The organism is Varibaculum cambriense (genome assembly GCF_032557235.1).
GTDB classification, from domain to species: Bacteria; Actinomycetota; Actinomycetes; order Actinomycetales; family Actinomycetaceae; genus Varibaculum; species Varibaculum cambriense_C.
The window spans coordinates 230,687-288,357 of sequence record NZ_JAWGMB010000001.1 but is presented as its reverse complement, the minus strand read 5'-3'; the positions used below and the strand labels follow the sequence as shown (position 1 = coordinate 288,357).

The window sequence follows — 57,671 nt, the reverse complement described above, 5'->3', positions numbered from 1 at the left end:
CGCAACTCTCCCCATGGTATTACCACCGGTAGTCGCCGGTTTGGTACTGCTGATTACCTGGGGACGCATGGGGATTTTAGGTTCAAAGCTGGATCTATTAGGAATTCAGATCGGTTTCACGACCCTTGCGGTGGTTATCGCTCAAACTTTCGTGGCTATGCCCTTTCTGATTACCTCTCTCGAGGGGGCGCTGCGCACTCGGGGTTTTCAATACGAGGCTGCTGCTAGGGGATTAGGGGCTTCTCGTACCCGTACCTTACTGCAAGTAACTTTGCCCTTATCGGCACCGGCGATTGTTTCTGCAACTGCCTTAGCCTTTTCTCGTTGTCTGGGAGAGTTCGGCGCGACGATTACTTTTGCCGGTTCCCTGCAAGCTATTTCTCGCACCTTGCCTCTGGAAGTTTATTTACAGCGAGAAACTGACACTGACCTAGCGCTTTCTTTGTCTCTAGTGATTATTTCCCTGGCGATTGTAATAGTGGGCGGCACCCAAGTGCTTTCCGATTATTGGTATGCGCGCCTAATGGGACGACATCAGCAAAGCGCAAACACCGGAACACTTGGTGCGATCAGTGGCTTGTCCAAGAAAAAGAAGCGAGACATACCAGCCGGACCGGGAGTACATCTAGATGCGAAAATCGCAGTGCGAAACCTGGACGTGAATTTAGATTTTGCTCCCGGTTCTGCCACTGCCCTGCTCGGTCCCAATGGCGCCGGAAAGTCTACGATTATTTCTCTACTAGCGGGCACCCTAGTACCTGATTCTGGCTCCATTAAGTGGAGCCGAAATCAGCCTCGGATTGTGCTTCTCGCCCAAGATCCCGCCCTATTTCCCCATATGTCCGTGCTGAGAAACGTGGTTTTTGGGCTGCGATGTCTGGGGATTGAGACGGATCGTGCAGAGCAATTAGCCCGCGCTCAACTGGCGGCAGTAGGAATGCAGACTTTGGAGAAGCGGCGTCCCAACCAGCTTTCCGGGGGGCAAAAGCAGCGGGTGGCTATTGCTCGCGCTATGGCAATTGAACCCGATGTGGTGCTATTGGATGAACCTATGGCCTCCTTGGACGTAGAGGTAGCCGATCAGTTACGGCTGTTGCTACGCGAACGCATTGGGGGAGCCACCACTATCCAGGTCACCCACGACCTAACAGATGTGATTGCCCTCGATTGCCAGGTAGTAGTGCTAAAGCACGGCCAGGTTACCCAGCGCGGTTACTGGCGGGATCTGTTTGAGGAAACGCAAGATCGCTTCTTGCAACAGCTCACCCAGAAAGCCCAGCTTGATAACGCCATCAAATAGGGCTGGGCTTTCGCCTCCGCAAAGTTGCCGGTTAGGAAAAGGTGGTGATGGAAATCGGGTAGGGGCTTCCTTTGAGCAATAGGTAAGCTAGCAGCTATGAGCATTTCCCACCCTGCCGAGGCTCCTCGGGGAGAAACGTCTTTCCAGCACTCTTCCCCGTTTGCCAAGGATGCGGTCCCCACCCCGATTACTGCCGAAGATCGGTTAATCGCCGGTTTTACTTCTCAATTGCATTCGCACAGCCGGGTACTGGTGGGGTCGGGAGATGATTGCGCGGTTTTAGCTCACCCCGATTCTCGCTCTGTAATTTCCACCGATGTGCTGGTAGAAGGGGTACATTTTCGCCGCGACTGGATGAGCCTGGAACAAATCGGGCGGCGCGCTGCCGCGCAAAACGCCGCCGATATTGCGGCTATGGGGGCGAGTGCCCACAGCGCCGTTGCCGCGGTAACCATTCCTAAAGACATAGGTAAAGCCGAGGTTAACGCCCTCGCTTCCGGATTGGCTACTGGCTTAGAAAGCTACGGCTATTCCCTGGTAGGCGGAGATCTATCTTCCGGGCCGTGCCTACAGGTAGCAGTTACGGTTATTGGGGATTTAGAGGGGCGCCCTCCCCTATTGCGTTGCAACGCGCAAGCGGGTGACCTGGTTTATTTCGCGGGCAATCTGGGAGATTCTGCTGCCGGTTTAACGCTGTTAGAACGCTTCCAGAGCCCCCAGGAGGCGATATCTGACCCTGCTCTGCCCACGGAGCTGCGCGACCTCGCCATAGAGGCATTATCCCGTTACCAAGTACCACAGGTACCTGCCGATCTCGCGCCGAAGCTAGCTGAGGCGGGAGCACACGCCCTGATGGATGTGTCTGATGGGCTTAGCCGCGATGGTGCAAAAATCGCGGCCGTTTCTGGGGTGGTACTAAATTTGTCCCAGTCCCACTTAGCAAAATATGCCCAACGCCTAGCGGGCTTAGCAGATTTCTTGGGAGCCAATAGTTGGGATTGGGTACTAGGGGGAGGCGAAGACCATGGCCTGCTGTGCTGCGCTCCCGCTGGATTTTCGGTTCCGGGTTTTACTGCTATCGGGGAAGTATTACCCGCTAAGTACGCCGCTACGATTGCGACCGCCACCGACAAATATGCGGACAACAGAACCGAGGATGCAGACAGTATCGACCGGGATGCGCAGGATCCGCTGCAACTATACCTGCTAGTTGATGGCAAGCCTTACGATCAGCAAGGTTGGGATCATTTTTCTGGCTAAAACCTGCAGCACGTGAAAATAACCGAAAATGGTGGCTCCGACCGGCATCGATCCGGTGACCTTTCGATTTTCAGTCGAACGCTCTCCCAACTGAGCTACAGAGCCTGGGGTCCTAATAAGACCTGCGACCCAGACGGGACTTGAACCCGCGACCTCCGCCGTGACAGGGCGGCGCGCTAACCAACTGCGCCACTGGGCCATATTCATTTATCTTCCACCTTTCGGCGGATCGTACCCCCAACGGGATTCGAACCCGTGCCGTCGCCGTGAAAGGGCGGTGTCCTAGGCCTCTAGACGATGGGGGCCTTGCGGCCTAGCCTAATGGCCTCGGCTCAGACTTGAATAAGCTTACCGGCATTGAGTAACTAAAGGCAAAGCGTCAGCCTATGAAGCCTCTCACAACTTAGATTCACCGCGGATTCTAGGAGTTTAATGACTGCATTTTTCGCCGGTGAAACGTAATCTAGGTATATGCAGCTGCAACCTTTAGACACGTCCTCGCCAGATGAAACCGTCGAACAAGTTTTTGACTGGTTAACTAGTCTCGCGGGCATGGGCGTGGGGGTGCTGGCGGGTTTTGTCTTGGCTTTAATTACTATTGCTATTTTGAAACTGCTGGCTAAGCGCGAACCCTTAACTCAACTGGTACTCAATCGCGCCACCCGCAGCCTCTTTGTGACTCTGATGATCTTGGGCGCCTATCTCGGCTGGAAATACACTACTTCGGGTCTAGAGATTTCCAGCTCGACTGGCATTGGCAGGTTCAGCCAAGGACTGCTAATCGCGGTCATTCTAGCTTTCACTTTCTTGATCACCCGCATCTGTTACTTCATTGAAGATGTGGCGGTTAACGCCAACCGCGAGAAACCCTCACGTAGCCGTTCGAAAATGCTCACCCAAGCACAGGTTATTCGCAGACTACTGCAAGCAGTTGTAGTAGTAGTGGGGATTTCTAGTGCCATATTAACTTTCCCATCTGCCCAAGTGGCCATGAGTTCCATGTTGGCCTCGGCAGGGGTGGCCTCAATCGTGGCTACTTTGGCTGCCCAGTCAACTCTGGCTAATGTTTTCGCTGGAGTCCAGATGGCGCTTTCAGATGCCCTCCGGGTCGGCGACAAAGTGCAGGTTCCTGGTTTGGATGGGACAAAAGAGCTGGGTACGGTAGAAGAAATCACCCTCACCTACGTGGTGCTTAACCTCTACGATGAACGACGCATGATTGTGCCGTCCACCCATTTCACCCAGCAGAAGTTTGAAAACTGGACGCGTAAACACAGTCAACAGTTAGGGATAGTGGAATTGCAATTAGACTACTCTGCCCCAATTGATTCTATTCGGGCACAAGTGGATCTATTGCTTTCCGGAACTGAGCTTTGGGACGGGCGCAGCGCCAGCGTCGAAGTATCCGATATGACCGCCGACTGTCAGACAGTTAGGATCTCAGTGTCGGCAGCCGATAGCTCTGATTTATGGGTATTACGCTGTTACCTGCGGGAACAACTAATTCAGTGGTTGGTGAAGGAAGTGCCTTGGGCTCTGGTTTCTCGCCGGATTCAACCGCAACAAGTACGCTACCTAAGCCGCGACCGTTCCGATGAAGAAGTTCATCGTTTAGCTCGCAAATTGGTGGGCGAGAATAATTTACAGAAAGGATAAGTTATGAGTGATTTTGACCCTCGCCACGCAAGTGAGACTGATTGGCGAGCCCGCCTAGACGCGAACGAATACCATGTTTTGCGCGAAGCAGGTACTGAACGCCCCGGCACCGGAAAATACCTGCATGAGAAGCGACAGGGCATCTACCGCTGTCGTGCCTGTGGGACAGAGCTATTCCGCTCTAACACCAAGTTTGATTCCCACTGCGGTTGGCCCTCATTTTTCCGTCCCGAGGACGCCGCGGTCACCTACCATCAGGACTCTTCCCATGGCATGGAGAGGACCGAAGTACGTTGCGCTAACTGCCAAAGCCACTTGGGTCATGTTTTTGAGGATGCACCCGACATGCCTACGGGACAACGCTATTGCATTAACTCGATCTGTCTAGATTTTGAGGCCGAATAATATGCGGATTATCAGCGCAAATCTGCAACACGGTACTCCCGCAGCGGGAGAAGCTCAATCTCCAGGTCGCTGGCAAGTACTGGCGGAGCAGTTTAGCGATTATCACCCCGATGCCATTTGTCTGCAAGAAGTCGATTTCTATCAGGCACGTTCCGGTTTTGTAGACCAAACCCGCGCCCTGGCGGATGCATTAACCCAAGTTTCTGGGAAGAAGTGGCAGCACCGATTTTTGAGTTTTTACGCTGGTCAAATTCTGTTAGGGCTACGCTTACCGGTAACGCTACCCAGCGAATCCCTCGGAAAAACCGGTAATCCTTTCCGCGCCGATCGGCCACTACTAGGAGGGTATGGAGTGGGACTGCTTACCCCGCATCCGGTGCGGCGCTGGGTAAGTGCCAAGCTTGGTTCTGCTGCCCCCAGGATAAATATTTCCAACCCGGATCCGCGTACCTGGAAGTTTTATGGCGGGCAGACCCGCAGCTTGCTTGGAGCCGAAATCACTACCCCGCACGGAAAGTTTCTAGTGGGTGGCACCCATCTAGACCTCGGGGTAGCAACCGCCAAACGACAACTAATCCGCTCGTGGCAGGGACTATCTCTCCTGGCTGGCAAGGCAACCCCCCTACTAGTCGGCGATATGAATCTGCGCCAGGAGGTATCGCGCACCGTCTACCCCTATTTGACTTTCGCGAGTGCACCCACTTTCCCGGCAGATCAACCCAGATTCCATATTGACCAACTATTTGCTCCCCCCACCTGCCAAGTTTCACAGGTGGACACTATCGAGATGCCTATCTCAGATCACCGCGCGCTATTTGTAGACTTACAGCCCTAAGCAGATCAAACTATGGGCAGAGCGAGCAGGATTTCTGACCGGATTCGCGCGCCTTTAATTTTCGTGGGTTCCGGTTTATCGCAGTATTCAGGCGCGGTGATTGCCACTGTATGGCTAGTTGCGGTAATGACTCCCCCGGCGGTCGCCTGGTGGCGAGTTGCGGTAGCTGCCGTTATCTTGGCACTAATTCGCCGCGCTAACATTCCCTGTAGAGCAAGTGGCGCTACGCCGTTTGAGCCCCGATATATTTTCGCTGTTAGCGTGCTTAATGCCGGAGATTAGTGAGGTGGTTAGCATGATTAGCCTACGCCACCTGCCAAATTGAGGGGAAATAGTGGGTTTACTGTGCATTTCGTTGGCGGTAGCCTTTGCGCAATACCGTCCTGGGGTGCTAAACAAGAAGCGTAAGCATTATAACTAGTAAGAAAATAACGAGGGACAAAAATGGGCATCATCGGTTCGATTATTGTTGGTGGCATTATTGGGGCTCTAGCGCGCTTCTTCATGAAGGGCAAGCAGAACATGGGGATGATCATCACCATCATCATCGGTATGGTTTCCGCTGGTCTGTCTGACTGGATCCTAGCCAAGGTTATTGGCGACGGTCACGGCTTTATTAGTTTTATCGTGGCAATCGTGATCGCAGTTGGTTTGATTAGCGTCTACTTGGGAATCACCAATAAGAAGACCAAGTAATTGCTAACCACTTCGATGTTTTGGTAGTTTAGGCTGCTAAAAGCTTTTTCTTTGAGCTGCTGCTCGGCAAAACGATTTGTCGGGCAGCAGTTTTTTCTATTGTTCCCTATTCGTTTTACCTAAAACCAGGCCGACCGTTAATCTGAAAGGGGACTCAAACCCTCAAGTAGTTACTTAAGAGTTTCATTTAGCCCCTGCTCACGGTCGCAGTCTCCAGTTGCTTCCCGAAAACATTCGCTGTTGAAAACCTCTCCACGACGTGGTGATCATTCTACTTTTTAGGAGTTTTGTCACTGGTTTTCCCCAGGCTACCTTGAGATCTTGCCATTGTTGCAGCTAGTAGCTTCAATACCGTTTCTACCAGTCAAAACCCTTCATACCCTCAAGGTTTACCTGAGGTTAACTAGAAATAATTTGACATTTCAGGTTATTGGGTTAGTAAAAAAATAAATATCCACAGGCAATATCCACAGGGTTGTTAACTGGTGTAAAATCGCAGCAACATCTGTGGATACTGCCTGTGGAAAATTTGCTGGCTTATTCGTTGAGAGTTCGTCCCGTCAGCGTCTCGTAGATTTCTTGATAACGGTCAGAAGTTTGCTTTACCACATCCGCGGGAATCTGCGGAGGTTCTTGCCGTTTATAGGGCTGCCACTGACACGCGTCAGAATCGACCCAATCTCGCAATATCTGGGTATCTAGCCGGGGATTACGCTTGCCAACTTCATAGCTATCGGCATTCCAAAAACGCGAAGAATCGGGGGTGAGCACCTCATCTCCTAACACCACGGCCTCGCCACCGTAGGGAAGAGCGGAGCCAAACTCGAACTTGGTGGAGCCTAAGATAATCCCGCAGTCCCAAGCAATCTTGGCCGCTCGCTGGTACAAATCCAGCGAGTACTCGATAATTTGATCTACGCGTCCACTGCCAACTAAGGACTGTAGCGCTTCCCAAGAAACGTTACTGTCGTGCCGTCCCATCTGAGTCTTTGCTACCGGATTAAATACTGGCTCCTCTAGCTTTTGATCTTGTTGCAGACCCGCCGGCATCCGTGCACCCCCGATAGTGCCTTTCGCTTGATACTCCCGCCAGGCTTCACCTGCCAGATAACCAGACACATGACATTCCAAGGGATACATATCGAGGCGACGGCAAATCATCGCTCGTCCGGCCGCCATCTCTGGTACCGAAGAAGTAGATAGAAAATGATTGGGAATCGCATCCCCAAGCTGTTCCAACCACCAGGTAGTCAGTTGGGTAACAGCAATACCTTTACCGGGGATTTCAGTAGGAAAGACCTGACCATAGGCACTGAAACGGTCGGTAGCCAGAATCATCACGGTGTCGGAATCATGAGCCGACTGTCCCGCGGGATAGTAAACTTCTCGTTCTTTACCAGAAAATAAATGGCGCCATCCACGTAGCGCCGGAGTATCACTTGACGACATATTTATCATTCTTGCATCTTTCATTTAGATTTGGGAGGGCTGTTGACAAATTTTATTGGATTTGGTGTGGTTGAGGTAGCAAAAAGTTTTTTCTTTAGGTACCCCTTAGTAAGAGGTGACGTCACCGTGCATCAACATGCTTCTACCAGTGAATCTACCCGTACGCGTCTGCTAATTGCCGCTGGTATCACCTTAGTGGTACTGCTTGCCCAGTTAATTGGCTCTATCATTTCTGGTTCCCTGGCTTTAGCAGCAGATACCGGACACGTGGCGATTGATTCCATAGGACTATTCTTAGCTGCCTTTACCGCTACCTTGATGACTCGCCCTGCTAGCGGCGAGCTCACCTACGGCTATGCCCGCCTAGAAGCAATCGCGGGCGGGATCCAGGCCGGGATGATCATAATCATCTGTACGATCATCGGATACCAAGCAGTTATTCGGCTAATTACTCCCACTGCAGTTGACGGTACTCAGATGGCTGCCTGGGCGGTGGCCGGCTTACTGGGCAATTTGGCATCAATGCTGGTAATGCTAGGACACCATCGCGACAATTTAAATATTAAAGCCGCATTTCTGGAGGTTTCCGTAGATGCAATTTCCTCTGTCGGAGTGATCGCCGGCGGCATTATCACCCGTCTTAGCGGCATTACCCGGGTAGACGCCGTAATCTCCTTGCTAATTGCCAGCGCCATGCTGCCGCGCGGCTACAAATTGTTAAAGGACGCGGGCGCAATCCTGCTTGAGCGCACTCCCAGCGAATTGAAGATCGCGGAGATCAGGAACCATATTTTGCAGGTAAAACATGTGAGTGGAATTCATGACCTGCACGTATGGCCATTAAACTCCCAAACGGTGCTTTTATCAGCGCATATCATTATCGCCAAGGAGTGCTACCGAGATGGTCATGCATTGGAAGTGTTACACCAGGTAGAAGAATGTATGAAAACCCATTTCCCACGCAAGATAGAACATTGCACCCTGCAGATTGAGCCCGAAGGGCACGCTGCTCACGAAACATTAAAACACTAGCTGCGCAATCTGTGTAGTTAAGCAAACCGAGACTATCGCGCTACCACAGCGATACCGCGGACATAGAAGCATGAAAAGGCGGCCGGAAACTTTCGTTTCCGGCCGCCCCCTCTTATTTTTCTAAAAAGAAAAGAGGTAACTCTCCGTTAGGTGGTTACTTCAGTGCCTGCAGACGCTCACGCAGTTTAGCGAGCTCTTCGGAGATGGCCTTGGGCAGCTTGTCACCGAACTGCGAGAAGTACTTCTCGGTGTCCTCGGTCTCGGCTAGCCAGGCATCGGGATCGATGGCGAACATCTTGTCCCAGTCTTCCTGACCCAATCCGGTGCCTTCCAGGTTGAAGTCCTCGAACTTGGGGTAGTAACCAGTCGGTCCCTCAATCGCGTCAACCTTGCCGGAGGCGCGGCGTACGATCCAGTCCAGAACGCGAGCGTTGTCGCCATAGCCCGGCCACAAGAAGCTGCCGTCCTCGTCCTTACGGAACCAGTTAACCTGGTAAATCCGCGGGAACTTGTCGCCGACCTTTTCTTGCATTTCTAGCCAGTGACCCCAGTAGTCAGCCATGTTGTAGCCACAGAAGGGCAGCATAGCGAAGGGATCGTGACGTAGGGATCCCACAGCACCTTCAGCAGCAGCGGTCTGCTCGGAGGCTACGGACGCACCAATGAATACGCCGTGTGCCGGGGAGTACTGCTCGGCTACCAACGGTACGTTAGAAGCACGACGTCCACCGAAGAGGATAGCGGTGACCGGAACGCCTTCGGGAGCTTCCCAATCGGGGCATACGATCGGGCACTGCGCAGCCGGAGTGGTAAAACGGGAGTTCGGATGAGCGGCCTTTTCGCCAGATTCCGGAGTCCAGTCATTACCATGCCAATCGATCAGGTGATCCGGGGTGTCTCCGTCAATGCCTTCCCACCAGACATCGCCATCGTCAGTCAAGGCTACGTTGGTGAAGATGGAGTTTTCTTTCATGGTCTCCATAGCCATCGGGTTGGTCTTGTAAGAGGTTCCCGGAGCAACACCGAAGAAGCCAGCCTCGGGGTTGATCGCGCGCAGCGTACCGTCCTCACCAGGACGCATCCAGGCAATGTCGTCACCAACGGTTTCGACTTTGTAGCCGGGGATGGTCGGCTGCAGCATGGCCAGGTTGGTCTTGCCGCAGGCGGACGGGAAGGCAGCGGTCACGTGGTACTGTTCGCCACTCTTTTCGTCGGTTAGACGCAGAATCAGCATGTGCTCTGCCATCCAGCCGTCACGGCGAGCCATCGTGGAGGCGATACGCAGAGCGTAGCACTTCTTGCCCAGCAGGGCGTTCCCGCCGTAACCGGAACCGAAGGACCAAATTTCATTGGTTTCGGGGAAGTGAGTGATGTACTTTTCGTCATTGCAAGGCCAGGCTTCGTCAGTCTCGCCCTCAGCCAGCGGCTTACCTACGGAGTGAACCGCCGGAACCCAGGGACGTCCCTCGTTGATGAGATCCATCGCCTTAGCACCCATACGGGTCATGATCCGCATGTTGCAGACCACGTAGGGGGAGTCACTGAGTTCGATACCCAGCTGAGAAATCGGGCCACCCAGCGGTCCCATGGAGAAGGGAATCACGTACATGGTGCGGCCAGCCATCGCGCCGTCGAACTTTTCATTCAGGGTCTCGCGCATCTGCTTGGGATCTGCCCAGTTGTTAGTGGGGCCAGCATCCTCTTCCTTTTCACAGCAGATGAAAGTACGCGATTCTACGCGCGCCACATCGGAGGGTAGCGAGCGAGCCAGGAAGGAGTTAGGACGTTTCTCCGGATTCAAACGGGTGAACATCCCGGTTTCTACCATGAGATCGGTTAGGCGAGTCCATTCCTCTTCGGAACCATCGCAAAACTCAATCGCTTTCGGTTTCGCCAGTTCTGCAACTTTAATTACCCAATCAACGACCTCTTTAGGCGCGTTCTTCGGGGCGGCAGCTAGCACATCTTTCTCAGTCACTGTCATTTATCTCTTGCCTCCTGCGGCACTCGACACGGCAACACACAGTTGCTATTGCTTTTCTATTGTCCGTCATCGCTGCCACTTTCTCTACCGAGAGCGTCTAAAAATTTCCATAAATTACTATGACCTGGCTCATATTAAGGGAAACTTTAGGCCATAGGACACCTTCCCGATTGGTTTTCAGCTAGGGAAGTGAACCTTTTACCATCGGCATAAGTAATTCTTTACAGTATGATTAAAAATAACGGTTACGCGATAATCGGGTTTATAGCCGCCACTCAAGGAGGTAGCGAGGGTGAAGGGCAAACGACTTTTGGCTCTAATTCTACTTCCCTGTGCGATATTGCTGGCGGGTTGTGAAGCTAGCACCCAAATGCAGATTTACGGCAATGATACCTATTCGTTTAGTACTCATTTAACGCAGCCGCGAACTACTCAAGATATTAAATGTAAGGATCAGATTCCGGGAATCGAGGACTACCTCAAAACTTCACAAGTCGAGATTAAAGATAAATCCACTGATCAGGTTTCAGACTGTACGATCACGGTGAAGGCACAACATATTTCCCAGGCCAAGAAGCCGTTTGTGACCATTAAACATATCGGTGACAGCTACGTGGCGAAACTTGCCCCGGTGCAAAGCTTAGATTTCTTAGATGCCCAAACCGACCAGTTCCGCCTGACAATTACCTTCCCCGGCCCAGTGTTAAAAACCGATACCTATTCCGGGGCGACAGCAGAAGGCAACACCGTCACTTGGACGACCCCGCAAGCTCTCGTCAAAGGTTTCGAGGTACGAGGACAAGATCACCCGGGGATAACGATGAACCAGAAATGGGGAATCGGATTTTTGGTTATTCTGCTAGCACTAATAGTGGCGCTAGTGATTTTCCGCAAACATCCACGCGTCGCCCCTATTTGGGGCAAGCTAGCGCAAGCGGGAAAGAGATTCGCTGGCGCCTGCCGCAAGTTACTCCTGCGCACTTTGAGCTATTTAGATCTGGGAGGATCCGCCTCTGGACATCGTTCCAAACATTCACGTAAACGCCGCGGTAAATAGGCACTTATTTGACCCCCTTCAGCATCTCCCTTTATCCTCAACACCGATAAACCCGGTGATTCCTGCCTGATGCAGCCACCCGGACTCCATTTTTTTGAGAATCCGTTACTGTCCGCACCTTTGTCTTTACTTCTCGATTTATCCCCAGGGATCGACAGGACTCTGGTTTCCTAGGAATGCCATTTCTTTTGTTGTCTCCCCTGCTCCCCATTCACTAAATCTAGGTGTACTTCGCAAACAAACCCGCAGGAGCCAGTCGTGCAAACAGATCTACCAACACCAATGCCTGCCAGGCAAGTACCTGGTGATACCGACCCGACCTGCCTATTGTGGGGATTTAACCTGGGACAGTTGCAATTCCTATCCCAGGTACTCGGAGTGTCTAATATCCATTTCACCACCCAACTGCCGCCTCCTGCTGCCAGCTTAAGTACAGTTATCAGTCCTGCTAGCGCCAATTTAAGTTGGCTTTCCTCCCCGCTTCCCATAGTTCGCGCAGATTTCTCAGCCAGCCCACCGCCCCTGCCCCAAAGAAGCTTCACCCCTCCCGGAAGCCCCTTGCAACGCCCCGGGGTTTTTCGCCTCCCATCCCAGGTAGGAGCTTTTCTCTCGCAGGTTGATCAATACTGCTATCCTTCCCGAGGACGCATCCTCAATATCTTCGGGTTACATCCAAAAAGTGGCACCTCCACCATTGCGTTCGGGTTAGCAAACAGCGTTAAGAACTCGATTTTTGTAGATGCCAGCTGTCCTTTCTCGACCTCAACTTCGCGCCAATATTCACCGGGGATGCGCAAACTCGGTTTTCCCGCTATTAGCAACTTTTCCTCTTCAGACTTGGAAGCGGACCTGTTAGTTTCCCGCTTACGCGAGGTTTTACCCGGGGTACAAAATACGCGTTTTCTCCAGCTCCACCGCGGTGATCTCCGCCAGCTACCACACCTTTTTTCTTTGCTAATTCGTGCATTTTCACTGGTAGTTATCGATTGGGGACAACTTGATTCTGTGGAAGACCTAAGCAATTTACCCGGGCATATTCTGGTAGTCAGGGATTACTCGCAATCGGCAATTAATCGACAGGTTCTGCAACAAATCCATCAGCGCAGAATCCCGCTAGTGACCAATCGCGTCCCTAACAGAATTGTTCCCCCTAGCAGCGACAATCAAAGATATTTCGTGCCGCATTGCCGGGAACTAAAACGGCTGCAAGCTCAAGGCCTGGGCAGTTTATGGCCGAAAAACTTGCAAGTAAGGTTGGCACAGCTACTGCGAAATCTGATGGCGGTAGCATGAAGGCTTTCAAAAAATGGCTACCGGTCTTAAAGCCGACACCTCGGCATCCCGTAGCTTCCCAAACTGACCGGGACAACCGCCTGCTAGTAGCCTCGGGTGCAGCTCCGGCAGAAGTGATCCGCCAGGCAAGCGCGCCAGCAGCAGGAACCGCTCACCTGCTTGATAACTTGGCAACAATAAATGCAGAATTATCCGGGTTTGGCCCCCAGCTGGCATCCCTGCTTCAAGACCCGCAAGTAACCGATGTTTTAATCAATGGACCGAAGCAAGTGTGGGTCGATAGTGGCGGGGGTCTTTGCAAAACCAGACTGGACTTTGGTTCCAACAGTAATCTCCGTTCCTTAGCAGTCCGGTTAGCAGGAGCTGCCGGAAAGCGTTTAGATGATGCCGCGCCGATCGCCGACGGCACGCTGCCAGGTGGCATTAGGCTCCATGCGGTACTGCCGCCTCTAGCGGTGCCCTCTCCGGTTATTTCTTTGCGTTGCCCGCGCGCAAAAGGCTTAAACTTTACCCAATTGGTGGAATCGGGAACCGTGTCTGCGCCCTTAGCGCCGGTGGTGACCGCCCTAGTTTCCCGGCGTGCTTCCTGTTTTATTTCCGGAGCCACCGGTTCGGGGAAAACCACGCTGCTGTCTGCCCTGTTGGAATTGGTGCCCCCCAACCAGCGGATTGTATGTATCGAGGAAGTCTCCGAGCTTTTTCCTTCCCATCCTCACTTAGTTCACCTGCAAGAACGCAGCGCCAATGTGCAAGGGGTAGGCGCGGTTCCCATGTCAAAGCTGGTGCGTGCGGCTATGCGGATGCGTCCGGATCGGATTGTACTGGGGGAATGCCGCGGTCCGGAGGTACGGGAAGTACTGTCTGCGATGAACACCGGGCACGAAGGCACTTGGGCAACGGTACATGCCAATGCGGTAACTGAGGTTCCTGCCCGTCTGGTGGCACTAGGAGCGTTGGCCTTAATGCCGGAATCTACCGTGGGAGCACAGGTGATAGCGGGGGTAGATGCCTTTTTACAGATTCGCCGCTTAACGGAGCGAGGAAGCACTCGGCGCTATGTATCCGAGGTCGGGGTTCCGGTTTGGGATCATTCCCACCTGGCGGCGCAACTGGCACTCAAAGTTACTCCTGCCGGACAGTTGCTAAGAGGGGCGGGGTGTCAGAAACTATCACAGCTGGTAGATATGGATTTTGATTATCTTGCGGAGGCACCGTGACCTGGAAAACCGCCACCTTAGTGGGACTTTTTCTAACCCTTGCCGGCCTGCCTTGGCATTTACCGGATGCTCATCCGCCCAGAACCCGCCGCCTGCCTCGGCCTAAAATAGCTAGTTCCATTACCTACTTTGTCGGGATTCTGCAGCGTCACTTCCAACCAAAACCCCAACTAGCAGCGGCAGTTATCGAGGTAGCGAGCCGCCTAAACGCCGGTGCCGATCCCGATTCAGCCTGGGTAAAAAGTTTGCCACGCCACGGTTTCTCCCGTCCCAAAACTGCCAGCGCCACAGATATTCAAGCGGCAATACAACCAAATCTAACTTCTTGGGAGCAGGCTTCTTTAACTGGCCTCCTGGCGGCAGTCCGTTTTTCCGAGGCAGTAGGCGCCCCCTTAGCTGAAGTGTTGGCTGGCTGCGCAGATTCGCTTACCGAAGCTGCCAATGCCGCTCGTGCCCGGAAACTAGCACTTACTGCCCCGAAGGCTTCCGCCACTATTTTGGGGCTTTTACCTTTAGGAGGAATCGCGTTGGGATCTCTGCTAGGAGCCAATCCGCTAAATGCAATATTCGTCGGAGGCTTGGGAACTATCAGTGCCTTGGTCGGGGTTATTGCCCTGTTAACCGGGATGTTTTGGATGTTTCGCTTAGTGGCGCAAGCGGAAAAGGCATAAAAATGTTTATCCTGGCAATCTGGGTTTTCTTGGGTGCCTTGCCCTGGTTTTTACCTGCACTTCCCCCACACAAATCTAGCGGGGAAGATACCAGGCGTGGCGCGATTGATCCGGCAGTGATGCTGGACTTGGCGAGCGCCGGACTGGCCGGCGGCGCCGCGATTCCGCGCGTCTTAACTGCCTTGGCGACTGCCAGTGGAGAACCTCGCCTAGCCGCGGTTTCTCGCGCGCTGATTTTCGGAGTTGAATGGAACTTAGCTTGGTCTCTGCTACAACGCGGGGATACCTGCCCCGAGTGGGCACCGTATCTATCTGCCGCCCTCGAACCTGCCTGGAAGGATGGGGTATCCCCCGAGGCGTTACTGAAAGGTGCCGGACTGCGGGTACGCGCCAGTAAAGACCAGCGTGCCCGCCAAGCCGCCCAAAAACTCTCGGTTCGGCTGGTTATTCCCCTAGGTATCTGCCAGTTACCGGCATTTATCCTCCTGGGGATAGTGCCGGTAATCTTGGCGGGAATAGAAAGCCTCTAGCTGTCCGAATCAGATTTTTCGGTCGGGTTTTCCTGCGGTTTAGCGACTTCATCTAGCTCGTCCTCATTGAACGCCAAGCCGGCACTTACCAAGGATTGGTTCCGTTCCCTGGCCACCGCATCATAGTCGTATTGCTGTTTCATCCGGCCTTGCGCAAAATCGATAATCAGACCGACCAACAGCATCACCAGAGACGGAATCAACCACCCCAACCCTAGCGAAGCCAACGGAATGGTGGTGTCGATCCACTCCTCCAATACCCCAGCAGCCTTCAGGCCATCGAAAAGACCAAAGAACGCGGCTACCCACACTGAAAGCCGGTAGGCCCAGAACATATGTCCGGGAATGAAAATATCCAGGATACAGGTTACTACCAGCATGATGGTGATGGGGTAGCAGAACATCATTACCGGGATAATCACGTTTACCAGTGCCTCTAGCCCCAGGTTAGCGATTGCTAAAGAGATCACCACATGCAGAACCACCCACACCGGACGGGAAATCTGCGGGAACAATCCCCGGAAGAACTGGGTGGAAGCCTCGACTAGACCAATGGCAGTAGTTAGGCAAGCCAAAATAGCAATTGCACCCAAGATTACCCTGCCGGTAGATCCAAATAAATGCTGCGCTGCGAACGCCAGGCCTTCCCCGCCGTCTTTAACGTTGGGGTTGAGTCGTCCCACGCGCGAGCCCACCATCGACAGCCCAAAATAGACCAGACCAAGGAAGAAAGCGGCGATCACTCCCGAAAGGGCGGTAACCCCAAATAGCTGCTTACCGGGTTGGAATCCTTTTTGCCGTAGTGCCCGAATAATCACTACCCCGAATACGAAGGAAGCGATGGCATCCAGGGTGCCGTAACCGTCAAAAATACCCTTCAAAGTGGGGGTGGAAGCATATTTTTCAATCGGAGCCGCCTCCGAAGGATCCATAGTTGCTACCGCCGCAATAATCATTACTGCTAACAGAATCAGCAGCGCGGGAGTCAGTAGACCGCCAATCCGGTCAAGCACGTTACGCGGATTCAAACACAGGTAACCGGCGATGCCGAAGAATACCAATGTGTAAATAAATAGCGCCAGATGGGAGTCCCCGGTGGTGGCTTGGAATGACATCGAAAAAGAAGCGGCAGCAGTACGCGGAATCGCATACAGCATCCCGGTCGATAAAAAGATCAACCAGCAAAACACCAGACCTGGGTAGTGAGAGATGCGTTCAATAATCCCGAGCACTCCGGAAGAAGAGGTAGCGGCGGCAATCATGCCGGCCATGGGCAGTAGCACTCCGGTAATCATAAAGCCGATGGTGGCGGGAACCTGTTCAACTCCCGATTCCACCCCAATCATTACTGGAAAAATCAGGTTGCCAGCCCCGAAAAACATGGCGAAAAGCGCCAGTCCGGTAACTAGTACATTGAGAATACGTGTCTTGCTATTCATTGTGTGAAATCCCCACTCTTATTCTTTTTACCGGTTACAGTTTCGCAAAGACCAGCTGCTATTCAAAAAGAATCTTCCATTCTGGGATACTGGGTTAACATATTTTCAACAACATGTTTACAATTGGCGTATTTTTCTGAAGCAGGTGAGGTGAGATGCTTGCAGACTGAGGCACAGCTTTCCCCACTTGAGCAGTATTTTCAAACTCTGGCGTCCCTGCTTTCATTGACCCCGGTTCTGCGCCGGAACCAAATTATTGGGGCGGTTCGGTTGGCGGTAACGGAAATGGAGGAAAACGCTTCCCTACCCGCGCCCTATACCCTAGAGCAGCTTTATGCCTATCTCGGGGATCCGCAACAGGTGGTAGCTATCGCTGATGCGGATATGACGGTAATTAAAGCTGGTAATGGCGCGCAAGTGATTCAGGCGGCAGCGGCTGCGGAAAATAGCCCAGTTCCCTGGGGGAAGGCAGCCGCCCGTGTTCGTTTCGAGGATGCCCGTCTACTGCGCAAATACGGTCAGTTGGTTGGCTGGGGTGAAACTGTGTCCGCGGCACCCGTAAAGTCGGACTTTTTAGACAGTAAAATTGAGTCACTAATTAGTTCGGAACGTATCCGACATAACTTCTTTTCCTATTTCTTGCCGATTGCCTTTGGGATCGCCTGTACTTCCACTGCCCTGCTGGTTCCTCTCGGGTTCTTCCTGGGAATCTTCGCTTTGGTCTTGCTGTTTTATCTGTGGCGCAAGAAGGTTACTCCCCTCTGGCCTCGGGTCTTTTGCGCTTTAGCGAGCCTATTTGCGATTGTTTGTACCGTGGTTGCTACCCTGCGTCTGCTGGGTTATAACTCTTGAGGAAGCGCGTGCGTTTTTTCCCGCCGCACGGCAGCCACTTCGAATAGAGCAATTCCCGTAGCCACCGCGGCATTTAAGGATTCCACAGCAGAAGAGATCTCGATTCGGGTGAGCAGATCGCAGTTTTCCTTCACCAAGCGGGATATCCCGTCGCCCTCGGCTCCGGTAACTAATGCCAAAGGACCATCTGCCAGACCGGATTCGCTCACCGAGGAAGTACCGCCGCCATCTAATCCCAGCACGAAACAGCCTTGCTCTTTGCACTGCCGAATCGCATTTACCAGGTTAGACACCCGGGCAATCGGCAGACGTGCGGCGGCTCCGGCAGAGGCTTTCCAGGCAGTCACGTTCATTGAGGCGCTGCGCCTGCCGGGAATCACTACCCCGCTGGCTCCAAAGGCGGCAGCGCTGCGCACGATCGCTCCCAGGTTATGCGGGTCAGTAACCCCATCTAGCAGCACAATCAGTGGCTTAGCGTGATTTTTTTCAGCATTGTCAAAGAGCGCAGCTAAATCGGTGTATTCGAACTCGGGGACTTCCAGAGCAACGCCCTGGTGAACTGCGCCCTCGGTAGCGAGGTCCAAGTCCGAGCGGGGGACTTCCACGATGGGTGCCCCCTGCGCGCTAGCTTTGGCGAGCAGCAAGGAAAGTTTCTTATTGGCCGCCAGGTTACCCGCCACGAACACTCTGGTCACGGGGATATCAGATTCCAAGGCTTCCAACACCGGGTTACGTCCGGCAATCAGTTGATGCCCACCTCGCACCTGGATTAGGGAACGTTTGGCACGTGCCTTACGTTGGGCTGCTTGCGTTTCTTCCCGCCGCTCTTTTTGGATCCGAGCGCGATAAGCCGCGTGGTAAGGACGGTTCTCAGCTTTCGGCGTAGGGCCTTTCGCCCGCAAACCACGTTTATTGCCGCCGCTGCCTTTAGGAGCGCCTTTCTTATCACTGCGCTTCATTCTGCCGTGGTGATCTCCGCGAACTGCCATGCCAACCCCTAACCTAAATGCCAAGTGGAGCCGCCAGCTCCGTCCTCGATAATTATCCCCGCCGCGCCTAAGCGGTCACGAATCCCGTCCGCGCGCGCCCAATCCTTTTCTTTGCGCGCCTGAACTCGCTGTTCCAACTGGTCAGTGACGAGCTTTTCTAAAGCAACAGTAGCGGCAGAATCGCTACTACTGTCTGCTTCCCGCCATTGCTCCGAGAGCGGATCTAGCCCCAATATCTCTAGCATGGCGCGAATCTGGATGGCTATCTGCGCACCCTCAGCAGGTTTCCCGCCTTCAAACACGGTATTAGCTTGCTTAATCTTTTCGTGTATCACCGCTTGAGCAGCCGCGATATTTAAATCATCGTCCATGGCTTCGCAAAAAGCCTCCGGGAGGGCGGCTGCAGCCAAATCTTCGGCACTGGCCTCCGCAACCTCGGGGGCTGCCTGAGCAAAACGCGCCAGGGAAGAAGCAAACTTATTCCAAGTTTCCCCCGCCTGTTCCAAGGTTTCCGGGGAATATTCCACGGTGGAGCGGTAGTGGGTAGTCCCTAAGGCGAGACGGAGCACCGCTGCGGGCGTGGTTTTTAAGATTTCCGAAACCACCAGGGAGTTCCCCAGCGATTTCGACATTTTCTCACCCTTAATGGTTACCCAGGCGTTATGCATCCAGTATTTTGCGAATGGCCAACCGGCACCGTGAGATTGCGCCTGTTCATTTTCGTGATGGGGGAAGCGCAGGTCAATCCCGCCGCCGTGAATATCGAAAGCTTCTCCCAGATAGCGCCGTGACATTGCCGAACACTCTAAATGCCAGCCGGGACGACCTTTACCCCAAGGGGAATCCCATTTCGCAGTTTCCGGCTCGGAGGATTTTGCTGCTTTCCAGAGGGCGAAGTCCCGCGGATCTCGTTTTCCCGCCTCGGTTTGGTTATCGATTTGGCTCTCGTCCTCGGTAGTTCGCATATCGGAAAGCTTTTGCCGGGTCAGCGAGCCGTAATCTTTGAGGGATTTAACATCAAAATAGACGTTTCCATTCCCATCACTATAGGCGTGACCGGCATCTATGAGACGCTGGGTGAGGGCGATTTGTTCAGGGATCTGCCCGGTGGCGCGCGGTTCATAGGTCGGGGGCAGCACCCCCAGGGCGCGATAAGCAGCCGCGAACTCTTGCTCGAAACGATAGGCCCATGCCCACCAGGGCCAGCCGGCCTCCGCGGATTTATTCAAGATTTTGTCGTCAATATCGGTCACGTTTCGCACATAGGTTACCTGGTAACCGCTGCGGCGCAACCACCGAATCAGCACGTCAAAGGCGATTGCCGAACGCACGTGCCCTATATGGGGAGAACCCTGGACGGTGGCTCCACACAGGTAAATTCCTACGTGTCCGGCTTTGACCGGCTCGAAGTCCACGATCTGGTGACGGGCAGAATCATAAATGCGAAGGCTCATGTTCCCATGCTATCGGCAAGCAGCCTTTTGCCTGAACTTTGTCTGTGCAGTTTCCTTCGAATGCATACTGGTCAATTCGTAACCGGACAGGTTTCACGTAATGCCCCATGGCTACCAACTTCAGGGCAAGACGGATAAACTCAGATAGTAAGAGTGCAAACGCTGCCGGGTAAATCTCGCCAGCAGCCTTGCAAAAATCCTTATTTGAGAGGAATAGTTCATGCCCGCACTGATTGTTGTCGGAGCCCAATGGGGAGACGAAGGAAAGGGTAAAGTCACCGACCTAGTTGGCCAGAGCGTTGATTGGGTAGTTAAGTTCAATGGCGGCAATAACGCTGGTCACACCATTGTAGTGGGAGATCAAAAGTTTGGTTTACATTTGATCCCTGCGGGTATCCTCTCCCCCACGGTCACCCCGGTAATCGGTAACGGAGTAGTAGTTGACCTGGAAGTCATGTTCGCCGAAATCAAGATGCTTGAGGAGGCCGGGGTCGACTGTTCCCGACTTAAGGTTTCTCTCAACGCTCATATCATTCCGCCCTACAACAAGGTAATGGACGGACTGGCAGAACGGTCTTTGGGCGAACGCAAGATTGGTACCACCGGTCGTGGGATTGGACCTACCTACGCCGATAAAATGAACCGCATTGGCCTACGCATCCAGGATCTCTTTGACGAATCAATCCTGCGGCAAAAAGTTCGCTCCGCTTTGTCGGGTAAGAACTTTGTGATCGAAAAACAGTTCTCCGAAGAGCCTATCGATCCAGAAACTATTTCTGAACAGCTACTTTCTTATGCGGACAAAGTACGGCCTATGGTTTTCGACTGCACCACCGAGCTTAACCTGGCCTTGGATCGCGGAGAAACCATCCTCTTAGAGGGCGGTCAAGCCACCATGCTGGACATCGACCACGGCACCTACCCCTTCGTAACCTCCTCGTCCTGCACTGCCGGTGGAGCCTGCTCGGGATCAGGAATCGGACCGACCCGCATTGACCGGGTAATCGGGATCGCCAAGGCTTATACCACTCGCGTTGGGGAAGGCCCTTTCCCCACCGAACTTTTTGGCAAAGAGGGCGAGGACTTGCGTCAGGCAGGCGGGGAGTTCGGGGTAACTACCGGGCGCCCGCGCCGCACCGGCTGGTTCGATTCGGTAGTTGCTCGCTATGCTGCTCGAGTCAACGGCCTCACCGACTTGGTGATTACCAAGCTGGATGTACTTTCGAAATACGATGAGATTCCGGTCTGTGTAGCTTATGACGTTGATGGTCAGCGTTTCGAGGAGCTCCCCGCAGATCAGAGCGCTTTCCACCATGCTCAGCCAATTTACGAAATGCTGCCCGGCTGGAAAGAAGATATCACCGGCTGCCAGACTTTTGCGGATTTGCCAATCAAAGCACAAGAGTACATTGAGCATCTAGAGAAGCTTTCGGGCTGCCGCATTAGCGTAGTAGGGGTAGGAGCAGACCGCGCGGCCACGATTGTGCGCCATCAGCTGCTGGACTAGGGTTTGTCCCGCTAACTTAACTCCGTATCTGACGCAAGTATTTTTACTTGCGCGGCGCGCTCTCCCGCAATATCTGCTCTCATAATCTATGGTTGCTGTTGTATAGACAACGCGATTTCGTTGGAGGTCAGATGAGCAAGAACGAGCCGGATAACGACTTCACTACCCGAACCTGGTTCGTGGGAGAAGAAGGCGAAGAAGAGCAGGCTCCCGAAGATACTTTGATCCCCGGCGAGCATCACGCTACTTCCCCCTCTGATAATGATTCCCTGATAGCAGGGGAAGGTATTAGCTCGGAGGCAGATTCAGCAGGCGAAGAAAACCTACCGGCTGAGCAGCTAGAGCACACCGATAGCGCGATTGTGGGGACTGCGGAAAACACGAATGCGGACTCTACGGACGAGGATGAGTCAACGGAATGGAGCGCACCTGCCGCAAGTGAAGAGGACGCTACTGACGCCGCCTCCCCGGCTCTAGAGCGTAAGTCGCTCATGGAGCGCAGCCGCGAGGTAGATGAAGATGACTCTGGGGTGGCCCCCGCCCCCGCTAGTGAAGTAGAAAGTACCGCTGACCGGCGCTATTCTTTGCTAAACAACTCCGAGGAGGCGAAGCAGCCGGTCGAGGAAGACTCACCGCACTGGGATTCGGTAGAGGAAACCGAACCGGAGGAAGTGCTAACTACCGCGGAGCGGCAACAAAGCTTTGAAGATACTATTTTCGATGGAGCCACGGTCAAACCGACAGTGCCTTCGCGCGCAGCAGCGCATATCTGGTCGCTATTGCTGTTTTTAGTGATGGTTCCGATTACCTGGTACCTAATTTTGGATGTCGCTACCCGGTTGCGTACCCGTGGCGGCGATGTATTGCTGCCCGCCTCCAGTTTGAACGCCGGTCAATGGGTTGAAATTGTGGTGGCGGTAATCATGGTCTTCCTGCTGGCTCTAGTAGCCCGCTTCTCTTCTCTAGGTGCTTTTATTACCGGATTGGCCTTGACAGTTGGGGGAGCGTTCTTCCTGGTAGTTCCGGAACAAACTGCCAACAGTTTGCAGCCGCTACTTACCGCCCTGGATAATGCCGGTCAACAAGACCACTTCTATCAGGCACTTCCGTCCAATATCGCGCATCACTTGGCTTGGTCAGGTGGGTCAGGAATGTTACTACTGGCTGGTTTGACCCTGCTAGCAATGGCCTTCCTGGCGCATAGCGCGCGCCGCGCGGGACGCAAAGATTATCTGATCGAACGCAAGGTCAAGGCAGCGGAACAGAGCGAGCCGAAGGAAAGCTAGGTTCTTAACGGGCTACAACCAGAGCCAAAGCTAAACCGCGCTAGTTGGGTAATCCCATACCGCAAATAAGGTTAGTGCGTCTAAATCTGCTTTTTTAGGGTTAATACCAGTGGGAATAGGGACGCTATTATTAGCGCTTTGTCCAGGGGTTAGGGTTTTTGCATAAGTTTTGGGGCGGCAACCTTTATGGTTGCCGCCCCAAAACACTATCAAGCGTTAGTTTTTAGCTATTTTCCCTAACCCTAGCGGGCACGCCGCGCCAAACGATCAATGTCGATCAAGGTGACTGCGCGTCCCTCCAGGCGAATCCAGTTGCGGTTCACGAACTCGGCCAAGGACTTGTTCACGGTCTCCCGCGAGGCTCCCACCAACTGAGCTAACTCTTCTTGAGTCAGATCATGCGGTACATGGATTCCGTCCTCGGTACGGATCCCGAAACGATCCGCCAAATCCAAGAGGGCCTTGGCTACCCGGCCGGGCACATCCGAGAACACCAGGTCAGCTAGAGCCTCGTTGGTGCGGCGCAGGCGCTTTGCCAGCGCTTTGAGCATATGTTTCGCCAAGGAGGGGTTATCCTCTAGGAAAACCATCAGGTCACTATGGTTTAAGAAAACCAAACGGGCGGGTGAAACCGCGGTAGCGGTAGTAGAACGCTGACCCGGATCAAATAGGGTGAGCTCCCCCAGGATTTCCCCGGGACCTAGTACCGCTAGCAGGTTCTCGCGGCCATCTGAGGACTGATGTGATAGTTTTATTTTCCCCTCGGCCACGATATACAAGCGGTCGCCATCATCGCCCTCTTCAAATAGGTTTTCCCCGCGGCGCAAGGTGGTTTGTCCCATCATTGAGAACAGGCGCATCTGCGCTTCCTGATCGAGTCCCTCAAAGAGGGGGACTCTAGCTAAAAAGGACGAATCCAAGCTAATCACTCCTTACAAAAATCTAGACAGACGGCGAACCATAAATACCGATTCCACATTACTCGTTTGTTGTGACTTATGCCACCCGAGAGTTTGGGTGTGGTCACTAATTTACCCCGCTAACTATAAGTTGGCGCGGAACTGGGACTTTTTTCCGGTAGCACTCAGCTTTTAAGCAACGCTATGCTGACTATTTTTCAGTAGTTTGCCGCTGTATCCATTCGGCTAGTTCCATCCGCTTGCCGGTATAGAAGGGCGTATCCTGGCGGACATGGAGGCGAGCTTCACAGTCCCGTTGCTGACGCAGCACCCCCATAACCCGGTTAATATCATCGGATTCTAGGGTCACTGACCATTCGTAATCATTAAGTGCAAAGGTCGCCAAAGTAGAAACCGCTACATCCAGGTAACCAGCACCATTGCGACCATGCTCGGCGAGCATGGCGCTACGCTTAGCCTTGGGCAGGTAATACCACTCGAGGGAACGCACGAAGGGGTAAACCGCGGCATAGGCACGCGGCGCCCAACCACCGAAGCAGGCCGGCAGGTGGGGCTTATTAAACTCGGCAGTCATATGAGCGCTCATTATCGACCATACCGGCACCAGGTGGGCTCCTAGGCGGGAGTTCAATACCGCATGGTAGGCATCTTGGAGCTTGTCATTGGATTCGTCCAAGAACCAGAACATCAGGTCAGCGTCTGCACGGTAACCGGCAACGTCATACCAGCCGCGTACGGTTACTCCCAATTCGGCGATGGTTTCCTCGAGTTCGCGCGCCATAGCTGCTCGCTCTGCTTCCTGGGCAGGTAGCGGCAAGGCTAGCTCGAAAACCGCGTGCATAGAAAAGTTATTGCGCGCATTTACTTCCTCAGGATCCACTTTATGATCGCGAGGATCGGGGGATACATCATTGGGCATTGGGTGAGCCATTATTTTCTCCTTTTAGCTTTTAGCTGTTTATTCTTTTATAGTTTCAAACTCGACTGGCAGGTCAAGAGCATTTTTGCTGCCTCTAGAATCTCCGGGGGGTGCCCAGGCTGGCCATCGGGGTTCTAAAGCGTCTTGGGCATAGAGAACCGCGCCCCCTGCTTTTTCCCCCGCGCGCTCGGTTACCAAATCCGCGAGTGCCTCAATAAAGCCGGGATCGGTGCCTACCGTAGGCACCCGCAAATAGTTAAGTCCCAGCTGTTCAGCGGTTTCTTTTGCTTCGGTATCCAGGTCGTATACCACTTCCATATGGTCACAGATAAACCCGATAGGTACGCAGACTACATCAGTTATCCCTTCTGCTTTCAGCTGCGCTAAGCGGTCATTAATATCGGGCTCTAGCCAGGGCATTTGGGGCGGCCCAGAGCGGGAACAATATGACAAATCCCAGTTCAACTCGCGTCCTAGCTCTTTACTAACCCTGGCCGCGGCCTCGGAACATACCTGTTGGTGTTGGCGCACGTAGTCGGGGCGGGAGTTGTCGGCCGGGCCGGAGCATTCCTGCATGGCGGCAGGGATCGAGTGGGTCACGAAAGCTACGTAGGGTAGGTGTCCGCTATTTTGCTCCCGCTTTACTACTGCTTCCAATAGGAGTTTCGTATAGGCTGCTACGAAGCCTTCTGTGGTGTAGTAGGCGCGCACTTTATCCAGTTCCAGCGATAAATCTTGGGCTTGTAGCTGGGCTTTGGCGGCAGCTAAGTCTTCCCGGTACTGCCGGCACCCCGAATAACAAACATAGGCGGAGGTGAAAATACAAAGTACCCGGGTAAGTCCTCGCATTGCCAGGTCGCAGAGGGTGTCGTGGATAAAGGGATGCCAGTTACGGTTCCCGATTACGACTTCAATCTCTTCTCCGCGCCGGCTAAGTTCCAGTTCAAGGGCGCGCCGGATTTCCAGGTTACGCGCATTTATGGGGCTGATTCCGTGGAAGCGTCCATAGTGGGTGGAGACCTGTTTTAACCTCTCGTCAGGAACTCCCCGCCCGGAGGTCGCGTTGCGCATAAACGGCAACACGTCCTCCATCTGGCGCGGCCCTCCATAGCTGACCAGCATCACCGCATCGTATTGGGCAGAAATCTGACTCACTGTCCCTCCTCGCTGGAGCTTTCCTGTTTCAAATCATCAACGCTCAAGCCGGTTACCGGGCAAACCTGCGCCTTATCTTGGGGAGCTGGCGGAACCTCCAGATCCAATCCCCACACCTGCTGGAGGGCGTTTACGTATTCCTGCCCCATCCCTTCGCGTCCGGCGCGATGAGCGTTAATAGTGGGAATATGGGCTAGCCGAGCCGCCAGGTGTCGCAGCGCGTATTCGACTTCTTCCCGGGCAATAGTATCCCCCTTGGGCAGGCGCGCCACTTCATCGGCCAGCACCTGGCGGAAGCTATCACGCAGCGCCACCACCACCGAATCCATTTGGCGATCCGCCAGCAACGCTTCGGCTTCCTCTACGCCCTCGGCCACAATCTCTTCTGCCCGCTTAACCTGAGCTTTCCCGGCTTCCGGTACCTGGGCACTGATTTCTTTTAGGTTGATTACCCGTACCCGCTCTAAATCGGCTACTCCGTCCTCAATATCGGTTTGCAGCGCTAAATCGAGAATGGTTTTTTCACCGCTAGATAGCACTAAAGCCCGCTGCACTTCCTCTTTGGTGAGCACCGGAGAACCCATGCCCCGGCAGGTAACAATCAAAGTGGCTGCTTCTAGCGCCGCAACTAGCCGCTCTTTGGCCACCGGTTGCAAGTCATGGCCGTAAGCGAAACGTTCGGCACGCCCAGAAGTGGAGTACACCGAGATATCTTGCACCCCTTTGGCGCGCAGTGCTGCCACTGCTGCCCCCGCATAGGAGCCGGTTCCGATCAAAAGCGTGGGGGTACCTGCCAGCGGATCTATTCGTTCCGCCACTATTTCCAGGCCGCAGGCAACCACCGAACGACCCTGGGAAGCGATCCCGGTCAGCTGCGCAATTCGGCGGGAGGTAGTTAGCGCGCCTTGACAGGCGCGGGTAATGGTGGCGGAGGATATCCGCTCCTGGGTGGCTACTCGTAGGGCGCGGCGCAGCTGTCCAGAGATTTCGCGCTCTCCTACCACCATGGAGTCCAGTCCGCAGGCGACGGTAAATAAATGTTCCAAAACCTGGCGGTCACGGCGAATTTCGCAGATAGTTCCCAGGCGGGATTGGATATAGCGATCTACCGCTGCTAGTTGCTCGCTGGAGATTGCCGGCGCTGTTTCAATAACGATCTCTACCCGATTGCAAGTGGAAAGCGGTAACACTCCCATTACCTCAGGCAAGCGCTGTAAGAGATCCTCAGGCAGGCCATCAGTGGTACTGGAAGCTGCCGCCACGGCGTTAAGGCCGTGGCGGAGATGATGTACCGAATAGGAAGAAAGACCCACGGCCTCATTAGAACATTTTTTTATTTTTTGAAAAGTACCCGGCAGATCGCGCCTCCCCGCACCCTAATTATTTCTATTTTCCCAGTCCAGGGGGTTGCTAAAGAAAAATAATCTGCCAGAGCGTCAGCAAGAATCACTGTTTTTTGCAACAGACAGATGCGGAAAATATGTCAGAAAAATGGTTTTGTCGGTTTCTTAGCCGCGGGGAGCCAATCTGCAGCCGGTTGGTTACTGCACTTGCTTGCGCCAGCCGAAAATGCCATAGATGATGGAAATATGTCTGAGCAAAACTCTTTCCTCCAAGCCGTGCGCGGCCTGCGTCCCGAGAAAACTCCAGTTTGGTTTATGCGCCAAGCCGGGCGTTCCCTGCCCGAGTATCGCCGCCTGCGCGCCGGTAACGATATGCTCACTGCCTGCACTACCCCTGAACTGGCAGCAGAAATAACGCTGCAACCGGTGCGCCGCTACGGGGTAGATGCCGCGATTTTCTTCTCCGATATTGTCACCCCCCTATATCTGGCGGGTTTAAAGGTAGAGATTGTCCCCGGTAAGGGCCCGGTTTTCGCGGACCCGGTTTTATGTCCTGAGGACGTAGATCGCCTCACCAGCTTTAAAGGCTTTGATCCGGATTGTATTACCGAGGCCGCTGAAATGGTCTGCGCTGAGCTGGGCGATACTCCCCTAATTGCGTTTGCTGCTGCGCCTTTTACTTTGGCCTCCTACCTAATTGGGGATACCCGCTCAAAGAATCACCTGGAGGCGCGGGCTTTTATGCATTCTTACCCGGATGCCTGGAACCGGCTCGCCAGCTGGTGTGCGGATATGTCGGCGGCGTTCCTGGCCGCACAGATTGCCGGCGGGGCGCGCACGGCGCAGGTTTTCGATTCGTGGGTGGGCGACCTTTCGCGCGCCGATTACCAAACCTATTGCCTTGAGCATTCTCGGGTAGTGATTGATTCTGCTCATGCTAAGGGAGTTCCGGTGATTCATTTCGGGGTGGGCGCGGCTTCCCTGCTGGATTTGATGCGCGATGCCGGTGCGGAATGTATTGGGGTGGATTGGCGGCTGCCTCTTGGCGAGGCCGTACAGTTAATCGAACATGGCCCTGGTGACCGCTTTGCGGTGCAAGGAAATATTGACCCTGCCATTTTGTTCGCCCCTGCTGAGGTACGCCGCCGCCACGTAGCTCAGGTGTTAGCGGAGGGCAAGCAAGCCGCCGCGCATATCGTCAATCTGGGACATGGGGTACCGCCGAATGCTGACCCCGCGGTTTTACAAGAAATCGTCGACCAGGTACATGAATCACGTTAAGCGCGAACGACTATGCTGAAGGATTATCCGGGGCACACCGCCTCAAAAACCGCTTGTGGCAAGGAGATGCAATGCACGACCTAGCTGGATTAGCCGATTACGATGTTTTGATTATCGGAGGAGGACTGGCCGGATTGACCAGCGCCTATACTCTGCAAAAACAGGGTGCGCGGGTGGCGGTGATTGAGGAAAGAGGACGCCCTGGCGGCCTAATTTGTTCGGGACGTTTTGGGGACTTCACTTTCGATATTGGCGCTGAAGCTTTCGCGGCGGGAGCTAGCGAAGTTAAAGATTTATGCGACGAGCTAGGATTGCCGCTGGTTGCCCCGAGCGGCAAATCCTGGATTTTTCACCACGAACGCCCAGGTCACCGGGAGGGCGCGCTTCCGATTCCCCACGGAATGTTAGGGATTCCTGCCAGCCTAGATGACCCAGGCATTGTGGGGGCGCTCAGCGAAGCAGAAATGCAGCGTGCCCGTGAGGACTTAACTATGGGGCCACAGGTAGGGGCGGATGAAACCACCGTCACCGGTCTGGTAACTGCCCGCCTAGGAAAAGCGGTTTTAGAAAAAGTAGTGGCGCCTGTTGCCGGCGGGATTCACTCGGCAAGCACCGACCGCCTAAACGCCGATACCGTGTTGCGCGGACTGCGTCCCGCCCTAAAAGAACACGGCTCGCTGGTGAAAGCGGTTGCCGCTTTGCGCGGACTAAGACCCGGCAAACCCGCCGTACTCGCCCCGGAAGGGGGAATGTTCCGCCTGGTAGAAACCTTAGCGCAGCGCATCGAAGAGGGCGGGGGGCTGATTTTGTCTCATGTGCGCGGCCTCGAACTGGAACCGGCGGCAAATGACTCAAACGCTGACGCCGACGCCGTTGCCGGCTCGAATCAACCCGGCTCAGCAGGCTGGAAGGTCACCGTTTCTAACACCAAATCAGGGCCGACCCCAGGGGCGAGCCCGATTAACATTGGCGAAGCCGTAACGGTCACTGTCCCGCAGGTAGTAGTGGCTTTACCAGGATATTTAGCCGCGCCGCTGCTGCGTGAAGTACCAGGGATTCAAGTCGGTGAGCTCCCGCAGGGCGGCCCGATCGCACACGTGACTCTGTTTGTGGACTGCCCGGCGTTAGATGCTCATCCGCGCGGGTCCGGAATGTTGGTGCAACGCCCCAGCAATAAAGATATTGAAAATGGCTGCGTGGGAGCGAAAGCTATCACTCATTACACTTCCAAATGGCCGTGGGCGGAACAAGCAGCCGGTAAAGGTCGCCACCTGCTGAGAGTATCTTATGGTTGGGCAAATGGACCGGAGATTCCGGTATCGGTCGAGGGCGCGTTAAAGGATGCTTCCCGGCTGCTGGGGGTAGCGATTTCTCCAGAACAACTGCTCGGTTCGATGATTATTCACTGGGATGGCTCTTTGCCGCCTTTCACTCCTAAACATCGGGAAATGACCACCAAGCTGCTAGAAGACTTGCATGCCTATCCCGGTCTGGATTTGGCGGGGTCTTGGGTTGCCGGTTCGGGGATTGCGGCAGTTGTTCGTCAGGCGCAAACGATTAAATTGCGCGGTACCGGTTGGATTAGCGAAGCTAAGGCTGACGCTTTAGTTTTGGGTACTCGCGCTTCCCGCCTGGCGGTAACCCAATCGGAAACCGTAGCTAGCGCTTTGCGCGAACGCGGACTAAATGTGCAGCTACGACAGGTACGCACGGCAGGCGATATTTCCCGCGCCTCTTTACAAAAATTGGGAGGAGTGGGCGTGTTTGCCGCGCAACTACGCCTAGCCCTCTTGGAGGGAAACTGTCATTTAGCAGTGCATTCTTTCAAAGATTTACCTACCCAGGAGGCTCCGGGTCTAAAAGTTGCCGCGATTCCGAACCGCGCAGATGCCCGGGACGCGCTATGTGCGGCACCTGGTTTAACTTTGGAGACTTTGCCTCAGGGAGCCAAAGTGGGGACGGGATCTCCGCGCCGCGCCGCCCAGATTTTAGCTATGCGTCCCGACCTCAAAATCGTGGATATTCGCGGCAATGTTCCTACCCGCCTAGGCAGGGTGAAAGGCATTGCCGCTCCTGAGGGTGACTTTACTGATGGACGGGAGACTCGGGAAAAAATCGTGACCGGCGCGCACGACTTGGATGCGGTGATACTGGCGGCGGCCGGTTTGGATCGGATTGGGCTGGGCGCTTACGCCAATCAGCGTTTTGATCCTGAACAGGTGCTGCCAGCTCCGGCGCAAGGGGCACTCGCGGTAGAGGCTTCAGAGGCAACGCTTAAAACCCACCCCGATTTAGCGGCCGCACTGGAAGAGCTTAACGACCTGGCAACTGCGCTTACTTCTACGGCGGAGCGGGCAGTGTTAGCGGAGCTAAACGCCGGGTGTGCTGCGCCCGTAGGGGCCTTTGCCCAGATGGAGCGGGGGATACTCACCCTGACCGCCGCGATTATTTCCCTCGATGGTACTCGGGAAGTACGCGTCAGTGACTCCTTGCAGGCCGATCCGGAAAAAACCTTCGCCGAGATGCTTGACCAGGCGCGTCAGCTGGGTGAGAGCGTGGCGCGCGCCCTCCTAGAATCTGGGGGCGGCGAGCTCGCTGACCTGGGAGCTTCCAAGACGCGCGGCTAAGAACCGCAACAGGAAACTATTTTCGGAGGGCGACGATGGCATTTACGGTGGCACTTACGGCAGATCCAACGCGCCCACTAGCAAAAAAACTGCAGGCAGAATTGCCTGAGTGCCAGATAGTTAGCGCTCCGGTTACTCGTTCGCACCCGGTTAGTGATCCGCGAGTCTCTAGCTACCTAGACAGTTTGCGGCGCGGGGAATATAGCTGGATGGTGATAACTTCTGCCCGCACCGTGAAGTATTTACAAAAGCTGTTAGCTGCCGAGCCGCCTCTTACTACTTTTCCGCAGGTAGCAGCGGTGGGTAAAGCCAGCGCACTGTCTGTCAGCCACGCCGGTTGGAATGTTGCTTTGCAGGCGGGCGGTAACGCCACGGATTTGGCACGCTGTTTCGCGAACTTAACCCCCACTCCCTCCCGTCCTTCCCGGGTGTTCTTACCGGGATCTGCGCTCAGTAAACCTGATTTACCTACAGCTTTAAGCGAGCTAGGCTACCGGGTTGATAGCTGCGCCCTCTATACGATGACTCCGGTTGGCGAGTGCCCGGAAGTATATTTCCACGCCGATGCGGTCGCGGTTACCGCTGGTTCTAATCTGCGCGCCCTCGCTGACTTCGGGGTTTTTCGTTCCCATCCCGAAAAACCTGCCCGCACCCTCCCCCACCTTGTTTGTATCGGGAAACCTAGCGCCCAAGTGGCAGCAGATTTAGGGCTGAAAGTATGCGCGGTGGCCAAGACTGCGGACGCGAGCGGACTGGCGCAGGCGCTACGTTCTTGCCTGGCACCCTAATCGCGGGTTGGCGCCGCAGATGGGAAAGCGAAGGTTAACGTTGAGTAACTTTTACTGAAAATCTTGCATTCCTCGCCGGCTAGCTGGAATGTAGCTGTTAACATAAAGCATGACTTATACACCCCAACCTGATAATGCCAGCCCCGCCCCTCAAGGGTCTCCGATGCCAGACAGCCCCCAGTTTTCACCGGTGAACCCGCAAATGTCGCCGGACGCAATGTCTCCGGCTACCCCAACCAAGAAGCCCAAGACCGGTTTGATCGTCACCATCGTGATTGTTGCGGTACTGGTTGTTGCCTTGATCGGGCTATTTATCGCCAACACTTTAGTGGCAAGCACGCAAGAGAGATCCTTGAAAAACGAATTCGTCAAAGAAGGATTTTCGAATGTGCGGGCTGAAATTAACTCTAGCCCTATGCTCCTTAGTTACTTTAAAGACTATTATCGCGAAGCAAAAGTCACTGCCTCGGCGGGAACTTTTGCTACCGAAGGGTCAAAACAGAATTTAAAGATGAAGGATGTGCGGGCTGTTTTCCATGGGCTGAAAGGTGGAGATAATCCCATCATTGAAAAGGGCAATATGACTTTCACCCTACCGGGTGAAGAATTTGATAAAGCCATAAAGGAAGATGCCACTGCCTCCAAAATGAATATGCGGCGCAACGGTAACAAAATTACTGCCGAGGCGGAAGAACAAGGTCTAAAGATTCAGGTTGAAATGGGTATGCATTTTGAACCTGGTAAAGACGGACAATCTGGAAAACTCTTCCTAGTCCCAGACAAGTTCATGATTAACGGTAGCGATGAGTTCATGGGGCAAAAGCTCAGCCCTGCTGATATGGGCATGAAAAAAGAAGAAATCCCGATGGATCTGAATAAAGCTTTCGTTCTCAAGAACGTGGATTTTTCAGGTGAAGATATCAAGTTTGATATTGATGTAAAGAACATCAAACTTAACGACATTGGCAACTAGGAATAGCTGCTGACCCGGCTCGGCAGGTTCGAGTGCCCACGCCGCGCCCTCGGGAAATATTTGCGAAACTGCCCACGGTTTTGGGCGAGAATCTCACTGGGGTGCCCGGGCGCGGTATGCTTTTTTTAGTTTTCTTATCCGCAAGCCACATGGCTAAGCCTAGGAGGAACGATTGTTTAACTCCCACGAAGAAGCCCTCAAATTTGTCGCCGACCAGGATATTGAGCTGATTGATATCCGTTTTTGCGACCTGATTGGCACCAGTCAGCATTTCACGATTCCTGCTGACCAGTTTGCGGATGCCCTGGAGAATGGGTTGATGTTCGATGGTTCTTCTATCCGTGGTTTCACTTCGATAGACAAATCAGATATGAAGCTCATTGCCGATGTGTCGGATGCCTATGTGGATCCCTTCCGCGCTTGCCCCACTTTGGTGGTGAACTGTTCCATCGTGGATCCTTTCACTGATGCGCCTTTCCCCCGCGATCCTCGCCAGGTTGCTTCGAAAGCGGAAGCCTACCTGCGTTCTACGGGAATCGCCGATACCTGCTTTATTGGTGCCGAAGCCGAGTTTTATCTATTCGATTCGGTGCGTTACCAAACCCAGCCTTACGACACTTTCGTAAAACTGGATTCTGTTGAAGGGTATTGGAATACCGGTCGGGAGGAAGAGGGCGGAAACCTCGCCTATAAGACCCCGCTCAAGGGCGGCTACTTCCCGGTGGCCCCCGCTGATAAGTTCTGTGACCTGCGCGATTACATGGTTAAGCTCCTCAGCGACTCTGGGCTCAAAATGGAGCGCGCTCACCACGAGGTTGGCTCTGGCGGCCAACATGAAATCAATTATCGTTTCAACTCGCTGATGGCGGCGGGTGACGACATGATGAAGTTCAAGTACCTGATTAAGAACGCTGCGCAAGAAGCGGGAGTTACCGCCACTTTTATGCCTAAACCGATGGCGGGCGATAACGGCTCGGGAATGCATACTCATTTTTCGCTTTGGAAAGAGGGCGAGCCGCTGTTCTATGACGAAACCGGTTACGGTTCCCTCTCTGACCTGGCCCGTTACTTTATTGGCGGTTTGCTGCAGCACGCACCGGCATTGCTAGCGTTCACTAACCCTTCGGTTAACTCTTACCGGCGTCTAGTTCCGGGTTTTGAGGCTCCGATTAACCTGGTGTACTCGGCACGTAACCGTTCTGCCTGTATCCGGATTCCGGTGACCGGTACTTCCCCGAAAGCTAAACGGGTCGAATACCGGGTTCCTGACCCGAGCGCGAATCCTTACCTGTCTTTCGCGGCTTGCCTGATGGCGGGGATCGACGGCATTCAAAACCGGCTAGAGCCGCCAGCTCCCATCGATAAAGATCTCTATGAGCTACCACCTGCCGAATATCATGACATTCCGAAACTGCCCTGTTCCCTGGATGCCGCTTTAGAGGCACTGCGCGCTGACCAGGACTTCTTGACTGAAGGTGAAGTATTTACCCCGGATTTGATTGAGACTTGGATTAACTACAAGGAACAAAATGAGGTGGCTCCGTTGCGGCAGGTGGTGCATCCTTATGAATTCCAGCTTTACTACGATATTTAGGTCTGTTTGCTAAATAAATCCCGCCCCCGCGGCCTCGGAAAATCTCTGGTTAAAGCCATTATTTTCTCCGAGGCCGCGGGGGCGGATTTTTAGTATTAGAACTATTACTTTTGGTCGCGATTAGTTTTAGTGATTTCCACTCCCCACAATACGGCGGCTATCACCCCAAAAACTGGGGCGGCTATCACCATGAATCCGGCTCCAAAGGGGAAACTGCTGTCAGTGTCGATTACATAAATAATCAGCGTCCCCACAGCCAGCAACACTGCACACAGGATAGTGAATATCCAGGCAAAAACTTTCAGCATCCCGCTGTTCCTTTCATGCTGCCCACAGCTTTGGTTACCCTAGCAAACGCCGTCGGCCATGAGTAGTTTTTCTAGAGATTTATTATCGTACTGCCGGGAAATTTCTGGCCGATAACTTTCCCTGGCTCGCACTAATGCAGTACAAAGCTCACCTGCTTTTTCTTCGTATCTATTTCTTCTTATCATCTTGACCTCTCCGTCTTCATCAGATGCTTCTTCCTTCGCGATGGCAAGTCGATCAGGAGCACCCTCTTTAAAAAATGAGGCCGCGAGTTTATCGAACTCGCCTAGACTTTTACGCATTTGCGCATTGGTTTCGGCTGCCTGATAGCCTTCGAGGAACTCTCGAATAATATTGATTTCTTTTAAAAACCGCATCCCCGATAAGTCATCGAGCGAGTTCCTGTATCTGACTTCTTTATTGCCAGAATTCCTCCAGGCGGAGAAATTTTCCGGTTTGAAGGCAGGTAAACGTAGCTTTTTCTGGATGTTATCAATCCAGGGTTTATACATGGTACTAAAAGCCTCGAAAGCCTTATCTTTGTTGAGATATTCCGGATATAGCAAGACTTTATAGTGTTTTTTTTGAAACTCCATAGTGCCAACTACTGGTTGATAACACTGATTTTCGCTTCCCTCCACCCCGTAACCGGCATCAGTCGCATCTCGTAAGGTAGAAAGGGAACACCAGCTATACATGGGCAGATCCGCTACGTCTTTCACGGCGGCGTGTTCCTGGGCATGATTACCCCACAAATACCCCGCCCCAACCGAAGTTATGCAGGTTAAGACGCCAGCTAAAACAACCGCCCCCGCCTTCTTGGTTAATTTCATTGTCCAATCCTTCCTTTCATGATGCCTGCGCCTATCGCGCTAATTACTTGCGAGACAAATTCCGCGCAGTCATATTGGTGTTCGACGCCTTGACGTTAAAAGGAACCGGTTTCAAGTTCTGGAGCATGCATTCCGTATGCGGCATCAAAAAGATTATTATCGCCCTCCAGGCTTAACAAACCATTTGCCTCAGCGAGCGCCGAAATCTCCTCGCGGGGAATATCTTGATTTAATCCTGCAACCGCCTTTTCTAGATTTCTAATAATTTGCTGGTTACAGCTACGGGCTTTAAATCCAAAAAGATACCAATTTAGCTCACTCATGTTCAGACTGGGATCTGCGTTTATCAACGATGCGTCTGACGCTTCAACCCATTCATTAACCGTAGATTTGGACAAAGGAGGCAGTTTCGCATCTTTTTGCAGCCAGGTAATCTCCGGCTGATAATCTCGCAGCATCAGATTCCACGCGGCTGTTTCATCTACAAACTCTTCATAAAGGGCAAGATTATAGATCTTTTCAGGCGCTCTAAACTTGACTGACACTTTATTAATCTCTGATTTTCCATGCATCCCTGGCTCTGTAGTAACAGGTTCCAGTACATACGGGGAGGCTGAGCTATTAGCGTTTCCTTGCTTAGACTCTTCCGCATTAGTGCTCAAATCATTATTTGCTGACTTAGGCAAATCAGCTGAGGGATCGAACAATTGATCACTGGAACCATTAGGATCCGAGGCCTCAACGCTGCTTGCAGTTTCACTTTCAGACCCCTCCGGGGGATTTGCCGGGGAGGCATACGATAAAGAACTCATCCCCACGGGAAAAGCAATCCCTAGAAGCACTAAAACTGAACGTCGAAAAAACTTGTTCATTTCAGATTTCCTTTCTTGAATTCAGCCAATCTTTGATAGCTACCTTTTCATATTTCCAAAGGTCAACTGGGTAATTCAATGGTCAAGTAGCTGGATATTGGCGCCAGGTGGCCAGGATTAATATCCAGGTGGCTACTCGGTGGTTACATTTTTCACCGGGGTACTTACTGCCGGCTGCTTTGCAGCCAAAACCTCGCCAAAACGTATATTCTTGAAGGAAACAACGAGGGGGTGACCATGAGCGAACCAGAAATCAAGATCGGGCTGGTTGATGACGATCCTTTTGCGCTACAAGCATTGACAGCGATTTTGAATAATACCCCCAATTGTGCGGTCTCCTGGGCAACCTCTAATCCGGAACAAGCCCGCGAATCCTGTAATCGTAACCCCGTAGACCTGGTGTTATTGGATTACCTCTTAGGAGAGACCACCGGGGACGTGATCTGCAGGCAGATCACCCAGCAAAACCCGCAGCAAAAAGTGGTGATTATTTCGAGCCTGGAAGTGGCAGATGTAGCTCGAACCGCCCTGCTCGCCGGCGCGCGGGGATTCCTAAATAAAGCCGATGTTTTAAAAGACTTACCCAGTTTCCTCGCGGTAATCATGCAAGACTCCGTGGTAGTCTCCCACGCCGTAGTACAGGGATTGTTCCAAAGTATCCCTGCGCCCTCGCAAATTGCTCTTAGCCAGCGCGAACAAGCAGTTTCCGAGCTAATTTTACAAGGAATGTCTAACCGCGAGATCGCAGAAAAAATGAGTTACTCCCTGTCCACGGTGAAAGAAACCGTTACTGCACTGCTAGAAAAAACCCACACTTCCTCGCGAACCGCGGCAGTAGCCGTCCTGGTGCAAGACGGAGCAGTCAGCTACCCAAATAACCTTCCCTAAGGTTGGGGTAACGAGGACGCGACAATAGCTGAAGCCAACCTAGTCGCCACCCACCTCAAGCTGTAGTAGGTTCTGCCACTGGTCAGCGCGTTTACCATAGGTGAGCAGGCCGCCGATCTCTAGCATCCGTTTACTGGCCAGCCCTAACCCCATCTTCGAAGAATCCACTGTCCTGCCCCGGATCTGATTCTTAGTTTCCAGGCGGAAGCTGTTTTCTGAGATCCGCGCATCGACAGTTACCGGATGCTTGGGATCGCCGTAGCGGAAAATATTTTCAAAAAGTTCCGCCACCACCTGCGTTACTGTGCCTTGTTGCTGCCGGGAACACTCAGTTTCTCCGGTTTTTTCACACTGATAAGCAACCTGGAATCCCTGCTCCTTCAGCCGCGTGACTGCCTGAGACAGCACCTCCGCTAAACTCTGGGTCACCACCTCACTCTTTTCCGGCAAGTTTTTCTCCGAATTGATGAGGGCGCGGATAGCCTGCGATATTTCCGCGGCTTCATGCGCGGCAGTGTCCCTAAACTGCTCTAAAGGTAACAAGTCCCGCTGGCTTTGTTCCGCAGCCAGCGCAATATGAGTGCAGTGCCGCAAAACATTATCGTGGAGGCGAACATTAAGGTTCCGCCGCTCCGCCTCCCGGGCTGCCTGTTCGTCACGTCCTACCTGAAAAGAACGATCCATCCAGGTTTTTACTAAAATCCCGGCAACCGAAAAACAGGCCACATCCGAAAAAGCGCTTACCGCCTCGAAATCTACCGGGTATGCCCACACGAAAAAGAAAAACACATTGATTACGGTAGGAATCAATACTGCGGGCCCCAAGCGCTTGGGGGAAAAAGAAAAAGTATCTAAGAGGGCGATATTGGAGGCGGGAAAAATCGGCGCCCAGTAAATCTCATCTCCCCCAATCAACGCGAAGGAGGTGAGCGCGTAACCTATCCAGAAAACCGGGAAACGTATCGCTAACATGGCCATGACTAGAGCCTCGATAGCCAGCAGATATCCGATATCAAATTCTTGGGTCAATATCCCGTCATACAGTAAAAATAGGCAGTCAAAAACCGCGACCGTGATAATGATGGCTCGAAGTAATAAAACCTTACGGGTAAACTTCTTCCCTAAAGTTTGCCGATCAAAATATAAATACGAGCCCATAACCTTAAATACCGCATACACAGAAAAATCATACTGAGAATCTCCAGACCGCTGTGGGCATTAGGGATTATTCCTGATGACGCCGCCACTTCGCCCCTAAATAACCGCATACCAAAGCGGTTTTCGTTAGGCACTATCTCCTGGCGCAAGCAGACTTTCTGAAAGCGCCATACGGGTGCGTTAGAATCGGGGCAGATAGCTAGGGAGAGAAAATGACAGATGACTTTATGCTGAAACCGACTATTCGTCCTCGCCGCCTGCGGGCATTCCCCGCGATGCGCAACCTGATTGCCGAAACCCGGGTCGATCCCGCACAACTGATGCTGCCCGCATTCGTGCGAGACGGGATTGAGGAAGCAGTCGAGATTCCCTCTCTACCAGGGGTTTTCCAGCATACCGTCGAGTCAATTCGCGCCCTCGCCTCCGACTGCGTTAAAGCCGGGGTCGGCGGAATCATGCTGTTCGGGATTCCCAATACCACTGATAAGGACGAGCAAGGCAGTCCCGCCTGGGATCCGAACGGTATTTTGAATCGCGGTATCCGCGCCGTGCGCGAAGAAGTCGGAAATGACCTGGTAGTAGGGGCAGATACCTGCCTGGATGAGTTCACCAGCCACGGGCATTGTGGGATACTCACCGCAGATGGTCAGGTCGATAACGATGCCACCTTGCCGCTATATGCAAAAATGGCACTCAGCCAGGCGCGCGCCGGAGCCCATATGGTGGCGCCCTCCGGGATGATGGATGGGCAAATCGCGGTGATTCGCCAGGCACTAGACGAGGCCGGATTCACCGACACCACGATTTTGGCTTACTCGGCGAAATACGCCTCCGCTTTCTTTGGTCCTTTCCGAGATGCGGTTGCCTGCTCCTTAGAGGGCGATCGCCGCTCTTACCAGCAAGATCCTCGTAATCGCCGGGAGGGCGTATTTGAGACCCAGCTAGATTTAGCCGAGGGCGCCGATATGGTGATGGTTAAACCGGCTGGCTACTATCTGGATGTGTTGGCTGATGTGGCGGAAATGTCACCGGTTCCAGTCGCGGCCTACCAGGTCAGCGGGGAATACGCGATGTTAGAGGCAGCGGCCGCTAACGGGTGGATTGACCGCGAGCGCGCCATTGACGAGTCTTTGCACGCGATTGTGCGCGCCGGAGCCGATACGGTGCTCACCTATTGGGCGCTAGAGTATGCGCAGCGAGTAAAGTAACCTGCTCAATGCCTGATTCTCCCCGCCTACTAGCAGTTTCCGAAGTGGCTCATGCCGCTAACTGCCAGTGGCGGCTCTGGTGCTACCTGACCGGTAATACTGAGCTGAAATCTGCCGATGTTTTCCACCGCTATATAGGGGATTTAACTGGAGTAGAGGAAGAAAAACTGGCTGCCCGCTACCGTGCCTCGGGTAAGATTTTTCAAACAAATCTTCCCGCTACCTGCGCAGACCTTACGGGAATGCTTCCTTTCCTTCTTTACGAGGACGATTCTTGGGTGTTGCAGTTGCCGCGTTTTTCTGCCCATGCCCGCCTAGATTCAGTACATCTCCTGGCGGGTTTCGCCCATTTAGCTGGCGCAAATCAGCAGTTGTTAAACGCCGCTTTCCCCAAGTTGGAGGCGGAGCTCGCGCCCTTCGCCCAAATCTTGCTAGCGGATGGTAAAACTGTAGATTTTCCGCTGCCAGACCTAGAGGAACTGTGGGAACCTATTGCGGAGCAGGCGCACATTTTAGCGGGCGACCAGGATTTACTGTCTGCTACCCCCGAGGACGCTTGGCGCGCCCTCGACACCGTGTGCGGAAGTTGTTCGTACTGTGCGTGGGCGCTAGCGCGTTTCGATGACCCCCTGTTAATCAGCGGGATAGGCCCGGGACTGCGCCGGGAGCTGCGAGCCGAAAATATCTTTACTGCCAGTGAGTTTGCTACAAATCCGCCAGATGGTTATAGCCCAGAACTAATCCGACAAGCCCGCTTACAGGTCAGTCAAAACCCCGCAGAACTGCTGCTAGAAACTAATCCCCTATCCCCGGCGCTAATGGCTCTTCCCGCGCCCCAGGCGGGGGATGTGTATTTAGATTTCGAGAATGACTCCCTTTGGGGATGGACACTCAAAGACCATACCGGGCTGATTTACCTGGGTGGTTTGGTTTGTTTTGACGAAGACTATTGGGGGGAGCAAAAATCTTTAACCCCGGCGCTGCCGATTCGCGGCCAAGATGCACTACCGGCCGCAGGCAGCACAAACGTAGCGGAGGAAGTAGGGGAACTATCAAAGCGTATCGGCGGAAAATATCAGAGTTTTTGGGCGCATAACCGCGCCGAGGAACGCCAGCTGCTAATTGATTTACTGGATTTCTTGCAACAGCGTTTCCGGCGGTTTCCTGGGATGCGCATTTATCATTATTCCCCGCAAGAACGCCTCTACCTGCAACGTTTATCGTCTCGCCACGGCCTCTTAGCGGGGGAAGTGCGCGATTTACTGGCAGCTAACGGCCCGATGTGCGACCTGCAGCAAGTGGTGCAATCAGCTATTCGCACCGGTCAAGGCGGATATTCCCTGAAAGAAATGGAACCGTTCTATATGGGGTCTTGGATGCGTTCAGAGGACTTGGACAATGGCGCGGATTCGGTGATTGTGTACGATACGCTGGCGCGAAAAGGCGTCCTCGAACCTGGAGCTAAGCTTGCGGCTGAGGACGCAGAGCAGTTACGTCTCCTCGCCCTCTATAACGAATATGACTGCTGTTCAACCGCCCTTTTACATCACTGGTTAATCGCTCAACGCCAGCGCCCGCGCCATAGCGCCGTAACCGGTAGCGCCGACCCTGATAGCGCGCCAAAACCCGTCCCTAATCTACCTGCTGCACTGTAACCTGCACTTTTCGCTGAAGAAAAATTATTGCTAGCTCTACTTTCGCAGCCTCTATACCCATGGGAGAATGGGATTATGAGTGATAACCAGCCCCAATCGAGCAATTTCGGCGACCAACAGTCTCCCAGGCAACCCGAATCTTCCAACCCCTCTTTCCCTCAATATGCTTCCGGGGACGAATACCAGCCTTATCCCCCCGCAATGCCTACCGCTCCCGGTGTTAATTCTGATAGCGGTCAAGTTAGCTCCGATGAGCGCACTATGGCGATCCTGGCGCACTTAGCAGCCGTGATCGCCATGATAGTTTCTGCTGGTTGGCTGACTTTTGTGGGGCCGCTCATTGTCTGGTTTATCTACAAAGACAAAAGTGCCTTCGTGCGTAACGCTGCCGCCGGTGCTTTTAACTTTAACTTGGCGATGACCATTACTTCTGTGGTGGCCTGGATACTTTGCTTCACCGTAATCTTGATACCTTTGTCCCTCATCGCATTTGCAGTGGTTTTCATAATGACCCTAGTGTGCTCGATTAAAGGCGCATTTAAAGCCGCCGATAAAAAGTTTTACCACTACCCGTTTGGGATTAATCTTCTCGAATAACTGTCCGGGAAACCCTAATAATTGTTTGTGACCGAGGATACTTAAAGAACGATATTCCTGGTAAGCGGATTTTCCCTGCCCAATTATTCTCATTTTCAGATTCTTCCTGTCCCTGATCCAGGTTTCTTCCAGCCCGGGCAGGGAAGCTAACTGTTGTTTATTTGGGTTACCTAAGTTGGTCTTGGGTTGTTTTGAAAGGATCTGGACTTGTCCTTCGCGGGAAGAGCCTGGCGCTACGTTGTCAGAAAACCAGTTAGAACTATTGTTATATTCGCGGTGCTCACTTTGGTGGCCACTGTTTTAATGTCGGCAGATGCTATCGAGAGGGCGAGCGCGCGTGAGGGCGCGAAGGTAGAAGCCAAAGCGGGAGCCGGTTTCGTCCTCGAAAATAATCCCCAATTCAATCAAGGCACCCCGCGGGGAGCCGGAACTGTTAAGCCTGCAGATATTGCCCAGATTGCGCGACTGCCTGAGGTTAAAAGCTATGTGGCTCGGCAAAACGTCACTGCTGATTTAGTTGGGGCTCAGACCCAGAAACTGGGAACCAATGATTACGACGCCAAGAAGGAAGCCCAGTTCGGAAACGCAGTGAACGTGTGGGGAGTCAACCGCACCGATATCGACAACAACTTCCGTTCCGGGGCATTAACCCTGGTGAAAGGGCGGCATTTGCGGCCTGGTGATCACCATAAAGCGATTATCCATGAAGATTTGGCGAAAGCTAACGGCCTGAAAATCGGGGACAAGCTAAAACTAAAAGGCAACCCCTATGACGTGGACAATTTGCGGAAATCAACCACGCAAACCGAAATGGAAATAGTGGGACTGGTTCGCGGCTCCAATAATCGACAGGCAGCTCAACGCAGTGAACTCTTTGCCAATACTGTTTACACGGATTTGGATACCACCCGCGCGCTTTACCAGATGAGCAAAGATAATGAGATTTACCAGGACGCTAACTTTTTCGTTGCTTCCGATAGTGATTTAGAGGAGGCAGAAAAGAAGGCTGGCTCTCTGAAGATTGATTGGCGCAACTACCAACTATCGCCCGCTACCCAGTATTTAGCGGGAATTACCGGAGCGCTTAGCGGAATAAATTCCCTGATGAGCACCACTAAAATGGTCGCTTTCGGGTTTGCGCTGTTGATTTTAACGCTGGTGCTTTTCCTGTGGATGAATGAACGTAAGAAAGAAACCGGGGTACTACTGTCGGTAGGCACTTCAAAGGGAAGTATTTTTGCCCAATACCTGTGCGAACTGGTGATTACCGCCATCCCGGCTTTCGTATTGGCGTTCTTTATTTCTGGGTCAATCTCGCAATGGCTAGGCAATTCCGCATTGGCCTCAGTGAATGATTCGCTAATGCAAGAACTGGCACAGGCCGGGCAGGCAGGCGCCGATATGGAATCCTCAGCGGCAACTAAAACCCTGGATGCTCTAGCGGTATCCCTGTCCACCCCCTCGGTAATAACTGCCGTGTTGCTAACTTTGCTGGTAGGCGTGCTTTGTGTGCTGGCAGCATCGTTCCCGATGCTACGCCGCCCCCCGCGCGCCCTCTTGGTGGATATCAAATGAAGTCGCTTAGTATTTGGCGTCGCGCCTGGTGTTCGCTTAGTCGCCGCCCCCGCCGCGCCCTGCTGCTCACGCTGATTATGGCGGTGGTCTTTACCGCCCTGATTTCTCAGTCAGGCGTGCGCGCGCAGGTGGCCGGGATTTCTGGGGCGATTAATTCCGGAGTAAACGCGGGATTCACTGCCCGCAGCGAAGGCGGCACTATCTCTTTGACGCAGGCAGAAAAGTTAGGCCACTTGCCGCAAGTAAAACGCTCGGCTTTTGAAAAAGAAGCTTTGGCTAAACCCGAGGGCGCGAAGCTGGTCACTACCACTTCCGGGGTGCAACTTGACGCTCAGTTTGCCGGGGATGCCGGGATTATCGGGACTACTAATAGCCAGTTGCATCCGTCTTTCATGGGTAGGTTGTATCGGTTAGAGGACGGCAAACACTTGGCGGCAAGTGGGAGCGGCGCGCTGATTCACCGCGAGTTTGCCCAGCGCAATGATTTGCATATTGGCAGTCAGCTACGCCTTCGCGCCCATGGAACTACCGTAAATATGCCGGTAGTGGGGATTTTCAGCGGAAAAACTGAGAATCCCGGGAGACTTCCTGCCGGGGCTTCCGAGAACCAGATTTTTATTGATCTGGCTAACAGTCAGCGCCTGGCCGGGAAAGAACTGACTTGCGCAAGGTACTTTACCGGGGAGGCAAGCGCGCTCCCTGCCGCGTTACGTGCGGCAAAACAGATGGATTCGCAGCTGAGTTACGAATCTAATGCCGCCCAGTTCGCGGGGGTGCTCGCTACCCTGTCTGGGGTAAATAAGCTCCTTACTGCCCTGGCTGTAGGTGTGGGAGGCGCCGGTCTAGCCGCCCTCGCCCTGATTATGGTCTTTTGGATCCGAGGACGCACCCGCGAAATCGGGGTGCTCCTAGCAGTAGGTAAAACCAAAGCGAATATCTTGGGGCAACTTGCCTTGGAGAGCGCTTTCTTAGCGCTGGTGGGTAGCGCTATCGGGACCACCTTGGGATTCCTACTGTCGGATAAGGTGTCTTCCCTGGTATTTGCCAAATCTGCTAGCCCCTCCCTGTCCGCCCTATCTGCGAGCGGGAGCACCGGGAGTATCCTGGCCGCCCTCGCCCTCGGATATGTGATTACTTTCGCGGCGCTACTATTAGCGACCGCTCCCCTGCTCCGTCAAACCCCGCGAGCTATTCTCGCAAAAACAAGTTAGGAAACATTATGAGCATTTTGCAGTTAGATCATCTTGATTATGTTTATCCGGGAACTAGCACCCAGATCCTGTCGGACGTGTGCACCGAATTCGAGATCGGAAAGTTTTATGCGATTGTAGGCGCCTCAGGTGCCGGAAAATCCACCCTGTTGAACCTGCTGGCAGGGTTAGATAAGCCTACCAGCGGGGCGGTACGTTTCGATGGTACTGATATTGCGGAAACTGGCTATGCCCAGCACCGAAAGAAACAGATTTCTCTGGTTTTCCAAAACTATAACCTGATTGACTATTTGACTCCGCTAGAGAATCTGCGGTTGGTGAATGGGAAAGCCGGGATTGACACTTTGACCCAGCTGGGGCTGTCTGAAAAGGAGGCACGGCGCAGCGTAATGGCGCTTTCGGGGGGTCAACAGCAGCGGGTAGCGATCGGGAGGGCGCTAGTGTCGGGGGCTCCGATTATTTTGGCGGATGAACCTACCGGGAATCTGGATGAGGATACCGCCCGCGACGTAATCGAGATTCTACAGCGAGCCGCTCATGAACAGGATAAATGCGTGATCGTGGTGACCCATTCGCGCCAACTCGCCCGCAGCGCCGACGTTACCTTGCGCCTAAATCGCCGCAAGCTAGTGGTGGCGTAACCTGTCCTCAGCCCTCAGCCGGGTATTTTCGTGCCGAGTGATGCAAGGAGATGCTCACGTTAACCTTGCTGCGAATATATGCAGACCTAGATAAATGCTAACTACTAGCTCGCCTATTTACTGATTTATGCGGTAACTAAGCTATCTGTTGCCCTAAAAGCGTTCTATAAATTGGCTGATCTTTAAGCTCCTGATGAGTCCCTTCCGCGACCACGCGCCCACCATCAAGAACTACGACATGGTCCGCGATACGAATAGAAGCCAACCGATGGGCAATGACGATAGTAGTACGGTCAGCCCTCGCGTTACGAATATTTTTGGCAATGGAGGCTTCGAGGAACGGGTCAATATTAGCGAGCGGCTCATCGAGGATAAGCATGTCGGGACGCCGAAGAAAAGCACGAGCAATCCCGATACGTTGACGTTCCCCACCCGAGAGCGTGGTTCCCCGATCCCCGACTTTCGCGTCTAATCCTCCTAAAGAAGTAATCAGCTCACTGATATCAGCTTCGGCAAGAGCTGCCCAAATATCATCATCACAGGCCTGCCGATTAGCTAAAACAAGATTGTCTCGCACAGTTCCGGCAAAAATATGGCAGTCCTGGGGAACAAGAGCCAGTCTTTCGCGATATTGGTTTGGTTGATAGGAGCGAAGATTTCTCCCATCGAAACGCAGTTCGCCTTCCTGAGGATCAAGATAACGCATAGCCAGATTGGCTAGGGTAGTTTTCCCCGCCCCTGATTTTCCGACAATGGCGATTGAGCGTTTAGGAGTTGCGGTTAAGTTAACTTGGTTAATAACTGGCTTACCTGCCTGATAGGAAAAAACCGTATCATCACTAACTAAATGGTTTGTTTCTGCCTCGTATTCGGCATGATTGGTTTCGGGGATGGAGGGGATGGGATCCTTAGCGTTAAGAATGGTATTAATCCGGTGTGCGCACGCCCCAATTTCTCCTACTCTCCCCAGCATGCCCACTAACGTTGTCGCGGGGGTTGGCACTAGACCCGCTAGCACCACCGCAACTGGTAACAAAGCTGAATCTAAATGTCCGGTCAGCACCCACCCAGTTAGAATGACTAGCAAAATCGTGGATCCGACTGTGGTTGCAATCGTAGAAAAAGCTGATTCCCAGGCTTTTCTTATCGTTTGCGAATTCTTAGTTACCTGCACTTTTCGTGTTAAATCCAAGATCTGCGCATTTTGTTTATCCACCATCCCCAATGACCGCAGTTCCCTTTGCCCTTGAATAGAATCCAGAACTGCAATACGCAACTGGGCTAGTTGATAACGTAATTTTTTACCTTGCCGGCGTTGTATGGACATAAGGGCGAAAGGGAATGCAATCATAGCTGCAGTTGGTAGCAGCATTATCAGTCCAATCGGACCAATAAAACTCACCAGCACACCGGTGAATAAAGTTGGAGTGAGAATGGCACAGATGGCAGTAGAGGCCGTATGCGCATAAAACCATTCCAGCTGTTCCGCATCATTCATAGCAGCCGATGCCACATCACCGGTACGTTTCCCTTGCAACCCTAAGGGTGCGATTCGCTCGATAGCGTTATAAATGTGCACCCGCAAGGTATGTAGAATCCGGTAAGCAACTTCATGTGACCACCAAACCTCAAAGAGGGTACTCACGGCATGCACGACCACCAGGGTAAACATCATAACGAACAGCAGGTTCAGATTATTCGTACGGTTTAATATGAATTGCGTAGATATCCATACTGAACTGACCGCAACCCCAACAACACTAATTTGGGCAAGCGCAGTCACAATAGTGGCGGCTACGAAAAGGGGAAGACATTCGCGTAGCCGCTTCATCAGTGCAAGGAAATTACTGAAAACTAAGGTCATAGTCGACTAGGCTCCCATCTGTGCACTAATCAATCTTGACCAGGCATTATCTTCCTGGCTTAACGTACAGGGATTCCCGCTACAAAGCACTTTCCCATGTCCCATTACCACTACATGATCTGTTTGCTCAGCAGCGTCAATACGGTGAGTAACCAGCAATAAAGTGAGATTCGGGTACGTCTTGCGAATATTCGCCAGAACCGTTGTTTCTGTTTGGGTGTCCAGACCAGAAGTAGATTCATCGAGTACGAGGAGCGGGCATTTGCGAACCAGAGCCCGAGCGATTGCCAGTCGTTGTTTTTGTCCTCCCGAAAGATTCTGAGCATGTTCTTCAATTTCTAAATCAAGAATATTGTCACCAGAATCAGGATTGTTATCGGGATGCAGGTTTGTGGCACAGGCTAGCTTTAGAGCCGTCATCATCTCCACTTCATCCGCTTTGGGATTAGCTTCGGCCAAAATTGACCTTATAGTTCCCGGAAAAATAATCGGGTCTTGCGGAACCAGCGTGACGGTACGGGCGATATCCAAACTGTCCGCTGAAACCCCTCCCACTGTGATACTTCCACTATCAGGGTGATCGAAACCCATTAATAACCCGAGCGCGGTGGATTTCCCGGAACCTGACAGCCCCACCAGAGCGGTTGTTTTACCTGCAGGTGCTCCGAAAGTGACTTGCTCAAGAGCCGGCTCGGCAGCTCCCGGATAAGTGTAGGAGATATCCACGAAAGATACTTCGTTACTGTGAGGCATGTTTTGCGGAGATTTGCGGGTAGCGGCAGAAGTTTGCTCCTGTTCAAATAACTCGCTCATAGCCGGCAGCGCGGAAATACCAAAGAATGCTTCATGCCAACATGCCGATAGGGCGGTAAATGGGCGGAAAAGTTCGATAGCTAGCAGCGTAACCACAAATAGCGAGCTGATTGGCATCGCCTCGGAAGAAATCAAAGAAATTGCGATCACTAGCCCGAGGGCGGGACCGAGCACTTTCATCATTCCTGATAGGCCAGTTTCTCCCAATGAAAGCCGTAGCTGCCCCATAGTAGTTTTGAGCAGCTGGCTGGACTGTTTTTCTAATTGGGTGCCATGATCTTTAGCCGCCCCAAAAGATTTCAAAGTGGACATTCCCATCATAGAATCCACGAAATCGGCATTGAGATTTTCGTACGCTACCCAATGCGATTGTCCGCGATCAGCAAGAGCTCTATCCCATAATCGGGGAATAGCAATAATCGCGACTCCACAGACTAAAAGAACTCCCGCAATCAGGGGAGAAATGCTGGCAATAGCAATTGTTAAACCAATCGCGGTTAGAGCAGTGACCGCCAGTTGGGTGAAATACTTGACGAAATAGGGTTCGATCGCCTCAACCCCATCAGTGAGAACCGACTGTATTTGTCCAGAACGCCCCAGTCCTCCCCGCATAGGTCCGCGCGCATCTAGTTGCTCTAGAAGCGCCTGCCGTAAGCGGCTTTTCACCACTAGTCCCGCTCGATTTTGTAGAAGCTGTCCCCTGACCTCAAGTAACGGACGGATTAAGAGCAAACCGGCAATAGCTATGATTAGTCCCACCACCGTGGAGACCCGGCGAGAGCTCAATAGCTCATTGAAAAGCATGGCGTTGCACACCGCGGTTGCAATATATAAGCAAGACACCAGGACACCCAACATCATGGCGGGGGCCAGCAGCCACACGGAGACTCCGGCGGCGCGCATAACTAAACGCTGCTTTGCGAACACAATCGCCTTTCCTTTCTCAACAACGGTATCGGTTCTACGCGTGCGGCATTGGGAAGGGGTTCATGCTACCTTCAGGTCTTGGCGAATCCACCCATCCTAACCGTACTGCTTCCTCTGCCACCATATTGCGCCCCAGGTAGGGAAATGCGGCAGGAGTATTGCCTATCGTGCCGGGAATTAATGTGCGGATCACATGCAGTCCGCAAGAAGCGACATCGCGAGAGGTGATATCAACGGTAATTACCCGCATACCCCGGGCGTGGATACGCTCTATATAACTAGCTAGTTGGCTATCTTTCAGCTGTGACACAGATGAAATACTGCGGGTTGCTGGTATATCCAACAGTGGTTTCACTCTGTCTACCGCGCGAGGATCTAGAAAGACCTCTTGCTGAATTAGTAGGTCATCTACATCTTTGAGATCCTCACGGAAGTCATCCAGATAGCGGCGGTCACGGCGCCATTTCTTATATGAACGTCCAGGAAGTAGACCTTTACGGATTGCTGTCCAATGTGCCCCTTCGGGGTTTGCGAGGTCGTGAGCTCCCTCTTGTAAGGTGAGCGCTTCACTCCAAGCTTTTAAAGCGCCTTGTTCAACGCTCGAACGACAAGAAAAACCAACGTGTACCAGTTTAGAGACATCATTGTGAACTACCCCGGCTAGAACCGGAATATTGAAAGTGTTGTCTAGATTGATCAAAGCGGGGCGGAGTGGCTCTTTCGTCCCGCTAAAAAGATCTAAATATTTCTGCGGTAATTCCAGGTGCGGAAGCGGCTGGGCATTCAACCACCACACCATGGTGGCATGCCGCTCAATAATTTCACTGATACCCGACAATATCGCCTGTTCACTGCTGGTTCCTGCAGCTACTCCAGCAAACGCCGGAAAGTTAACTTTCGGTTCTTGCCGATACTGGTTGGTATACCAGTTGACATACACCAAGGAGGCAGGAACGAAAACTGGCTCTTCATCCTCATAATAGGTACCTTCCACCCACCCTACGGGCAGTTCAGGCGTCAAAGGTACAAAAGGAAATCCGGGGTGCTGGTATTGGTTTGCAGAGAATAGCACCAGTTCTTCCGGATAAAGAAGCGGGTATCCTTTTCTCGTTAATTCCCGATAAGAACCATGTAATACCGGTTTGAGATCGATTAGGTTAGAGCAATAACGCTCGACCGATTCACCAATAGCCGCTAGTTCAGTGTCGTGGATCTGCGCTTCTTTTTCTTCTTCTCCAACCTCATTGGGGATTAACGTTGAGCCTTGGCAAAATACAGTGTTGATATAAGTTGATGTTCTGCGTAAATCACACGTTCGCGCCTGGGTAGTATGCAACGTAGGCGGCATATAGGCACTGTGATGTACCCGAGTGAGCTCTTTTACGATTCCATAGCATTTATCAACCACAAAGGTGGGAGGGTGAATCGGGGATTTAGGCTGAGGGCCCATCATAAAATTCGTGGGAAGCACCGCGTGAACTTCGAGCTCCCCGTCCATGGAAATTGCCCAAATAGTGTCAAGGGGGGTTGATTTCTGGTTATCGATTTCATTGCGAGTAATAGCTTTAATTAATTCCGCTGCTTTGTGCCCCATATTTGTGGCTGCACCTAAGCGCGGTAAGAAACTTCCCCATACGGGGCTACCCATTTTTGCTTGAAATACTTCACTATTGACTGCATTTCCACCGAGACGAGCAAGACTGTCGCTATAAGTTGCACCTTGCCCTTTAAGTACTGCTGGGCCAACCAATAGTTGGTCGGGGGTGTGGTCCACCGTGATCACTGAAATATTCAGTCCGAGATTGTCTTCAATAGTTTGCGCAAATACGGGAGCAGGATCATCTCCGCGACACACCACCAGGGCGCCGCGATTGAAGACTTGGTATGCACATTCGCGAACTGACTGGGAAGACAAGCGCGCCGTGACATCAATCTTTTGGAGCTCTGAAGTTATTAAACGCGCAATTGTGGGATCGCCGCAGACAATTACCTCTGCATCGGCGATAGATTGAGGATCAGGGGTCGGGGAGACTAGGTCCTGCGTGTTGATAAAACAGCTGTGTTTTTCTAATGCTTTTTTCAACGGAGTGCCCAAAGGGTGAGTGGACTGGACATCCTGCGCCGCATCTAAGACGCGCACGATACTATTGACATCCGTTGAGAGCACCAGATCACGACCATCTGCACATGTAAGAACGCATCTATTCGTATCCAAAGGCCTTACTTGCGCACAAATCTTCCACATAACCCCTGATCCTCTTACCTATATGAAATATTGGGTAAAGTGCGTCTTAGCACTATCTTTTACCCGATGCCTATCTACTTACCTCCATGCAAAGCTCTGCTGCGTGGCACCGTGATGGCAGTGAGGAACAGTGATTTGATCGGTGTTCACTTCCTCAATCTCTACGATTTCGAGTGTGTTCATTTCCCCTCCTTTCAAGCGATAGCAACTTCAGAGGCTAGCCTTTAACTTGTTACTTAGGTTATGCTAACCTAAACAAAGTTTACATGGTTTCTTCTTTTACACAAGAGGGAAATAAAACTACGGAACAAATGAAGGAGGTTAGGTGAACCAGATATCGCAACTATCCCCGCCTAAGTGCGAAAACATTATCAAAGTGCGTGGTGAGATCCGGTTACCCGAAGGCAGTGTCTTCTACCCACAGTGGAAAACCTCTGGATCTAACCCGGTATATGGCGGTTACCAAGATGCTTGCGAAACTCTGGTTTATGACACCAAAACTTTTGATGTCATCACCCACAAATCTGGAAAATCATTCCCTCTAGGACAACACATTAAACCGATAAAAGTACTCGACCAGGAGCTTTATTTACAAGGCTCCTCCTTTATTAATGCTCCCCGCCTTTACCGCCTTGATCGGAAAACTGGAGAACTAACTTTCGCCAAGAATGACACCTCCGAAAACGCCAACACATTTACCTGCAGACAAATTTGGGCTCATAGTGAGGACGGAACCCGAATCCCTATAGACTGCTTCGGAACGTTAGCGGAAAAACAGCCGACAATCGTATTCATTTACGGGGGATTCGGGAGGAACAATCACAGTTTCTATAGTCCAGACATTTATTCAAAATGGTTAACCCTTGGTTACAGCGTTGCCGTTATTCACTCCCGAGGAGGCGCTGAATTCGGGAAAGCTTGGCATCAAGCCGGGGTTAAAGCAGGAAGACGCAAAGTCAGGGAGGATATAGCCTCCTCTATTCGTGAATTGCATCGTCAAGATATTTGTACCCCCGAGACTACATTTGTACACGGTATGTCTCATGGAGCATTGCTGGCAGCGATTACCACTATCTCCCACCCAGAACTCGTATCCCAAGTAATATGCCGCGTCCCGATCAGCAGCACTAAAGACCTGCCGGAAACAACCTTAGGTCGTCAATGGTTAGACGAGTACGGGGATCCTCAAACCTCTGATTGGGATAACTTTATGAAAGAAGAAGATCCCCTAGCCTGTGAAGCCACACCCCGAAGTTTAAGCACCACATCTTGGCTCATTATTGGTTACTGTCACGATGCAGTCACCACTATTTCTCATGCAGATTCCCTAGTCGAACGGGTGAAAAATTTGGGAGGGGAAGTAACGTACTGGCGTTATTCCAGCAAAGGCGGACATGAAGGGGCATTTGATCCCAGCGAGAGGATAGCCCACGAACGCAGACTGTGGAGCTATCTCAGCCAAAAAGCATCTGAAACAAAACCGGAAGCAACAGGTTCACCATGTTAACGAATAGAAAGCAACGCCTAATTCTGGCAATCGTTTTAGCGATAACGCTAGCTTGCTCGTTGATAGTGGCTGTCATTGTGGGAGCTACTGATATTTCACTATCGGCCGCACTTGAGGGCATCAATGCCACGCTGAGAAGAACTGCTGCACTTGATGTTGATACTCAGATTATTGGGGAGGTCAGATTCCCCCGCGCTGTTCTGGGAGCAATCGTAGGTGCCGGCTTGGGTATATGCGGCCTGATAACTCAGTCGTTACTGCGCAACCCGTTGGGCGATCCCTATATTCTAGGTATTTCCTCCGGGGCTTCCACCGGCGCAGCAGCAGTCATAGTTTTCGGAACAACCAGCAATATCTTATCTGCATTGGGAATCACTTTCGGTGCCTTCCTGGGAGCAATAGCCTCCATCCTACTCGTTACCCTGCTAGCTTCTGCCGGAGGAAAAATCACTCCGACACGCATCATTTTTGCAGGTATGGCGGTAACTTACTTTTTCTCGGCAGTAACCAGCTTGATAACTCTGATGGCTAAAAACGCGGCTGGAACCAAATCGGTAATGTTTTGGATGCTCGGATCAATATCTAACGCCACCTGGCATGACGTCATTATCGCAGGCAGCGTGGTAACTATTGCATTAATTTGCTTCACCATCTGGGGAAGACGGGTTGACATCCTTAACCTGGGAGACGATGCCGCAATCTCACTGGGTACTAGTCCCCGCCTCTATCGAAACCTCCTATTTCTCATAGTGGCGCTCACTATAGCGGTGCTTGTCTCCCTTACCGGTGCCATCGGATTCGTGGGCCTAGTCGTTCCTCATGCTGCGAAACAACTGGCAGGTTCGACCACTCGAGCTGCGTTACCTATCTCTGCCCTGGGAGGCGGACTGCTTGTCGTCATTGCCGACACCTGTACCCGCGTGGCTATCAGACCAGCGGAACTACCTATCGGAATACTAACAGCCCTGGTAGGAGCCCCTATGCTAATGGCTCTCATCAAGAAATATTCCAAATAGAAAGGAAGAAAAGAATGATCAAGAAACGAATTGTGGCTGGCGCGTTGGGCGCATGCCTTGCGGTCGCCGCCCTCACTGGCTGCTCCGGGACAAAGGATTCTTCTAACGCTGCTGCTGACGAACCCCTTACCGTAAAGAACTGTGGGGTGGAAACGAAGTTTACTACCCATCCTAAGAAAGTTGTTTCGATGGGAGTTACCGGTTTGGCGTACCTATTTGCTGCCGGAGCAGAAAAATCCATTGTTGGTCGCGCCAATGAATGGGGTGAAGAACCACCCTCCTGGATAGGTAAAAAAGCAGACGGAATCAAAGTGCTGTCAACGGAATCCATTTCTATGGAAGCACTCATGAAACTGAAACCTGATCTTGCTTATGGTGGCGGATTCAGTTCCGAAACTACCGCTCCGAGAGCTGTAGCAGAAAAGGGAATCCCTGCCGTTGTAGATGCTACCGAGTGCAACTACTTCTATCCGGATCAAAAATCCGATGAATCGTTCGATACTACTTTGGCGGAGATTGCTCAGCTAGGCAAGATCATGGGCACCTCCGAAAAAGCGGATGCCACCGTCAAGGAACTTAAAGAGAAGCTAGAGCAGATTAGTAATGAGAAAATCGGTAAAGACCGCAAAGTTTCCTACGCCTACTACTACGGAGAAGATGCCGACCTATTTAGTTACGGAAACAAAGGGGTCATGGGGGAAATAAATAAGACCCTTAACCTTGTTAGTGCTATCGACCCGAACTATCATCCGCACCAAGGTCCCATTGCGCCAGAAGCATTTGTTAAATCAGACCCCGATGTAATCATCTTGCTCACCGGAATGGGGGGTGCCACCAAAGAAAGTTCAATGCAACGACTTGAAAAGATTCCTGGCTTCAAGGACATGAAAGCGGTTAAAAATGGCAACATTATCTACGCGGAATCCGCAGTAGCCTATGCTTCCCCCACCGCGATTTATGGAACATTTGAACTGGCTGATCAGCTCAAGAAACTAGGAAAGTAAACGGATGAATGATTCTCCCCTCACGATAGACAAAGCTAGCGTCCATTTCGGTGACACCAAAGTTCTTGACAGGGTCTCCTTCGAGGTACCTCAAGGTAAAATTTTAGGTATCGCCGGCCCTAATGGTTCCGGGAAAACTACCCTCATGAGGGCTATGTTCGCTGCACAAAAACTATCGGAGGGGAGAATCCTCCTCAGTGGGCAGCCTTTAGACCAAATGCGCCCCGGTCAAGTTGCCCGACGTATCGCAGTGGTTTCCCAATTCGAGCACGACATGGAAAGAACCCGCGTACTCGATATTGTTCTTCTGGGACGATCCCCGCATCGTAAGGATATTCAAGGATATAGCGCAGCTGATCGTAAAATCTGTCAAGAGGCTCTTGCCGCTGTTGGTATGAGCTATGCGCAAGAGCGCTATGTGGATACGCTTTCCGGTGGGGAGCGTCAACGGGTTCTTATTGCCCGCGCCCTCGCCCAACAATGTAAATGTATCCTGCTAGATGAACCCACAAATCATCTAGATATCAAATACCAACATCAAATTCTTAGTATCATCAAGAATGTTAGCGACACCGCTGTCATAATCTTGCATGATCTTAACCTGGTAACCCGCTACTGCAACCAGGCAATTATTCTTAAAAATGGTCGGGTACACACTCAAGGTGTCCCGGACGATATTCTCACTCCTGAACTCATCCACGATGTTTATGGCGTAAGCGCCAAAGAAGTCCAAGACGGAAACGTCAAACAATTTATTTTCAAACCATTGCCATCCACTACCTGACAGGTGAGCTAATATCGCAGGCTCTAACGGTGTACTGTAACCAGGAAAACACGCCTGTTAGAGTTACAAAGGGCAAGACTTCATTGTTGGTTTAAGGGCGATAGGCTGGGATTAAAACGCGCTGCCCGCGAGGAATCGGCTGGAAGTAAACTAGCTGTTTTCTACCGAAATATCGAAAAGTAATCTGATGAGGGCATCGGACTCGGGCTTGGTTGTTTCAACGATATCGATATTGGGTGAATCAACTTCGTTGAACCATTTGACCGCGCGCTTTCGGGAGTATCCTGCAGCCATTTGCCTTTCAATGAGCCTATCTTTAAGTAATGAAACATCAGTATCCAAATACCATAGGATATCTAGCATTTTCTTAACATTTGCCCAATCGCCATTTTGGAAGGCCAAATAGTTCCCTTCAGTAACAATAACCTGAGTGTCTGGTTTTATTTCGATAGCAGCAGCAATCGGCTCGTGTAGCCTGCGGGAATAGGTAGGGACGAAAAGAGGGTAGTCTACTATTTCCCGCAACCGTTGCAGTACATTAAGGTATCCATTTACATCAAAGGTTTCCGGAGCGCCCTTGCGATCTAGTAGCTGCTTTTGCCGCAATACCTCATTTGAAAAATGAAAACCATCCATAGGCAGATATGCACTATGAATGTTTAGAACATCCGTCAAATAATCAGCAAGTTTCTGCGCTAACGTGGATTTTCCAGCACCAGGAGCGCCAGCGATACCGACAATACTGCGACCGGGACGCAACTGGTGGCATAGATCTCGCGCAAGATATTCCAGGCATCCAAATTCATAAAACTTCACTCAAAACCCTCCTAAAAGGAATTTTACTCCTTTGATTTTACTGATATAGAAAGAGTTACGAGCCATTCGTTGCAAACGGTTAACCTTTTCTGTACTTTGTTTTTCTGCCTCTTCCGTCCTGATAGATCAAGCCGTCTGTAATCATGCGTTTTAGAATACGGCTGGCCGTTGTTTGGCTGACATCCAACAGTTGATCCACATCGCTACGTACTACATAGCCGTTTTTGTCAATCAGATCCAGAATTTTTTCTTCATTGGATTTGCGTTCGTTAGACATGGTAGCCATTGTCTTAGCGGCATTTCTATTGGGAAGTGTAATTTTGAAAGCATTGTTTGTTACTTCAATTTTAGGCTCTAACCCTGTGCCTGCGTATGCTTTCATGATTTTGGGCATACCGGTTCCGTAAGCTTCAATCAGCTTTAAGCGATAGAAGATAGCTGCTAATTTCGGATTTCTGCAAACGGAGAGTCCGAGCATAATGTCATCCAAAGTGATTCCGGCAGGCAAACCGCCCACGGATACAAATTCGATTCGATCATCATAGATACTGACAAGGGTGCTGGCACTAAAAGAGTAATCTCTATGCACCAGAGAATTCATCAATGTTTCTCTCAGAGCGTCCTCTGGATAATCTCTGGTATCAGTTCGGTATAGTCCCTCAAATGTGGCCTTGGTTTGATTGTGCAGATCGAGATAGGCATACAAATCCTCCATCTGCTGAAACAGTGAACCAGTAAACTCACGTCTATCTTGGAATGTGCTCTGATCAACACCGGCAAAGGTTGCAGCCTTGATGGTATTCGGACATTGTTCGGACAGAAGCAACGCTACATTGGAGTAAACGCCGTCCGAGGAAACCATTCCCAAAGTCTGCATCTTAGCAGCATCATAGGGAACCTTCCTCTTGGCAAACTGTGCTTCAGCTGCCTGGAATGACAAATTCTGTTCCAAAGAGCGCATGGTTTCAAAACTGTCGCCATCGGTTTCTTTAATCATTTTTCGGATGGCGGTATCAGAGGCAGGATCTGTAGATGTACCATTGCGGACATACACGCCACTGGGCTTTAATCCCTTGCTGCCCAGATAATAAGGACGGTCTGTACCCTCCTGAACGGTCACGGCAATAATTTGTTTATCATCTATCACCTGTGTCTCGTAGTGGACAAACATCGTAATATCAGGTTTGATGGAATCCCGAACCATGTTATTAATTTGCGAGGTAACACGGTCGGTAC

50 protein-coding genes and 3 tRNA genes (2 of these 53 running past the window's edge) are annotated in these 57,671 nt (G+C 52.3%); 32 read left to right on the top strand and 21 right to left on the bottom strand.

The window, feature by feature from the left end; translation table 11 throughout:
* A protein-coding gene (locus E6072_RS01185; RefSeq protein WP_316693201.1) for an ABC transporter permease crosses the window boundary here: on the top strand, positions 1–1,300 show its 3' portion. The gene continues 290 nt to the left of window position 1, outside the view; 1,300 of the gene's 1,590 nt are visible here — the last part of the coding sequence; its start codon lies beyond the left edge, outside the window; its stop codon occupies positions 1,298–1,300.
* A gap of 96 nt (positions 1,301–1,396) precedes the next feature.
* Positions 1,397–2,560, top strand: coding sequence for a thiamine-phosphate kinase (gene thiL, locus E6072_RS01180; RefSeq protein ID WP_316693200.1), 1,164 nt, complete (start codon positions 1,397–1,399; stop codon positions 2,558–2,560).
* A gap of 29 nt (positions 2,561–2,589) precedes the next feature.
* On the opposite strand, the gene E6072_RS01175 is transcribed toward thiL, so the two are convergent.
* From E6072_RS01175 to E6072_RS01165, 3 genes are all read right to left on the bottom strand, one after another.
* Positions 2,590–2,665, bottom strand: a tRNA-Phe gene (locus E6072_RS01175).
* Between the two features lie 20 nt (positions 2,666–2,685).
* A tRNA-Asp gene (locus tag E6072_RS01170) sits at positions 2,686–2,759 on the bottom strand.
* Positions 2,760–2,792: 33 nt separating this feature from the next.
* A tRNA-Glu gene (locus E6072_RS01165) sits at positions 2,793–2,865 on the bottom strand.
* Positions 2,866–3,031: 166 nt separating this feature from the next.
* Here E6072_RS01165 and E6072_RS01160 point away from each other — a divergent pair.
* The 5 genes from E6072_RS01160 to E6072_RS01140 all read left to right on the top strand — a co-directional run bounded on the left by E6072_RS01160 (position 3,032) and on the right by E6072_RS01140 (position 6,152).
* Positions 3,032–4,216 carry a mechanosensitive ion channel domain-containing protein gene (locus E6072_RS01160; protein WP_316693199.1) on the top strand — a complete coding sequence of 395 codons (1,185 nt, stop codon included), beginning with the start codon at positions 3,032–3,034 and terminating at the stop codon, positions 4,214–4,216.
* 3 nt (positions 4,217–4,219) lie between these two features.
* On the top strand, positions 4,220–4,621 hold the full coding sequence (msrB, locus tag E6072_RS01155; RefSeq protein WP_316693198.1) for a peptide-methionine (R)-S-oxide reductase MsrB: 402 nt from the start codon (positions 4,220–4,222) through the stop codon (positions 4,619–4,621).
* 1 nt (position 4,622) lies between these two features.
* Entirely contained in the window at positions 4,623–5,456 is an 834-nt protein-coding gene (locus tag E6072_RS01150; protein ID WP_316693197.1) for an endonuclease/exonuclease/phosphatase family protein, read from the top strand.
* Positions 5,457–5,468: 12 nt separating this feature from the next.
* The gene (locus E6072_RS01145; protein ID WP_316693196.1) at positions 5,469–5,738 is read left to right on the top strand and encodes a hypothetical protein; all 270 of its coding nucleotides are present in this window, start codon (positions 5,469–5,471) and stop codon (positions 5,736–5,738) included.
* Between the two features lie 162 nt (positions 5,739–5,900).
* Positions 5,901–6,152, top strand: a complete 252-nt coding sequence (locus E6072_RS01140) for a hypothetical protein (RefSeq protein WP_024059941.1) — start codon at positions 5,901–5,903, stop codon at positions 6,150–6,152.
* A 537-nt stretch (positions 6,153–6,689) separates the two neighbouring features.
* Here the strand turns inward: E6072_RS01140 and E6072_RS01135 are convergent.
* Entirely contained in the window at positions 6,690–7,601 is a 912-nt protein-coding gene (locus E6072_RS01135; RefSeq protein WP_238127951.1) for a phosphoribosylaminoimidazolesuccinocarboxamide synthase, read from the bottom strand.
* Positions 7,602–7,727: 126 nt separating this feature from the next.
* On the opposite strand from E6072_RS01135, the gene E6072_RS01130 reads away from it, so the two are divergent.
* Positions 7,728–8,633, top strand: coding sequence for a cation diffusion facilitator family transporter (locus tag E6072_RS01130; protein ID WP_238127952.1), 906 nt, complete (start codon positions 7,728–7,730; stop codon positions 8,631–8,633).
* Positions 8,634–8,787: 154 nt separating this feature from the next.
* On the opposite strand, the gene E6072_RS01125 is transcribed toward E6072_RS01130, so the two are convergent.
* The gene (locus tag E6072_RS01125) at positions 8,788–10,617 is read right to left on the bottom strand and encodes a phosphoenolpyruvate carboxykinase (GTP) (protein WP_278605266.1); all 1,830 of its coding nucleotides are present in this window, start codon (positions 10,615–10,617) and stop codon (positions 8,788–8,790) included.
* A gap of 292 nt (positions 10,618–10,909) precedes the next feature.
* Here E6072_RS01125 and E6072_RS01120 point away from each other — a divergent pair, with 292 nt between their 5' ends.
* The 5 genes from E6072_RS01120 (at position 10,910) to E6072_RS01100 (ending at position 15,385) form a co-directional block, all read left to right on the top strand.
* A complete protein-coding gene (locus E6072_RS01120; RefSeq protein WP_024059946.1) occupies positions 10,910–11,674 on the top strand; it encodes an LppM family (lipo)protein in 765 nt (254 codons plus the stop codon).
* A 258-nt stretch (positions 11,675–11,932) separates the two neighbouring features.
* The gene (locus tag E6072_RS01115; RefSeq protein ID WP_278605268.1) at positions 11,933–12,967 is read left to right on the top strand and encodes a hypothetical protein; all 1,035 of its coding nucleotides are present in this window, start codon (positions 11,933–11,935) and stop codon (positions 12,965–12,967) included.
* On the top strand, positions 12,964–14,184 hold the full coding sequence (locus tag E6072_RS01110; protein ID WP_316693194.1) for a TadA family conjugal transfer-associated ATPase: 1,221 nt from the start codon (positions 12,964–12,966) through the stop codon (positions 14,182–14,184). Before E6072_RS01115 ends, E6072_RS01110 begins: the two co-directional genes overlap by 4 nt.
* On the top strand, positions 14,181–14,855 hold the full coding sequence (locus tag E6072_RS01105) for a type II secretion system F family protein (protein WP_278610016.1): 675 nt from the start codon (positions 14,181–14,183) through the stop codon (positions 14,853–14,855). The genes E6072_RS01110 and E6072_RS01105 overlap by 4 nt, the downstream gene beginning before the upstream one ends.
* Before the next feature lie 2 nt (positions 14,856–14,857).
* Positions 14,858–15,385: a type II secretion protein F gene (locus E6072_RS01100; RefSeq protein ID WP_278608545.1), complete on the top strand. Its 528-nt coding sequence runs from the start codon at positions 14,858–14,860 to the stop codon at positions 15,383–15,385.
* Here E6072_RS01100 and brnQ read toward each other — a convergent pair.
* Positions 15,382–16,824, bottom strand: coding sequence for a branched-chain amino acid transport system II carrier protein (gene brnQ / locus E6072_RS01095; protein WP_278608544.1), 1,443 nt, complete (start codon positions 16,822–16,824; stop codon positions 15,382–15,384). The two genes, E6072_RS01100 and brnQ, sit on opposite strands and share 4 nt — an antisense overlap.
* Before the next feature lie 159 nt (positions 16,825–16,983).
* Between brnQ and E6072_RS01090 the strand changes: the two genes are divergently transcribed.
* Positions 16,984–17,676 (top strand): hypothetical protein, encoded by a 693-nt coding sequence (locus tag E6072_RS01090; RefSeq protein WP_038110334.1) that lies wholly within the window; start codon positions 16,984–16,986, stop codon positions 17,674–17,676.
* Here E6072_RS01090 and rlmB read toward each other — a convergent pair.
* Both rlmB and cysS read right to left on the bottom strand, forming a co-directional pair.
* Positions 17,664–18,665 carry a 23S rRNA (guanosine(2251)-2'-O)-methyltransferase RlmB gene (rlmB, locus tag E6072_RS01085; protein ID WP_238128234.1) on the bottom strand — a complete coding sequence of 334 codons (1,002 nt, stop codon included), beginning with the start codon at positions 18,663–18,665 and terminating at the stop codon, positions 17,664–17,666. The two genes, E6072_RS01090 and rlmB, sit on opposite strands and share 13 nt — an antisense overlap.
* A gap of 8 nt (positions 18,666–18,673) precedes the next feature.
* Entirely contained in the window at positions 18,674–20,119 is a 1,446-nt protein-coding gene (cysS, locus tag E6072_RS01080) for a cysteine--tRNA ligase (RefSeq protein WP_278608543.1), read from the bottom strand.
* Between the two features lie 220 nt (positions 20,120–20,339).
* Here cysS and E6072_RS01075 point away from each other — a divergent pair, with 220 nt between their 5' ends.
* Together E6072_RS01075 and E6072_RS01070 are read left to right on the top strand one after the other, a co-directional pair.
* Positions 20,340–21,626 carry an adenylosuccinate synthase gene (locus E6072_RS01075; protein WP_316693190.1) on the top strand — a complete coding sequence of 429 codons (1,287 nt, stop codon included), beginning with the start codon at positions 20,340–20,342 and terminating at the stop codon, positions 21,624–21,626.
* A gap of 131 nt (positions 21,627–21,757) precedes the next feature.
* Positions 21,758–22,912, top strand: a complete 1,155-nt coding sequence (locus E6072_RS01070) for a hypothetical protein (RefSeq protein WP_316693188.1) — start codon at positions 21,758–21,760, stop codon at positions 22,910–22,912.
* A gap of 242 nt (positions 22,913–23,154) precedes the next feature.
* Here the strand turns inward: E6072_RS01070 and E6072_RS01065 are convergent, their stop codons facing one another.
* From E6072_RS01065 to E6072_RS01050, 4 genes are all read right to left on the bottom strand, one after another.
* The gene (locus E6072_RS01065; protein WP_399334899.1) at positions 23,155–23,772 is read right to left on the bottom strand and encodes a Crp/Fnr family transcriptional regulator; all 618 of its coding nucleotides are present in this window, start codon (positions 23,770–23,772) and stop codon (positions 23,155–23,157) included.
* A gap of 250 nt (positions 23,773–24,022) precedes the next feature.
* Complete coding sequence (gene hemQ / locus E6072_RS01060) at positions 24,023–24,763, bottom strand: hydrogen peroxide-dependent heme synthase (RefSeq protein WP_024059957.1); 741 nt, start codon at positions 24,761–24,763, stop codon at positions 24,023–24,025.
* 27 nt (positions 24,764–24,790) lie between these two features.
* Entirely contained in the window at positions 24,791–25,906 is a 1,116-nt protein-coding gene (hemH, locus tag E6072_RS01055; RefSeq protein WP_316693186.1) for a ferrochelatase, read from the bottom strand.
* Positions 25,903–27,219 (bottom strand): glutamyl-tRNA reductase, encoded by a 1,317-nt coding sequence (locus E6072_RS01050; protein WP_288336193.1) that lies wholly within the window; start codon positions 27,217–27,219, stop codon positions 25,903–25,905. Before E6072_RS01050 ends, hemH begins: the two co-directional genes overlap by 4 nt.
* Before the next feature lie 276 nt (positions 27,220–27,495).
* Here E6072_RS01050 and hemE point away from each other — a divergent pair, with 276 nt between their 5' ends.
* From hemE to glnA, 5 genes are all read left to right on the top strand, one after another.
* Positions 27,496–28,530: a uroporphyrinogen decarboxylase gene (gene hemE, locus E6072_RS01045; RefSeq protein WP_316693184.1), complete on the top strand. Its 1,035-nt coding sequence runs from the start codon at positions 27,496–27,498 to the stop codon at positions 28,528–28,530.
* A 71-nt stretch (positions 28,531–28,601) separates the two neighbouring features.
* Complete coding sequence (gene hemC / locus E6072_RS01040) at positions 28,602–31,157, top strand: hydroxymethylbilane synthase (protein ID WP_316693182.1); 2,556 nt, start codon at positions 28,602–28,604, stop codon at positions 31,155–31,157.
* Between the two features lie 35 nt (positions 31,158–31,192).
* Positions 31,193–31,945, top strand: a complete 753-nt coding sequence (locus E6072_RS01035; protein WP_316693180.1) for a uroporphyrinogen-III synthase — start codon at positions 31,193–31,195, stop codon at positions 31,943–31,945.
* 109 nt (positions 31,946–32,054) lie between these two features.
* Positions 32,055–32,918: a hypothetical protein gene (locus E6072_RS01030; RefSeq protein ID WP_316693178.1), complete on the top strand. Its 864-nt coding sequence runs from the start codon at positions 32,055–32,057 to the stop codon at positions 32,916–32,918.
* Positions 32,919–33,090: 172 nt separating this feature from the next.
* Positions 33,091–34,512 (top strand): type I glutamate--ammonia ligase, encoded by a 1,422-nt coding sequence (gene glnA / locus E6072_RS01025; protein ID WP_316098427.1) that lies wholly within the window; start codon positions 33,091–33,093, stop codon positions 34,510–34,512.
* A 104-nt stretch (positions 34,513–34,616) separates the two neighbouring features.
* Here glnA and E6072_RS01020 read toward each other — a convergent pair whose 3' ends face one another.
* From E6072_RS01020 to E6072_RS01010, 3 genes are all read right to left on the bottom strand, one after another.
* Positions 34,617–34,820: a hypothetical protein gene (locus tag E6072_RS01020; RefSeq protein WP_316693173.1), complete on the bottom strand. Its 204-nt coding sequence runs from the start codon at positions 34,818–34,820 to the stop codon at positions 34,617–34,619.
* Positions 34,821–34,859: 39 nt separating this feature from the next.
* Entirely contained in the window at positions 34,860–35,654 is a 795-nt protein-coding gene (locus E6072_RS01015; protein ID WP_316693171.1) for a hypothetical protein, read from the bottom strand.
* Positions 35,655–35,749: 95 nt separating this feature from the next.
* Complete coding sequence (locus tag E6072_RS01010) at positions 35,750–36,526, bottom strand: hypothetical protein (RefSeq protein ID WP_316693169.1); 777 nt, start codon at positions 36,524–36,526, stop codon at positions 35,750–35,752.
* A 237-nt stretch (positions 36,527–36,763) separates the two neighbouring features.
* On the opposite strand from E6072_RS01010, the gene E6072_RS01005 reads away from it, so the two are divergent.
* Positions 36,764–37,414, top strand: coding sequence for a response regulator transcription factor (locus tag E6072_RS01005; RefSeq protein WP_316693167.1), 651 nt, complete (start codon positions 36,764–36,766; stop codon positions 37,412–37,414).
* 39 nt (positions 37,415–37,453) lie between these two features.
* On the opposite strand, the gene E6072_RS01000 is transcribed toward E6072_RS01005, so the two are convergent.
* Positions 37,454–38,593 carry a hypothetical protein gene (locus E6072_RS01000; RefSeq protein ID WP_316693165.1) on the bottom strand — a complete coding sequence of 380 codons (1,140 nt, stop codon included), beginning with the start codon at positions 38,591–38,593 and terminating at the stop codon, positions 37,454–37,456.
* A gap of 191 nt (positions 38,594–38,784) precedes the next feature.
* On the opposite strand from E6072_RS01000, the gene hemB reads away from it, so the two are divergent.
* The 6 genes from hemB (at position 38,785) to E6072_RS00970 (ending at position 45,459) form a co-directional block, all read left to right on the top strand.
* Positions 38,785–39,780 (top strand): porphobilinogen synthase, encoded by a 996-nt coding sequence (gene hemB / locus E6072_RS00995; RefSeq protein ID WP_316693163.1) that lies wholly within the window; start codon positions 38,785–38,787, stop codon positions 39,778–39,780.
* An 8-nt stretch (positions 39,781–39,788) separates the two neighbouring features.
* Entirely contained in the window at positions 39,789–41,435 is a 1,647-nt protein-coding gene (locus E6072_RS00990; protein ID WP_278619352.1) for a ribonuclease H-like domain-containing protein, read from the top strand.
* A gap of 75 nt (positions 41,436–41,510) precedes the next feature.
* Positions 41,511–42,032, top strand: coding sequence for a DUF4870 domain-containing protein (locus tag E6072_RS00985; RefSeq protein ID WP_316086534.1), 522 nt, complete (start codon positions 41,511–41,513; stop codon positions 42,030–42,032).
* A 207-nt stretch (positions 42,033–42,239) separates the two neighbouring features.
* Entirely contained in the window at positions 42,240–43,607 is a 1,368-nt protein-coding gene (locus E6072_RS00980) for an ABC transporter permease (protein WP_399334818.1), read from the top strand.
* Positions 43,604–44,818 carry an ABC transporter permease gene (locus E6072_RS00975; protein WP_316693157.1) on the top strand — a complete coding sequence of 405 codons (1,215 nt, stop codon included), beginning with the start codon at positions 43,604–43,606 and terminating at the stop codon, positions 44,816–44,818. Before E6072_RS00980 ends, E6072_RS00975 begins: the two co-directional genes overlap by 4 nt.
* A gap of 8 nt (positions 44,819–44,826) precedes the next feature.
* Positions 44,827–45,459, top strand: a complete 633-nt coding sequence (locus tag E6072_RS00970; RefSeq protein ID WP_316693155.1) for an ABC transporter ATP-binding protein — start codon at positions 44,827–44,829, stop codon at positions 45,457–45,459.
* Positions 45,460–45,595: 136 nt separating this feature from the next.
* Here E6072_RS00970 and E6072_RS00965 read toward each other — a convergent pair whose 3' ends face one another.
* The 3 genes from E6072_RS00965 to E6072_RS00955 are packed head-to-tail and all read right to left on the bottom strand — an operon-like array spanning position 45,596 to position 51,278.
* Positions 45,596–47,323, bottom strand: coding sequence for an ABC transporter ATP-binding protein (locus tag E6072_RS00965; protein ID WP_316693153.1), 1,728 nt, complete (start codon positions 47,321–47,323; stop codon positions 45,596–45,598).
* 6 nt (positions 47,324–47,329) lie between these two features.
* Complete coding sequence (locus E6072_RS00960; protein ID WP_278608953.1) at positions 47,330–49,063, bottom strand: ABC transporter ATP-binding protein/permease; 1,734 nt, start codon at positions 49,061–49,063, stop codon at positions 47,330–47,332.
* 34 nt (positions 49,064–49,097) lie between these two features.
* Positions 49,098–51,278 (bottom strand): YcaO-like family protein, encoded by a 2,181-nt coding sequence (locus E6072_RS00955; protein ID WP_316693150.1) that lies wholly within the window; start codon positions 51,276–51,278, stop codon positions 49,098–49,100.
* 355 nt (positions 51,279–51,633) lie between these two features.
* Between E6072_RS00955 and E6072_RS00950 the strand changes: the two genes are divergently transcribed.
* From E6072_RS00950 to E6072_RS00935, 4 genes are read left to right on the top strand one after another with little or no spacing between them, the layout of a single operon-like run.
* Positions 51,634–52,815, top strand: coding sequence for a prolyl oligopeptidase family serine peptidase (locus E6072_RS00950; RefSeq protein ID WP_316693148.1), 1,182 nt, complete (start codon positions 51,634–51,636; stop codon positions 52,813–52,815).
* The gene (locus tag E6072_RS00945) at positions 52,809–53,831 is read left to right on the top strand and encodes an iron ABC transporter permease (protein WP_316693146.1); all 1,023 of its coding nucleotides are present in this window, start codon (positions 52,809–52,811) and stop codon (positions 53,829–53,831) included. Before E6072_RS00950 ends, E6072_RS00945 begins: the two co-directional genes overlap by 7 nt.
* Before the next feature lie 14 nt (positions 53,832–53,845).
* Complete coding sequence (locus E6072_RS00940; RefSeq protein ID WP_316693145.1) at positions 53,846–54,835, top strand: ABC transporter substrate-binding protein; 990 nt, start codon at positions 53,846–53,848, stop codon at positions 54,833–54,835.
* 4 nt (positions 54,836–54,839) lie between these two features.
* A complete protein-coding gene (locus tag E6072_RS00935) occupies positions 54,840–55,619 on the top strand; it encodes an ABC transporter ATP-binding protein (RefSeq protein ID WP_278610065.1) in 780 nt (259 codons plus the stop codon).
* A 150-nt stretch (positions 55,620–55,769) separates the two neighbouring features.
* Here the strand turns inward: E6072_RS00935 and E6072_RS00930 are convergent, their stop codons facing one another.
* Positions 55,770–56,435, bottom strand: coding sequence for a phosphoribulokinase (locus E6072_RS00930; RefSeq protein ID WP_316693142.1), 666 nt, complete (start codon positions 56,433–56,435; stop codon positions 55,770–55,772).
* Positions 56,436–56,514: 79 nt separating this feature from the next.
* Positions 56,515–57,671, bottom strand: partial view of an RNA-binding domain-containing protein gene (locus E6072_RS00925; protein WP_278619364.1) — the 3' portion only. It continues 145 nt past the right edge of the window; 1,157 of the gene's 1,302 nt are visible here — the last part of the coding sequence; its start codon lies off the right edge, out of view — the gene reads right to left on this strand; the stop codon is at positions 56,515–56,517.

Coding starts and splice junctions, on each gene's coding strand:
- thiL (WP_316693200.1), top strand. CDS start 1,397: ATGAGCATTTCCCACCCTGCCGAGGCTCCTCGGGGAGAAACGTCTTTC.
- E6072_RS01160 (WP_316693199.1), top strand. CDS start 3,032: ATGCAGCTGCAACCTTTAGACACGTCCTCGCCAGATGAAACCGTCGAA.
- msrB (WP_316693198.1), top strand. CDS start 4,220: ATGAGTGATTTTGACCCTCGCCACGCAAGTGAGACTGATTGGCGAGCC.
- E6072_RS01150 (WP_316693197.1), top strand. CDS start 4,623: ATGCGGATTATCAGCGCAAATCTGCAACACGGTACTCCCGCAGCGGGA.
- E6072_RS01145 (WP_316693196.1), top strand. CDS start 5,469: ATGGGCAGAGCGAGCAGGATTTCTGACCGGATTCGCGCGCCTTTAATT.
- E6072_RS01140 (WP_024059941.1), top strand. CDS start 5,901: ATGGGCATCATCGGTTCGATTATTGTTGGTGGCATTATTGGGGCTCTA.
- E6072_RS01135 (WP_238127951.1), bottom strand. CDS start 7,601: ATGTCGTCAAGTGATACTCCGGCGCTACGTGGATGGCGCCATTTATTT.
- E6072_RS01125 (WP_278605266.1), bottom strand. CDS start 10,617: ATGACAGTGACTGAGAAAGATGTGCTAGCTGCCGCCCCGAAGAACGCG.
- E6072_RS01110 (WP_316693194.1), top strand. CDS start 12,964: ATGAAGGCTTTCAAAAAATGGCTACCGGTCTTAAAGCCGACACCTCGG.
- E6072_RS01100 (WP_278608545.1), top strand. CDS start 14,858: ATGTTTATCCTGGCAATCTGGGTTTTCTTGGGTGCCTTGCCCTGGTTT.
- brnQ (WP_278608544.1), bottom strand. CDS start 16,824: ATGAATAGCAAGACACGTATTCTCAATGTACTAGTTACCGGACTGGCG.
- rlmB (WP_238128234.1), bottom strand. CDS start 18,665: ATGGCAGTTCGCGGAGATCACCACGGCAGAATGAAGCGCAGTGATAAG.
- cysS (WP_278608543.1), bottom strand. CDS start 20,119: ATGAGCCTTCGCATTTATGATTCTGCCCGTCACCAGATCGTGGACTTC.
- E6072_RS01075 (WP_316693190.1), top strand. CDS start 20,340: ATGCCCGCACTGATTGTTGTCGGAGCCCAATGGGGAGACGAAGGAAAG.
- E6072_RS01070 (WP_316693188.1), top strand. CDS start 21,758: ATGAGCAAGAACGAGCCGGATAACGACTTCACTACCCGAACCTGGTTC.
- E6072_RS01065 (WP_399334899.1), bottom strand. CDS start 23,772: ATGCGCCTGTTCTCAATGATGGGACAAACCACCTTGCGCCGCGGGGAA.
- hemQ (WP_024059957.1), bottom strand. CDS start 24,763: ATGGCTCACCCAATGCCCAATGATGTATCCCCCGATCCTCGCGATCAT.
- hemE (WP_316693184.1), top strand. CDS start 27,496: ATGTCTGAGCAAAACTCTTTCCTCCAAGCCGTGCGCGGCCTGCGTCCC.
- hemC (WP_316693182.1), top strand. CDS start 28,602: ATGCACGACCTAGCTGGATTAGCCGATTACGATGTTTTGATTATCGGA.
- E6072_RS01035 (WP_316693180.1), top strand. CDS start 31,193: ATGGCATTTACGGTGGCACTTACGGCAGATCCAACGCGCCCACTAGCA.
- E6072_RS01030 (WP_316693178.1), top strand. CDS start 32,055: ATGACTTATACACCCCAACCTGATAATGCCAGCCCCGCCCCTCAAGGG.
- E6072_RS01020 (WP_316693173.1), bottom strand. CDS start 34,820: ATGCTGAAAGTTTTTGCCTGGATATTCACTATCCTGTGTGCAGTGTTG.
- E6072_RS01015 (WP_316693171.1), bottom strand. CDS start 35,654: ATGAAATTAACCAAGAAGGCGGGGGCGGTTGTTTTAGCTGGCGTCTTA.
- E6072_RS01010 (WP_316693169.1), bottom strand. CDS start 36,526: ATGAACAAGTTTTTTCGACGTTCAGTTTTAGTGCTTCTAGGGATTGCT.
- E6072_RS01005 (WP_316693167.1), top strand. CDS start 36,764: ATGAGCGAACCAGAAATCAAGATCGGGCTGGTTGATGACGATCCTTTT.
- hemB (WP_316693163.1), top strand. CDS start 38,785: ATGACAGATGACTTTATGCTGAAACCGACTATTCGTCCTCGCCGCCTG.
- E6072_RS00990 (WP_278619352.1), top strand. CDS start 39,789: ATGCCTGATTCTCCCCGCCTACTAGCAGTTTCCGAAGTGGCTCATGCC.
- E6072_RS00985 (WP_316086534.1), top strand. CDS start 41,511: ATGAGTGATAACCAGCCCCAATCGAGCAATTTCGGCGACCAACAGTCT.
- E6072_RS00975 (WP_316693157.1), top strand. CDS start 43,604: ATGAAGTCGCTTAGTATTTGGCGTCGCGCCTGGTGTTCGCTTAGTCGC.
- E6072_RS00970 (WP_316693155.1), top strand. CDS start 44,827: ATGAGCATTTTGCAGTTAGATCATCTTGATTATGTTTATCCGGGAACT.
- E6072_RS00965 (WP_316693153.1), bottom strand. CDS start 47,323: ATGACCTTAGTTTTCAGTAATTTCCTTGCACTGATGAAGCGGCTACGC.
- E6072_RS00945 (WP_316693146.1), top strand. CDS start 52,809: ATGTTAACGAATAGAAAGCAACGCCTAATTCTGGCAATCGTTTTAGCG.
- E6072_RS00940 (WP_316693145.1), top strand. CDS start 53,846: ATGATCAAGAAACGAATTGTGGCTGGCGCGTTGGGCGCATGCCTTGCG.
- E6072_RS00935 (WP_278610065.1), top strand. CDS start 54,840: ATGAATGATTCTCCCCTCACGATAGACAAAGCTAGCGTCCATTTCGGT.